The 43,147-nt window shown below is 73.8% G+C and carries 41 protein-coding genes and 1 pseudogene; 16 read left to right on the forward strand and 26 right to left on the reverse strand.

What is annotated here, in order from left to right; translation table 11 throughout:
- From uraD to OO57_RS25505, 6 genes are all read left to right on the forward strand, one after another.
- On the forward strand, positions 1-517 hold a 517-nt coding region (gene uraD / locus OO57_RS25480), incomplete at its 5' end, for a 2-oxo-4-hydroxy-4-carboxy-5-ureidoimidazoline decarboxylase (protein WP_324606800.1).
- 45 nt (positions 518-562) lie between these two features.
- Complete coding sequence (gene uraH, locus OO57_RS25485) at positions 563-895, forward strand: hydroxyisourate hydrolase (protein WP_033254993.1); 333 nt, start codon at positions 563-565, stop codon at positions 893-895.
- 31 nt (positions 896-926) lie between these two features.
- On the forward strand, positions 927-1,847 hold the full coding sequence (pucL, locus tag OO57_RS25490) for a factor-independent urate hydroxylase (protein ID WP_033254994.1): 921 nt from the start codon (positions 927-929) through the stop codon (positions 1,845-1,847).
- A 211-nt stretch (positions 1,848-2,058) separates the two neighbouring features.
- Entirely contained in the window at positions 2,059-3,480 is a 1,422-nt protein-coding gene (locus OO57_RS25495) for a nucleobase:cation symporter-2 family protein (protein WP_033254995.1), read from the forward strand.
- Positions 3,441-4,823 (forward strand): 8-oxoguanine deaminase, encoded by a 1,383-nt coding sequence (locus OO57_RS25500; RefSeq protein WP_033254996.1) that lies wholly within the window; start codon positions 3,441-3,443, stop codon positions 4,821-4,823. The genes OO57_RS25495 and OO57_RS25500 overlap by 40 nt, the downstream gene beginning before the upstream one ends.
- Positions 4,824-4,980: 157 nt before the next feature.
- Entirely contained in the window at positions 4,981-5,406 is a 426-nt protein-coding gene (locus OO57_RS25505) for a hypothetical protein (RefSeq protein ID WP_033254997.1), read from the forward strand.
- A 98-nt stretch (positions 5,407-5,504) separates the two neighbouring features.
- Here the strand turns inward: OO57_RS25505 and OO57_RS25510 are convergent, their stop codons facing one another.
- Positions 5,505-6,800, reverse strand: a complete 1,296-nt coding sequence (locus tag OO57_RS25510; RefSeq protein WP_081973959.1) for an RNA-guided endonuclease InsQ/TnpB family protein — start codon at positions 6,798-6,800, stop codon at positions 5,505-5,507.
- 163 nt (positions 6,801-6,963) lie between these two features.
- Here OO57_RS25510 and OO57_RS25515 point away from each other — a divergent pair, with 163 nt between their 5' ends.
- Positions 6,964-7,344: a hypothetical protein gene (locus OO57_RS25515; protein ID WP_051778238.1), complete on the forward strand. Its 381-nt coding sequence runs from the start codon at positions 6,964-6,966 to the stop codon at positions 7,342-7,344.
- A gap of 23 nt (positions 7,345-7,367) precedes the next feature.
- Here the strand turns inward: OO57_RS25515 and OO57_RS25520 are convergent, their stop codons facing one another.
- Both OO57_RS25520 and aceB read right to left on the reverse strand, forming a co-directional pair.
- Positions 7,368-7,754: a gamma-glutamylcyclotransferase gene (locus OO57_RS25520; RefSeq protein WP_033254998.1), complete on the reverse strand. Its 387-nt coding sequence runs from the start codon at positions 7,752-7,754 to the stop codon at positions 7,368-7,370.
- Positions 7,755-7,836: 82 nt separating this feature from the next.
- On the reverse strand, positions 7,837-9,483 hold the full coding sequence (gene aceB / locus OO57_RS25525) for a malate synthase A (protein ID WP_033254999.1): 1,647 nt from the start codon (positions 9,481-9,483) through the stop codon (positions 7,837-7,839).
- Between the two features lie 126 nt (positions 9,484-9,609).
- On the opposite strand from aceB, the gene OO57_RS25530 reads away from it, so the two are divergent.
- Positions 9,610-10,380, forward strand: coding sequence for an IclR family transcriptional regulator (locus OO57_RS25530; RefSeq protein WP_081973953.1), 771 nt, complete (start codon positions 9,610-9,612; stop codon positions 10,378-10,380).
- Positions 10,381-10,426: 46 nt separating this feature from the next.
- On the opposite strand, the gene OO57_RS46935 is transcribed toward OO57_RS25530, so the two are convergent.
- Positions 10,427-10,558: a hypothetical protein gene (locus tag OO57_RS46935; RefSeq protein ID WP_267884985.1), complete on the reverse strand. Its 132-nt coding sequence runs from the start codon at positions 10,556-10,558 to the stop codon at positions 10,427-10,429.
- Positions 10,559-10,640: 82 nt separating this feature from the next.
- Here OO57_RS46935 and OO57_RS25535 point away from each other — a divergent pair, with 82 nt between their 5' ends.
- On the forward strand, positions 10,641-11,099 hold the full coding sequence (locus OO57_RS25535) for a hypothetical protein (protein ID WP_033255001.1): 459 nt from the start codon (positions 10,641-10,643) through the stop codon (positions 11,097-11,099).
- A 39-nt stretch (positions 11,100-11,138) separates the two neighbouring features.
- Here OO57_RS25535 and OO57_RS41485 read toward each other — a convergent pair whose 3' ends face one another.
- Positions 11,139-12,317: a glycoside hydrolase family 16 protein gene (locus tag OO57_RS41485; protein WP_081973954.1), complete on the reverse strand. Its 1,179-nt coding sequence runs from the start codon at positions 12,315-12,317 to the stop codon at positions 11,139-11,141.
- A 484-nt stretch (positions 12,318-12,801) separates the two neighbouring features.
- On the opposite strand from OO57_RS41485, the gene OO57_RS25545 reads away from it, so the two are divergent.
- A complete protein-coding gene (locus OO57_RS25545) occupies positions 12,802-13,197 on the forward strand; it encodes a ribonuclease domain-containing protein (RefSeq protein WP_033255002.1) in 396 nt (131 codons plus the stop codon).
- Positions 13,198-13,311: 114 nt separating this feature from the next.
- On the forward strand, positions 13,312-13,641 hold the full coding sequence (locus tag OO57_RS25550; RefSeq protein ID WP_033255003.1) for a MoaF-related domain-containing protein: 330 nt from the start codon (positions 13,312-13,314) through the stop codon (positions 13,639-13,641).
- A gap of 45 nt (positions 13,642-13,686) precedes the next feature.
- Here OO57_RS25550 and OO57_RS25555 read toward each other — a convergent pair whose 3' ends face one another.
- The 8 genes from OO57_RS25555 to OO57_RS25590 form a co-directional block, all read right to left on the reverse strand.
- Positions 13,687-14,262, reverse strand: a complete 576-nt coding sequence (locus OO57_RS25555; protein ID WP_033255004.1) for an AMIN-like domain-containing (lipo)protein — start codon at positions 14,260-14,262, stop codon at positions 13,687-13,689.
- Between the two features lie 147 nt (positions 14,263-14,409).
- The gene (locus OO57_RS25560) at positions 14,410-15,582 is read right to left on the reverse strand and encodes an alpha/beta hydrolase (protein ID WP_033255005.1); all 1,173 of its coding nucleotides are present in this window, start codon (positions 15,580-15,582) and stop codon (positions 14,410-14,412) included.
- A 231-nt stretch (positions 15,583-15,813) separates the two neighbouring features.
- A complete protein-coding gene (locus tag OO57_RS25565; RefSeq protein ID WP_033255006.1) occupies positions 15,814-16,677 on the reverse strand; it encodes a universal stress protein in 864 nt (287 codons plus the stop codon).
- 131 nt (positions 16,678-16,808) lie between these two features.
- Entirely contained in the window at positions 16,809-18,461 is a 1,653-nt protein-coding gene (locus OO57_RS25570; protein ID WP_033255007.1) for a bifunctional aspartate transaminase/aspartate 4-decarboxylase, read from the reverse strand.
- A gap of 31 nt (positions 18,462-18,492) precedes the next feature.
- Positions 18,493-20,190, reverse strand: coding sequence for an aspartate-alanine antiporter (gene aspT / locus OO57_RS25575; protein WP_033255008.1), 1,698 nt, complete (start codon positions 20,188-20,190; stop codon positions 18,493-18,495).
- A 6-nt stretch (positions 20,191-20,196) separates the two neighbouring features.
- Positions 20,197-21,879 carry an aspartate-alanine antiporter gene (gene aspT, locus OO57_RS25580; protein WP_033255009.1) on the reverse strand — a complete coding sequence of 561 codons (1,683 nt, stop codon included), beginning with the start codon at positions 21,877-21,879 and terminating at the stop codon, positions 20,197-20,199.
- 67 nt (positions 21,880-21,946) lie between these two features.
- The gene (locus OO57_RS25585) at positions 21,947-22,306 is read right to left on the reverse strand and encodes a DUF488 domain-containing protein (protein WP_033255010.1); all 360 of its coding nucleotides are present in this window, start codon (positions 22,304-22,306) and stop codon (positions 21,947-21,949) included.
- A 54-nt stretch (positions 22,307-22,360) separates the two neighbouring features.
- On the reverse strand, positions 22,361-24,598 hold the full coding sequence (locus OO57_RS25590) for an MMPL family transporter (RefSeq protein WP_033255011.1): 2,238 nt from the start codon (positions 24,596-24,598) through the stop codon (positions 22,361-22,363).
- Positions 24,599-24,809: 211 nt separating this feature from the next.
- On the opposite strand from OO57_RS25590, the gene OO57_RS25595 reads away from it, so the two are divergent.
- Positions 24,810-25,172, forward strand: coding sequence for a hypothetical protein (locus OO57_RS25595; RefSeq protein WP_051778239.1), 363 nt, complete (start codon positions 24,810-24,812; stop codon positions 25,170-25,172).
- A 7-nt stretch (positions 25,173-25,179) separates the two neighbouring features.
- Here OO57_RS25595 and OO57_RS25600 read toward each other — a convergent pair whose 3' ends face one another.
- Positions 25,180-29,034 (reverse strand): BTAD domain-containing putative transcriptional regulator, encoded by a 3,855-nt coding sequence (locus tag OO57_RS25600; protein WP_051778240.1) that lies wholly within the window; start codon positions 29,032-29,034, stop codon positions 25,180-25,182.
- 212 nt (positions 29,035-29,246) lie between these two features.
- Here OO57_RS25600 and OO57_RS25605 point away from each other — a divergent pair, with 212 nt between their 5' ends.
- Both OO57_RS25605 and OO57_RS25610 read left to right on the forward strand, forming a co-directional pair.
- The gene (locus OO57_RS25605; protein WP_234337501.1) at positions 29,247-30,641 is read left to right on the forward strand and encodes a thymidylate synthase; all 1,395 of its coding nucleotides are present in this window, start codon (positions 29,247-29,249) and stop codon (positions 30,639-30,641) included.
- On the forward strand, positions 30,626-30,997 hold the full coding sequence (locus OO57_RS25610; protein ID WP_033255012.1) for a hypothetical protein: 372 nt from the start codon (positions 30,626-30,628) through the stop codon (positions 30,995-30,997). The genes OO57_RS25605 and OO57_RS25610 overlap by 16 nt, the downstream gene beginning before the upstream one ends.
- A 59-nt stretch (positions 30,998-31,056) precedes the next feature.
- Here OO57_RS25610 and OO57_RS25615 read toward each other — a convergent pair whose 3' ends face one another.
- Positions 31,057-31,506, reverse strand: a complete 450-nt coding sequence (locus OO57_RS25615) for a group III truncated hemoglobin (RefSeq protein WP_234337502.1) — start codon at positions 31,504-31,506, stop codon at positions 31,057-31,059.
- A 141-nt stretch (positions 31,507-31,647) separates the two neighbouring features.
- Between OO57_RS25615 and OO57_RS25620 the strand changes: the two genes are divergently transcribed.
- Complete coding sequence (locus OO57_RS25620) at positions 31,648-32,637, forward strand: aldo/keto reductase (RefSeq protein ID WP_033255014.1); 990 nt, start codon at positions 31,648-31,650, stop codon at positions 32,635-32,637.
- A 59-nt stretch (positions 32,638-32,696) separates the two neighbouring features.
- Here OO57_RS25620 and OO57_RS25625 read toward each other — a convergent pair whose 3' ends face one another.
- From OO57_RS25625 to OO57_RS25650, 6 genes are read right to left on the reverse strand one after another with little or no spacing between them, the layout of a single operon-like run.
- Positions 32,697-33,767: an LLM class flavin-dependent oxidoreductase gene (locus OO57_RS25625; protein ID WP_033255015.1), complete on the reverse strand. Its 1,071-nt coding sequence runs from the start codon at positions 33,765-33,767 to the stop codon at positions 32,697-32,699.
- A gap of 5 nt (positions 33,768-33,772) precedes the next feature.
- Positions 33,773-34,681, reverse strand: a complete 909-nt coding sequence (locus tag OO57_RS25630) for an ABC transporter substrate-binding protein (protein ID WP_033255016.1) — start codon at positions 34,679-34,681, stop codon at positions 33,773-33,775.
- Between the two features lie 26 nt (positions 34,682-34,707).
- A complete protein-coding gene (locus tag OO57_RS25635; RefSeq protein ID WP_033255017.1) occupies positions 34,708-35,439 on the reverse strand; it encodes an ABC transporter ATP-binding protein in 732 nt (243 codons plus the stop codon).
- Positions 35,436-36,284: an ABC transporter permease gene (locus OO57_RS25640; protein WP_033255018.1), complete on the reverse strand. Its 849-nt coding sequence runs from the start codon at positions 36,282-36,284 to the stop codon at positions 35,436-35,438. The genes OO57_RS25635 and OO57_RS25640 overlap by 4 nt, the downstream gene beginning before the upstream one ends.
- Positions 36,281-37,312, reverse strand: a complete 1,032-nt coding sequence (locus OO57_RS25645) for an NrtA/SsuA/CpmA family ABC transporter substrate-binding protein (protein ID WP_033255019.1) — start codon at positions 37,310-37,312, stop codon at positions 36,281-36,283. Before OO57_RS25645 ends, OO57_RS25640 begins: the two co-directional genes overlap by 4 nt.
- A gap of 55 nt (positions 37,313-37,367) precedes the next feature.
- A complete protein-coding gene (locus OO57_RS25650; protein ID WP_033255020.1) occupies positions 37,368-38,378 on the reverse strand; it encodes an ABC transporter substrate-binding protein in 1,011 nt (336 codons plus the stop codon).
- A 378-nt stretch (positions 38,379-38,756) separates the two neighbouring features.
- Between OO57_RS25650 and OO57_RS25655 the strand changes: the two genes are divergently transcribed.
- Entirely contained in the window at positions 38,757-39,527 is a 771-nt protein-coding gene (locus OO57_RS25655; RefSeq protein WP_033255021.1) for an IclR family transcriptional regulator, read from the forward strand.
- Positions 39,528-39,738: 211 nt separating this feature from the next.
- Here the strand turns inward: OO57_RS25655 and OO57_RS41490 are convergent, their stop codons facing one another.
- The 5 genes and pseudogenes from OO57_RS41490 to OO57_RS25680 all read right to left on the reverse strand — a co-directional run.
- Positions 39,739-40,386 (reverse strand): winged helix-turn-helix domain-containing protein, encoded by a 648-nt coding sequence (locus OO57_RS41490; protein WP_081973957.1) that lies wholly within the window; start codon positions 40,384-40,386, stop codon positions 39,739-39,741.
- 598 nt (positions 40,387-40,984) lie between these two features.
- Positions 40,985-41,593, reverse strand: coding sequence for a GTP-binding protein (locus tag OO57_RS25665; RefSeq protein WP_033255022.1), 609 nt, complete (start codon positions 41,591-41,593; stop codon positions 40,985-40,987).
- Positions 41,574-42,086 carry a DUF742 domain-containing protein gene (locus OO57_RS25670; protein ID WP_081973958.1) on the reverse strand — a complete coding sequence of 171 codons (513 nt, stop codon included), beginning with the start codon at positions 42,084-42,086 and terminating at the stop codon, positions 41,574-41,576. Before OO57_RS25670 ends, OO57_RS25665 begins: the two co-directional genes overlap by 20 nt.
- Positions 42,087-42,094: 8 nt before the next feature.
- Positions 42,095-42,514 carry a roadblock/LC7 domain-containing protein gene (locus tag OO57_RS25675; protein WP_033212275.1) on the reverse strand — a complete coding sequence of 140 codons (420 nt, stop codon included), beginning with the start codon at positions 42,512-42,514 and terminating at the stop codon, positions 42,095-42,097.
- Positions 42,511-43,147 (reverse strand): annotated as a pseudogene (locus OO57_RS25680) (hypothetical protein); the annotation flags it as partial. The pseudogene OO57_RS25680 and the gene OO57_RS25675, both read right to left, overlap by 4 nt.

A 43,147-nucleotide genomic window follows, 5' to 3' on the forward strand; every position in this document is an offset into this window, starting at 1 on the left:
CTCCCCCTCCGCCCGCCCCTCCCCCTCCGCCCTGGCCGCCCTGTCCGCCACCGGCGCGGCCGAACTGGGGGAGATCCTGCTGGAGGTCTGCTCCAGCCCCGCCTGGGCCGCCGCCGTCGCGGCGTCCCGCCCCTGGCGGGACCGCGAGGAGCTGCTCACCGCCAACGCGAAGGCGATGGCGGAGCTCTCCGCGGACGACCTGCGCGACGCGATGGCCGGCCACGCCCGGATCGGCACCCCGAAGCCGGGTGACGCCGTCTCCGAGCGCGAGCAGGCCGGCGTCCGGGGCGTCGACCCGTCCGTGCTGGACGAGTTGCGCACCGCCAACGCCGCCTACGAGGCCAAGTTCGGCCACGTCTTCCTGATCTGCGCGACCGGCCGCACCGCGGACGGCATGCTCGCCGCGCTGCGCGAGCGGTACCCGAACGACGCCGCCACCGAGGCGGAGACCGTCCGGGGCGAGCTGCGGAGGATCAACGAGATTCGCATCAATCAACTGCTTGACGTACCGCAGTGAATTGACGGACAGTCACTTCCTGCCACTCAGTGAGGGGTTCCCCCCATGACCGGCATCTCCACGCATGTGCTCGACACCAGCCTCGGCCGTCCGGCCGAGGGCGTTCCGGTCGAGCTGGCACTGCACACCGAGGGTGGCTGGCAGGTGCTCGGCACCTCCGCCACGGACTCCGACGGCCGGGTCGAGGACCTGCCGGCCGTGGAGGCGGGCTCGGTCGTCCGGCTGCTGTTCGACACCGCGGAGTACCACGCGGGGTCGGCCGGGCAGCCGTTCTTCCCCGAGGTCTCGATCGTCTTCACGGTCGCGCCCGCGCAGCACCACTACCACGTGCCGTTGCTGCTCAACCCGTTCGGCTACTCGGTCTACCGCGGAAGCTAGGTAGGCCGCACGGAACCCTAGGAGCCACCCCATGGCCCACGTGCTCGGTCAGAACCAGTACGGCAAGGCGGAGAACCGCATCGTCCGGGTCTACCGCGATTCCACCCGCCACGAGATCAAGGACCTGAACGTCTCGGTCTCGCTGCGGGGCGAGTTCGAGGACGTGCACCTCACCGGCTCGAACGCCAACTGCCTGCCCACCGACACCACCAAGAACACCGTGTACGCCTACGCCAAGGAGCACGGCATCGAGTCCGCCGAGGGCTTCGGCGTCCGGCTGGCCCGGCACTTCGTCGAGGACACCGAGCGCGGCGTCGTGCACGGCGCCCGGATCCGGATCGAGGAGTACGGCTGGGAGCGGATCAGGACCCCCGAATCGTCCTCCCGGTTCATCGGCTCCGAGGAGGTCGGCCACTCCTTCGTCCGCAAGGGCCAGGAGGTGCGCACCACCGAGGTGGTGTACGACGGCGACCGGTTCCGGGTCGTCTCCGGGCTCAAGGACCTGGTGGTGATGAACACCACCAACTCCGAGTTCTGGGGCTACATCAAGGACAGGTACACCACCCTGCAGGAGGCGTACGACCGCATCCTGGCCACCCAGGTGACGGCCCGCTGGGCGTTCGGCTTCCACGGCCGCGACGGCGAGCCGGAGCCGAACTGGAACCGCTCGTACCAGCAGGTGCGCCGCCACCTGCTGGAGGCGTTCGCCGAGACCTACTCCTACTCGCTGCAGCAGACCCTGCACGCGATGGGCACCCGGGTGCTGAACAACCGCGCCGAGGTGGACGAGGTCCGCCTGGAGCTGCCGAACAAGCACCACTTCCTGGTCGACCTGGAGCCGTTCGGGCTGAAGAACGACAACGAGGTCTACTACGCCGCCGACCGGATGTACGGCCTGATCGAGGGCACCGTGCACCGCGAGGGCGTCACCCCGGTCATCCCGGTCTCCTGACGCCCCGTCAACTCCCGCCAGCAGTAACGCGCTCGACTCTCCCTCCCCCACACCGTCCGGAGACCGTGCCCGCCCTCACGGCGGCAGTCCCGGGGGCCGGAGAGCAGGCCGAGGGACCCTGCACCGTCGTCCCGCCCTCCGGCCCGGATCCACCACCCTCTCCAGCGCCCGGGTTGCGCCGAGAGCCTGGGGCAGCAAAGGGGCTACTTCCATGGCACTCCGCACCACCCCCACCACTGACGACGGTTCCACCCCCACCCACCCGGTCGACGAGGTGCTCTCCCCGCCGAAGCTGTTCGGCACCGGGCTGCAGCACGTCGCCGCGATGTACGCCGGCGTGGTCGCTCCACCCCTGATCGTGGGCGCGGGCGTCGGGCTGAGCCCCGGCGAACTCGCCCTGCTGATATCGGCCAGCCTGTTCACCGCGGGCCTGGCCACCCTGCTGCAGACCCTCGGCGTCTGGCGGATCGGGGCCCGGCTCCCGTTCGTCAACGGCGTCTCGTTCGCCGGTGTCGCGCCGATGCTGGCGGTGGCGAAGGGCTCGATCGAAAGCAAGGGGGGCCCGAAGGACGCCCTCCCGGTGGTCTTCGGGGCGGTGATCGTCGCGGGGGTCCTGTGCTTCCTCGCGGCGCCCTACTTCTGCCGGCTGGTCAGGTTCTTCCCGCCGGTCGTGCAGGGCACCGTGATCACCCTCATCGGGGTGTCCCTGCTGCCGGTCGCGGTCAACTGGGCGCGCGGCGGTTCGCCGGGCGCGCCCGGCTACGGCTCCGCGAAGGCGGTCTGCCTGGCCGCGTTCACGCTGGCCGCGGTGGTGCTGGGCAACCGGCTGCTGCGGGGCTTCTGGCAGCAGATGTCGCTGCTGATCGGCCTGGCCGTCGGCACCGCCGCGGCCTTCCCGCTCGGCCTGGCCGACTTCTCGGCGGTCGGCGACGCGCAGGTGTTCGCGCTGCCCTCGCCGTTCCACTTCGGCGGGCCGCAGTTCGACGCCGCGGCGATCGCGTCGATGTGCATCGTCATGGTGGTCTCGATGACCGAGTCCACCGCCGACATGCTGGCCCTGGGACGGATCGTCGACCGCGAGGCGGACGAGCCGACCCTGGCGGCGGGCCTGCGCGCCGACGGCCTGGCCACCGCGGTCAGCCCGGTGTTCAACGGCTTCGCGTGCAGCGCGTTCGCCCAGAACATCGGACTGGTGGCGCTCACCGGGGTGCGCAGCCGGTTCGTGGTCGCGGCGGGCGGCGGCATCCTGGTGCTGCTGGGCCTGTTCCCGGTGCTCGGCTCGCTGGTGTCGCTGGTGCCGCAGCCGGTGCTGGGCGGCGCGGGGATCGTGCTGTTCGGCACGGTCGCGGCGTCCGGGATCCGCACCCTCGCGGAGGCCGGGATGGAGTCGACCTCGCACACCGTCCTGGTGTCGGTGTCGCTCGGGGTGGGGATCGTCCCGATCGCCGTACCGTCCTTCTACGACGGGTTCCCGGAGGCCGTCCGCACCCTGATGCACTCCGGCATCTCGGCCGGCTGCCTGGCCGCGGTGCTGCTCAACCTGCTGTTCCACCACGTCGGCTCCGCCGGCCGTTCCCTCCAAGGAGTTCCCCCATGGCAGTCCAGCCCCCCGCCGCCGACCGGCGGATCGTGATCGAGAACGTCGCGATCGCCACCGTCGACGCCCACGACACCGAGTACGCACGCGGCCACGTGGTGCTGCTCGGCAACACCGTCGAGTCGGTCGGCGACGGGCCCGCGCCCGCCTGGCTGGAGAACGTGGCGCGGCGGATCAACGGCGAGGGGCACCTGCTCACCCCCGGGCTGGTCAACACCCACCACCACTTCTACCAGTGGATCACCCGCGGACTGGCCCAGGACAGCATCCTGTTCGACTGGCTGGTGGCGCTCTACCCGACCTGGGCCCGCATCGACGAGGAACTGGTGCACGCCGCCACCCAGGGCTCCGCCGCGGCACTGCTCAAGTCGGGCTGCACCACCGCCTCCGACCACCACTACGTCTTCCCGCGCGGCGGCGGCGACGTGCTCGGCGCCTCGGTGGCGGGCGTGCAGGAGCTGGGCCTGCGGTTCACCGCGCTGCGCGGCTCGATGGACCGCAGCAAGAAGGACGGCGGCCTGCCGCCGGACCACGCGGTCGAGGACACCGACGAGATCCTCGCCGCGTCCGAGAGCGCCGTCGACAAGTGGCACGACGCCTCGTTCGACTCGATGCTGCGGGTCGCGATCGCGCCCTGCTCGCCGTTCTCGGTCTCCACCGAACTGATGCGCCAGTCAGCCGAGTTGGCCCGCCGCAAGGGCGTGCGGCTGCACACCCACGGCTCGGAGACCGCCGAGGAGGAGGAGTTCTGCAAGCAGCTGTTCGGGATGGGCCCCACCGACTACTTCGAGTCGACGGGCTGGCTCGGCGAGGACGTCTGGATGGCGCACTGCGTCCACATGAACGACTCCGACATCGCGAAGTTCGCCGAGACCGGCACCGGCGTCGCGCACTGCCCGTCCTCCAACGCCCGTCTGGCGGCCGGGATCGCCCGCGTCCCCGACATGCTGCGGGCGGGCGTGCCGGTCGGCCTCGGCGTGGACGGCACCGCCTCCAACGAGTCCGGCGAGCTGGGCACCGAACTGCGCAACGCCCTGCTGATCAACCGCCTGCACGGCCGCCCCGACGCCCTGACGGTGCGCCAGGCCCTGCGGCTGGGCACCATGGGCGGCGCCCGCGTCCTGGGCCGCCAGGACGAGATCGGCTCGATCGAGCCCGGCAAGCTCGCCGACCTCGCCCTGTGGAAGGTCGACGGCGTCCTGCACTCCTCGATCGCCGACCCGGTCGCCGCCCTCGTCCTCGGCGCCCTCCCGCCGCTGGCCGCCCTGTTCGTGAACGGCAACGCCGTCGTCGAGAACGGCCGCCTCACCACCGTCGACGAGGATTGCATCGCCCTCGCCGCCGCCCGCGCCGCCCGCGACCTCGCCTCCCGCACCTGACCCCCTCCCCCACCGAACCCCGGGAGCCCACCGCCAGGGACGACGGCGGACCCCCGGCCCACGGCCCCGGACCCCCGGCGAAGGGTCCGGGGCCGACCCCTTGCTGTCGGCGCCCCGCGGTAGCCTCCGGCCGTTCACCCGGGACGAGGAGGCACCCATGGGCGCGAGCGCCTGGCACTACGTCACCCCCTGGCTGGGCTCGCCCCAGCGCAGTCTGGACGCGCTGCACCGCGAGGTGTTCACCGCCGAGGGGTGGGACGAGGAGTACGACAGCCTCGAAGAGCTGTGGGCCGACGAGGAGTTCATGGGCGAGCAGGGCACCCACTCGGTGCTCGACGTCCCGTACGCCGTCGAGGACGGCACCGAGCCCGCCGACCTCGGGACGCTCCGCCCGCTCCCGCCGCCGGACCTCGCCGAGTACTTCGGCACCGAGCGCCCCACCGTCGAGCAGTACACCCGAGTGCTCGCCGGGAACCCGCGCCTGCGGACGGAGGTCGACGACCGCTGGACCGGCATCCACGTCCTGCTCCACACCGACGGCGAACCCACCCACATGGGCTTCTTCGGCGTCTCCGGCGACTGACCCGAGATCGCCCCCGCCGCTGCCGACGGGGCATCCGGTGGCGGGCCGCACCCTGCTCGGCTTCCAGAGCAGCGGGACGCGGCGGAGCTCGGCGCCGGTCAGGCCGTCGGAGGTGTGGCAGGTGCGATAGCCGGCCAGGTTCCAGGTTTGACGTCCTCTCCGGTCTGTCGACCGGAGGTTCCCGCCTGCTCCCACCGGACGGATGAGCGCTTCGGGTGGGTTCCTGCTTCGCCGCGCTGTGCGGGCACGGGTGCCCGTCTGACCTGCGCTCCACAGGCTGACACCGCCAGTCCGGCGGCCTTGGCGACGTTGACCGCCGCATTGACGTCCCGGTCGAGGACGTTCCCGCACGCCCTGCACGTCCATTCACGGACCTGGAGGAGTTTGGGTCCGTCCTTGACGCCGCAGTGCGAGCACACCTGGCTGGTGGGCTCGAAGCGGCCGATCCGGATGAACTGCCGCCCGTAACGCGCGGCCTTGTACTCCAGCATGTCCACGAACGCCGACCAGCCGGCGTCGTGGACGGACTTGGCCAAGCGCGTGCGGGCGAGTCCCTTCACCGCCAGGTCCTCCACGGCGACCGCTTGGTTCTCACGGATCAACTCGGTGGAGAGCCGGTGGTGGAAATCGCGCCGCACGTCGGCGACCCGCACGTAGGCGCGGGCAACCTTCAGCCGGGCCTTGCCCCGATTGCGGGAGCCCTTCTCCTTGCGGGACAGGGCACGCTGTGCCTTCTTCAGTTTCTTCTCGGCCCGGCGCAGGAAACGTGGGTTGTCGATCTTCCGGCCGTCGGAGAGGACCGCGAAGTGCCCGAGCCCGAGATCGATCCCGACCACGGCATCCGTCTTCGGCAGTACTTCCTGCGGGCCGGTCTCGACGACGAAACTCGCGAAGTACCGGCCCGCACTGTCCTTGACCACCGTCACCGTCGACGGCGTCGACGGCAATGTGCGGGACCACTTCACCTTGACGTCCCCGATCTTCGGCAGGCGCAACTTCCCACCAGCCGTGATCGACCAGCAGGCGTTCGCGGTGAACCGGACGGCTTGCCGGGTTCCTTTGCGGGATTTGCACCGGGGCGCCCCCGTGCGAGGGCGCTTGCCCCTCAAGCCCTCGAAGAAATTCCGGTAGGCGGTGTCCAGGTCGCGAAGTGACTGCTGGAGGACCACCGCGGAGACCTCGCCGAGCCAGGCCCGCTCCGGGGTTTTCTTCGCTTCGGTGATCAGCCGCTTCGACAGGTCACTGATCCTCGGAAACGGCATGCTCTCGTTGCGAGCGGTCTCCCGCGCCCGGAGGGCGTCGTTGTAGACCACCCGCGCACATCCGAACGCCCTTGCCAGCGATGCACGCTGACCGGCGCTCGGATACAGACGAAAGCCGTACCGTAACTGCACGCGGGCCACGATACGGAGCCAGCCCGTGGAAATCGACGGGAACATGTGTGCAGGTCACTGCCCACGCCTTCCGGAGGCGAGGCCGCCCGGCTCTCACCGCGAAGTACCAGCCGACGCGTACCATGTCCGACACCACTTCTTTCTCCCGCCCCGGAGACGTTGCGTGCCCGAGCCCCTTCCACCGACCGCCGTCCCGGCCACGCCCGGGCCGGTGCGCTGGTCGGTGGCCTGCGTGGCCGGTCTGGTCTACGGGTGTCTGCTGGTCGTCCCGCTCGTGCTGGTGACGTTCTTCATGAGGAACTACCCGCTGCACGCGCTGGGGTGGACCGGCCAGGACCCGAACGAGGACGACGGCATGCTGCCGTGGTTCATGGTGCTGGTGCCGCTGTTGCTGCTGGCCGTGCTCGGCTGGGTGCTGGTGGGCCTGTTGGGCCGCCGGGCGCTGGGTCTGCCCCGGCGGCAGTGGCACCGGGTGCGCGCGGGCCTGGCGGTGCTGCCGTTCGGCACGCTGCTCCTGGTGGGCCTCCTGCAGTCGGCCTTCTGAACTCGCTTGTTGTGCAAGCGGGTTCAGGCTTCGCGGCCGAGGGTGGCCAAGTAGGCGCGCCAGCCGCCGTGTTCGGTGATCTCGCGGTGCACGCCGCGTTCGAGCTGGCCGCGGGCCAGCACCATCGACAGCGCGGGGGTGCCGTCGGCCAACTCGATGACGCCGAGCTCCAGTTCGAGCGGTTCGCCGGGCAGGACGGCGTCCCGGAGGTGTTCCAGCGGGAGGTCGTAGAGTTCGCCCTCGACGGCGGTGTCGACGCCCGGGTCGGCGAGCAGGGCGGGGCACTCGTCGCGGATCGAGAAGAAGCGGTAGCCGGGGGCGGTGCGGGCCGGACCGATCAGGTGGCCGTGGACCTTGGCGTGGAACGGGCCGCCGGTCATCGCCTGGCCGTTGAAGAAGATGCGTGCCATGGTGCTCCTTTCGTCGGGCCGCCCCGCACCGCGGCCGATGTGAGGGTGCCTGCGGTGCGGGGCGGAGCGCACGGGCGTCCGCTCAGTCGATGAGGGCGAGCGCCGGGAGGGTGAGGAAGTCGGGGAAGTCCTCGGCGAGGGCGACCTGCTCGAACAGTGCGGCGGCCTCCGTCCAGCGCCCGGCGGCGTACGCCTGCTCGCCCAACTCGGCTTCCAGTTGCGCGAGTTCCTCGGCGACCAGGCGTCGGACGAGTGCGGCGGTGGTCTTCTCGCCGGTGTCGGCGAGGACCACGCCGTTGTGGATCCACTGCCAGATCTGCGAGCGGGAGATCTCGGCGGTGGCGGCGTCCTCCATCATGTGGAAGATGCCGACGGCGCCGAGCCCGCGCAGCCAGGCCTCGATGTAGCGGACGCCGACCTGGACGGCGTTGTGCAGGCCGGTGCGGGTGCAGCTGCCGCCGGCCCCGGCGACGTCGAGCAGTTGGGCGGGGGTGACCTGCTCGGGCGAGCCGGGGTCGTCCTTCTGGTGCGGGCGTTCGCCGAGCACCGCGTCGAAGCAGGCGCGGGCGACCGGCACCAGGTCGGGGTGGGCGACCCAGGAGCCGTCGAAGCCGCCGGACGCCTCGCGCTCCTTGTCGGCCCGGACCTTGACCAGGGCGGCGGCGTTGACCTCGGGGTCCTTGCGGGAGGGGATGAACGCGGCCATCCCGCCGATGGCGTGGGCGCCGCGCCGGTGGCAGGTCTGCACGAGCAGGCGGGTGTAGGCGGCCATGAACGGGGACGCCATGGTGACGGTGTTGCGGTCGGGCAGGACGTAGCGCTCACCGCCGTCCCGGAAGTTCTTCACGATCGAGAACAGGTAGTCCCACCGGCCGGCGTTCAACCCGGCGGCGTGGTCGCGCAGTTCGTAGAGGATCTCGTCCATCTCGAAGGCGGCGGTGACGGTCTCGATCAGCACGGTGGCGCGGATGGTGCCGTGCGGGATGGCGAGGGCGGCCTGGGCGCGGGTGAAGACCTCGTTCCAGAGCCGGGCCTCCAGGTGGCTCTCGGTCTTGGGGAGGTAGAAGTAGGGGCCGGAGTTCGGGTCCTGCTCGCCCTTGGCGATCAAGCGGGCGGCGTTGTGGAAGAAGTACAGGCCGAAGTCGACGAAGGCGCCGGCCACCGGGGCGCCGTCGACGGTGAGGTGCCGCTCGTCCAGGTGCCAGCCGCGGGGGCGGACCACGACGGTGGCGAGTTCGGCGGCGGGCCTGAGCGCGTACGCCTTGCCCTGCTCGCTGGTGAAGTCGATCCGGCCCTCGAAGGCGTCGGTCAGGTTGACCTGCCCGGAGACGACGTTCTCCCAGGTCGGGGCGGTGGCGTCCTCGAAGTCGGCGAGCCAGACCTTCGCGCCGGAGTTGAGCGCGTTGACGACCATCTTGCGGTCGGTGGGGCCGGTGATCTCCACCCGGCGGTCGGTCAGGGCGCGCGGCGCGGGGGCGACCTGCCAGTCGCCGGAGCGGATGTCGGCGGTGTGCGGCAGGAAGTCCAGCGTCCCGGTGCGGGCGATCTCGGCGCGGCGCTCGCGGCGGGCGGCCAGCAGCTCCTGCCGGCGGCCCTCGAACGTGCGGTGCAGGTCCGCGACGAACTCCAGCGCCCCGGCGGTCAGCACCTCCTCGGCGCGCGGCACCGGCGGACCGGCGACCGTGACACCGGGGACGGCGGGGGACGGACCCTGATCTGCGGCGGCCATGGCAGGACTCTCCTCGGGCTGTTCCGTTCTGTACAGTGGAGACTAGTTTCCGCGATACAGAATTTCAACGGTTTGTTGATGATCGCGTGGGACTCTACTCCCCACCCGACCTCGAAGGGAACGCCGATGGCCGGCACCCCCACCGAACGCGCCACCGGATCGGTGCAGTCCGTCGAACGCGCCTTCCAGCTCCTCGAAGCGCTCGCCGACTCCGGCGGCATCGCCACCCTCAGCGAGCTCTCCGCCGCCTCCGGCCTGCCGATGCCGACCATCCACCGCCTGGTCCGCACCCTGGTCGCCCAGGGCTACGTCCGGCAGGACACCGCCCGCCGCTACACCCTCGGCCCGCGCCTGATCCGCCTCGGCGAGACCGCCGGCCGCCTCCTCGGCTCCTGGGCCCGCCCCTACCTGGCCGAACTCATGGAGGCCACCGGCGAGACCGCCAACCTGGCCGTCCTGGAGGGCGGCGAGGTGGTCTACGTCGGCCAGGTGCAGTCCCGCCGCTCCATGCGCATGTTCACCGAGGTCGGCCGCCGCGTCCAGCCCCACTGCACCGGCGTCGGCAAGGCCCTGCTCGCCCAGCTCCCCGAGGACGAGGCCCGCGCCCTGCTCGGCCCCGGCCCGCTCCAGGCCCACACCCCGCACACCGTCACCGACCCCGGCACCCTGCTCGCCCACCTCGCCACCGCCCGCGACCTCGGCTACGTCGTCGACGACCAGGAGCAGGAGATCGGCGTCCGCTGCATCGCCGTCGCCGTCCCCGGCGCCCCCACCCCCACCGCCCTCTCCGTCTCCGGCCCCGAAGCCCGCATCCAGGCCCTCGAAGCCCAGTCCGGCGCCGCCGGCCTCGTCCCGCTCATGCAGGCCATCGCCGCCCGCCTCGGCGAGGTCCTCTGACCCCGGGGCGGGTACAACCGCCCCGTCGCGGGCTCCCCTCCGGCGGTCAGCAGCAGTTCAGCGCCTGCTGCACGTGACCCAGGATGCGCCCCCGGTACGAACCGGGGCCCGTCGGTGCGTCCTCGTCCCCCTGGATCGCGTCGACCGGCGAGGACGAGGAGGAGGTCGTGCGGCGCACGGCAGCGGCGTGGTCCGACAGCGCCGCTCCGGGCCGCCACTACGCTGGGCGCACATCCGCTCACGCTCCGCAGGAGGGCCCCGTGCACCGTCTCCTCTCCCGGCTCGCCGCCCCCGCGCTCGCGCTGGGCGCGCTGGGCACCCTGGGCGCGACCGCCGCGCCGTCGGACTCGGACCTGCGGGTGGTGCGGCTGGACCCGGACCCGGTGGCGCCGGGCGGGACGACCACGGTGCACGCGTTCGTGGCCAACGGCGGCCCGGAGACCGCGGGTTCGCCGTTCACCGTGGTGGTCGACCTCCCCCCGGGGTTCAGCCCGGCCGGGCCGTACTTCCCGTCCTCCTGCACGGCGACCGGCCGCACCGTCAGCTGCACGTTCCCGGCCGGCCTGCCGCCGCTGCGCTCGGCGACGGCCCTCGTTCCGGTGCGGGCGGACGCGGGGCTGCCCCACGGCCTGCGGACCGCGGGGCGGGTGCGGGTGGTGAGCGCGGACGACCACGACCCGGCGAACAACCGGACGCCGTTCACGCTCACCGTCTCCTGAGCCGCTGACGGCCGCCCCCGAGCCGCCGTCAGCCGCGCGTCAGCGGTAGACCCGCAGGTAGTCGGCGCTGAACGCGACGGGCGCGCTGCCGCTCGCCGCCGGGTGGTACTGCCCGGCGCTGAGCGACAGGTTGAGGATCGGGTAGGCCGACCAGTTCGCGCCGACGCCCGTCCCGTCGGAGAACACCTTCGCGCCGTTGACGTACCAGTCGACCGAGTCGGCGCCGTAGTACGTGCCGACGGTGACCCAGCGGTCGGGGGCGATCGCGTTCGCGTCGGTGTGGTACTTCAGGCCGGAGCGGATCCGGTTGGAGAGCTCCAGCAGGTTCGGGTTGTCGGGGTGGTACTCGAAGCTGTCGATCTCGTTGTTGCCGTCCTTCCAGGTCCACAGCGCGGGCCAGGCCCCGGTGCCGGAGGGCAGTTTCACCCGGGCCTCGACGTAGTCGCCGGTGCGGACCTGGAAGCCGTCGCCGCTGTACTCGGTGGTGAGCAGCCCGGTGTCCCAGGCCTGTCGGCCGTTCTCCAGGGTGTGCGCGGACGGGGTGGCGGTGAAGGTGGCGGTGCCGCCGGAGACGGTGACGGCGGACGGGGCCAGCCAGTCCAGCTTGTTGTCGTCGGGGTTGTGGTTGCCGTAGCGGTACGCGCTGCTGCGGTCGCCGGTCCACTTGCTGCCCCAGGCGATCGGCCCGGAGAACTCCTCCGCCCAGGTCAGCGCCTTGCCCTGGGCGGGGGCGGGCAGCGCGGGGACGACGGGGGCGACCGGCGCGGCGTCGGCCACGGTGAGCGTCCGCGAGGGCAGGTTGTGCCAGCCGCCCGCGGTGTCCTGCCAGAAGCCGAACTGGGTGTAGCTCCCGGCGGGCAGGGTGCGGGCGCCGGTGGTGACGGTGGTGCCGCCGGGGCAGATCCGGACGTTGCTCGCGTTGCCGGGGAAGTCCAGGTTGGTCCCGGCCGCGTCGCGGACGCCGACGCCGACGGTCTTCGCGGTGAAGCAGCGGCTCGCGTGCAGGGTGAGCGAGGCGGTGCTCGCGCTGCCGGCGGTCATCGCGGTCGGGGCGAGCCGGTCCTGGACGACGCCGACGGCGCCGGTGGTGGTGAGGGCCGCGTCGGCGGGTCCGGCGGCGAGCGGTACGCCGATCAGGGCGGCGGCGCCGGCCAGGACGCCGAGCCGGGCGGGGGCGGTGCGGGCGGGGGCGGTGCGGGCGAGGGGCGTGGGTCGCATGGGGTGTGGTCCTCCGCGACGCCTGCGAGGTGAGCTGTCGGGTTCGGTCCGCCGCGGAGGTCTCCGCACACGCCCGGCCGCACGCGCACGCGCGGCTTCACCCCGAGCCGCGCCCGGTGCCCACCGCCGGGCAGGGGCGGTGGCCTGGCACGGCGTACTGCCGTGGGTCCCCCGCTCCCGCCCGTGGTGTGCTGTGGGAACGCCGTCGACCGGGCAGGATTCGGCGTCCCGACGGCGGTTGCACCCCGTCCGGGGCGCCCTCGCAGGCTAGGCAGATTGTCGCTTTGTCTCCAAGGCCCCCGCCCCCGCTGAGAGCACTCTCACACCACGCTCCGTGACCACCGCCCCGGGCCGCACGCCCGGCCCCGCCCGGGTGGCCCGGCCGTTTCCCCGGCGAGGCGGCGGGGTGGTACGGCGGTGGCGCCCGGGTGAAGTGTTCGCGCCAAGGGTTCCGCCGGGGCGGACCGGGCGTCAGACTGCTGGCATGCGAATGACTCTACGCGCGTTGAAGATCCGTGCCGTTTCGGTCGCCGCCCTCGGCCTGCTGTCCCTCCTCCCGACCGTCACGGCCGCCGGCGAGGCGCGGGCGGCGGTCAGCGGGAACGTCTGCTACTCGGCGCTGCCCAGCCAGGGCCGCGACACCATCCGGCTGATCGACGCGGGCGGGCCGTTCCCGTACTCGCAGGACGGCGTGGTGTTCCAGAACCGGGAGGGCGTCCTGCCCGCGCAGACGTCCGGCTACTACCACGAGTACACGGTGATCACCCCGGGCAGCTCGACCCGCGGCGCCCGACGGATCGTCACCGGCAGGGTCTACCACGAGGACTACTACACCGCCGACCACTACGCGACGTTCTACCGCGTGAACTTCGGCTGCTGACCCGACCCGGCTCCGGGCCCCCGCGGGGCCCCGGTCCGATAGGTTGGGCGGGTGCGGCCGACCCGGCCGCACCCGCCCCGCCGATCCGATCCGCCCGAAGGACCGAGGACCCCCATGAACGCCCCCCTGCCGGGCTTCGCCGGCCGCACCTACCTCTTCGAGGTCGACAACGGCGCTTCCTTCCGCAACTCCTACTCCGCGGACGGCACCCGGCTGCGCTGGGAGGGCCTGGGCGAGTCGGCCGGACAGTACGAGGACGTCCCACTGCACGTGGCGGAGGTCGGCCCGAACGTCTGGTTCGTCTCCTGGACGGAGCGCAGCGGCATCACCGTCAGCCACGTCATGGACCTCAACGCCCTGACGGTCAAGGTGTTCTGGACGTGGGAGGGCGAGACCGGCCGGGTCGGCGAACTGCACACCGGCACCCTCACCCCCGCCCCGTAGCCGGACCGGACCTCCGCGACCGCCTCCGCGCCGCTGCGCCGCGGGTCAGCCGGTGGTGCCCCAGCTGTGGGCGACGTCGATGACGAGCCGGCCGTCGAGCTGGAAGACCTGGAACGGCAGGCGGGCCCGGACGCCGAGGCCGAACTGGCTCTCGCCCTCGAAGCTGCCGGCGAACCGGGTGTCCACGAAGGTGCGGTAGCCGGTGAGGTCGACGCCCGGGAGCGGGTCGCCCGACCTGGCCGGGTAGACCCGCTCCCAGGTGGTGGGGTCGTACGAGGTCGCGCCGACGGTGACCTCCAGGACGGCGCCGCCGCTCACCGGGATCGGCGTGCCGGAACCGGCCTGGTAGATGTTGTTGCCGGTCGTGTAGTGCACCCGGTAGGAGAGCGGGTTCTCCGGCGAGGTGCCCGGGACGTCGACCACCAGGCGGTCGAAGCACTCGTGGGCGCCGGTGCGGATGTTCGTCAGCGGCTGCATCTGGTACGGGACGGTCTGGTCCTGCCGGGCGAGGCTGCCCCAGACGACCGAGCAGTCGGTGGCGGCCGAGGCCGTCGGCGCCGCGGTCGCCGCCACCCCCGCGGCGAGCATCACGGCAGCCAGCGCGGTGGTCAACCGTCGCATGTCGTTCCCCCTTCTCGTGCCGGCCCGGGCGGCCGGCCCGTAGGTATCCACGCGCCGGCGCGCGGAAAGGTTTCGGGCCTGCGGGAACTTCCGGCGCCACCGGGCCACCGGGCTGTCAGGCCGCCGGGTTGTCAGGCCGCCGGGCCGTCAGGCCGCCAGGCGCTGCGACAGGAACTGGAACCCGGCCGGGAGCAGCTTGATCCAGGTCGTGTAGTTGTGGCCGCCCTCCGGGACGGTGGCCACGGCGACGGCCAGCGGCGGTTTCGCGGCGGCGGCGAACGCGGCGGCCTCGGTGCGGAAGTCGCCGTCGCCCTTCTCGGCGCCGCTGAGCATGATGCCGGTGGCGGGCGGGGGCAGGTTGCGCAGGCGCCACAGCAGGTCGGCCTCGTCGCGGCGCTGTCCGCTGCCCTTGAACAGGTCGCCGGTGGTGACGTCCTCGGCGGCCCTGAGGTAGCCGGAGATGGAGACGCCGCCCGCGAACACCTCGGGGTGCCGCATGGCGAGCTTCGCGGCGCAGTAGCCGCCGGTGGAGTTGCCCATGATCCCCCAGCTGCCGGGGCCGGTGGCGACCCGGTAGGCGGCGGCGATCGCGCGCGGGACGTCCTTGGTGAAGTAGGTGCCGGCCTGCGTCCCTCCGGGGACGTCCTCGCACTCGGAGTCGGCGGGCATCGCGGGCGAGGGCCGCATCAGCACGATGACGGTGGGCCGCATCCGTCCGGCCCGGATCTCGTCGAGCGCGACGCCGGGGTAGTTGAAGCGGGTGATCAGGGCCTTGGCGTCGCCGGGGAAGCCGGTCATGGCGATGATCGCGGGGAACTTCCGCTGCTCGTTGCCGGGTTGGAAGTACTGCGGCGGCAGGTAGACGTAGCCGTCGGTGCTCAGTCCGGTGCGGGCGCCGGGGATCCTGACGGCGCGGATCTCGCCGACCCGCTGCGGGTCGCGCGGCCCGGCGGTGTTGACGGGTTCGCGGCCGGTCTCCCGGGCGGGCAGGACGGGGAGGTCCGGCGGGTCGGGCTCGGTGCTGGGGGTGGCGGGGGCGGACGGGCCGCCGGGGGCGGCGGCGGCCCGGACGGCGACCGGGGCGTCCGGGCCGGTGCCCAGCAGGTCGTTCCAACTGCTGTAGAACGAGAAGTAGTTGTTCGCGAGCAGGCCGATCACGGCGAGCAGTGCGAGCTGGCTGCCGAGCAGCATGCCGATCCGTCCCAGCACGGCCCGCCAGTGCTGCCGGGCGAGGGCGGGCCACCACCAGACGGTGGCTCCCAGCGCCGCCGCCGCGATCTCGACCGTGAACAGCAGCAGTGTCGTGCTGGTCAGCCCCATGCCCCGTGGTCCCCCGTGCCTTCCGTTGCCGGTCCCCGTCCGCGGCGCGCGTCCGCGGGCCGGAGGGAGGAGGACGGGCCCGGCGCGGCCGTGACGGTGCGTGCGACGTGCCTCGCGCACGTGCGCCAAGCAGTATGCCCGCTGCCGGGGCGGCGCCCGGACGCAGCCCCGGGGTCCGGCGCGGGACGGCCTCCCGGGACGGCTTCCGCTTCCTGGGCCGGGCCGGCCGGCTCAGACCGGGACGACCGTCACCGGGCAGTGCGCGTGGTGCAGGACGGCGTGCACGGGCGTCGCCAGCCGCAGGCCGAAGCGGGGTGCGGGGTCGTGCCGGGAGAGCACCACCAGGGCGGCGGTGCGGGAGGCCTCGACCACGGTGGCGGCGGTGCCGCCGGTCAGCTGGTGGCTCTCCACCTCGACGGCCGGGTACTCCTCGCGCACCGGGTCGCAGGTGCGGCGCAGCAGCTGCTCGTGCAGTTGGGCCTCCTCGCCGAGTTCGTCGACCATCGGCGCCATCCGTCCCACGTCGGCCACCACCGGTGACCAGGTGTGCACGGCCCGCACCGCCAGGCCCCGGCGGGCGGCGGTCTCGCAGCCGAAGCGCAGGGCGGCGGCGTCGCGTTCGTCGTGGACGGCGACCAGCACCGGCCCGTCGGGGTGCTCGGCGCCGCGGACGACGGTGACGGGGCAGGCGGCGTGCGCGGCGACCCGCAGGCTGACCGAGCCGAGCAGCAGGGAGGCGAAGCCGCCGTGGCCGCGCGTCCCGAGGACGGCGAGCGAGGCGTGCTCGGCGGCGGTGAGCACGGCTTCCGCGGCGTCTCGCGGCACCACGTCCCCGGTGATCCGCAGTCCGGGGTGGGCGGCTTCCAGGGTGGCCTGCACGGCGTCCAGGAGTTCCGCGGCCTCCCGCAGGATCAGGTCGGTGACGGTGGCGCCGGCGCGCGGGGAGAGCGTCACCGTGCCGGTGTTGACGGCGTGCACGAGGTGCAGGCCCGTCCCCCGCCACTCGGCCTCCCTGGCGGCCCACTCCGCGGCCTCGGCCGCGGGCGGCGAGCCGTCGATCCCTGCCACCACTCCGTTCGCTGCCCTGATCTCCATGGCGCACTCCTCGGCCCCGTGGTCGCCCCGGCCGTCCCCTTCCAGCATGCGCCGCCCGCCCCCGCCCCGACAAACAGGGACGGTCCGGGCCGCGCCCGCTGGGGGCGGCCCGGACCGGTGCGGCGGGGGTGTCACTCGCCCCCGGCGGCCTGCCACTCGGCGCGGTAGTCGTCGAAGATGGTCTTCAGGTGGTGGCCGATCTTGAGGTAGTCGAGGTCGTCGAGGTTGGCGAGGGAGACCCGGACCGACCACTCGGGGCCGTCGAAGCCGCCGCCGTTGAGCAGGACGACGCCGGTCTGCTCGGCGAGGCGGAAGAGCGGCTCGGTGGGTTCGTAGTTCCTCTTCAGGAAGTCGGCGAAGTCGGGCCCGGAGGTGCGTTCGGCCTCGGCGAGCAGGTCGAGCTCGACGTAGTAGCCGGCCCGCTGCGGGTCCTCGGAGATCTTCATGCCGGAGCCTTCGAGCAGCAGGTCGAGGCGCTGCTTGACGACGGCCTGCACCTTGGCCTTGTAGGCCTTGCCCTCGGGGAGCATCGCGAAGAGCGAGAACAGGGTGAGCTGGGCCTGCTGCGGGAGGGAGAGCCCGGCGGTGTGGTTGAGGGCGACCTGCCGGGAGTCGGCGACCAGGCGGTCGATGAAGCGGATGCTGCCGGGGTCGAGGCTGAGGCTGCCGTAGCGCTTGGCGAGGCGGTCCTTGTCGGCCTGCGGGAGGGCGGCGAGGGCGTCGTCGATGACGTTGTCGCGGTGGAGGCCGATGACGCCGAGGCGGTGGCCGGTGGCGCCGTAGTGCTTGGAGTAGGAGTAGACGAGCAGGGTGTTGCGGGGCAGGTCGGCGGCGATGCTGCGGAAGTGGTCGACGAAGGTGCCGTAGACGTCGTCGGTGACGATGATCAGGCCGGGGTTGTCGGTGGCGACGATGGACTTGATCTGGTCGGTGACCCGCTGGGAGAGGGCGAGGGAGGGCGGGTTGCTGGGGTTGACCAGGCAGACGAGCTTGACGGCGGGGTCGGCGAGCTTGGCGACCTCCTCGGTGGGGTAGCGCCATTCGCGCACGCCGGCCTCGGCGAAGGAGGACGCCTGGACCTGGACGACGTCGAACTCGTAGGTGTCGAGTTCGGGGATCTCGATGTAGGGGGTGAAGACCGGCACCATCAGGGCGATCCTGTCGCCCTTGTGCAGGATGCCGTTCTTCATCAGGGAGTCGAAGACGTAGCACATGGCGGCGGTGCCGCCCTCGGTGGCGAACAGGTCGAACGGGCCCTCGGGGGGCCTGCGGTCCATCAGTTCGTCCTGGAGGTAGCCGGTGACGATCTGTTCGGCGCAGGTCAGCATCCGGTCGGGGACGGGGTAGTTGTCGCCGATGGCGGCGTCGACGAGTTCGTGCAGGAAGGCGTCGCGGTCGAGGTCGAAGCGGTCGACGGCGAGGCCGGTGCAGGCGGTGAGCAGGTCGATGCCGGGCAGTTCGGGGTGGGAGCGGGCGAAGTGGTCGTAGCGGGCGGCGATGCCGTCCTGTTCGGGCATGCCGCCGAGGTTGTCGGCGGTCCAGACCCGGCGGGACTCGGCGAGCGCGAAGTGGCCGAGGGCGAGCATGGCTTCGCGGGGGCCGGTGCAGACCCAGTTGGGGTTGCCGCGCCCGGCGTTGAGCATGTGGACGGTGGTCTTGTCCTTCTGGCCGGGCTCGTCGGCCTGGTAGCGCTGGGCGAGTTCGATGAACTCGCCCTTGAGCTCGAAGGGGCTGAGCCGGGAGAGGCGCTGGATCTCCTCGCGGCTGATCGACGGCTTGCTCATGGTGCGGGTCCTTCCGGGGGACGACTGGGTCCTAGCCGAGCAGGGCGACGATGACGGCGCCCCAGATGGTCAGCAGGACGTTTCCTGCCGCGTACGGGATGGTGTAGCCGAGGGTGGGGATCTGGCTGCGGGAGGCTTCGTTGATCGCGCCGATCGCGGCGGTGGTGGTCTGGGCCCCGGCGACCACGCCCATCAGGATCGGCGGGCGCATCCGGAACACGAAGTGGCCGATCAGCAGGCCGACGACCAGCGGGGCGACGGTGGCGACGGCGCCCCACAGCAGCAGGCCCCAACCGGCTTGGGAGAGGCCGCTGGTGAAGCTCGGTCCGGCGTTGATGCCGACGATGGCGACGAAGGCGCACAGGCCGAGGGTGTCCATGAACCACTGGGCGCCGGGCGGCACGTTGCCGTAGGTGGGGTACTTGCCGCGGATCCAGCCGAAGACCAGGCCCATGATCAGCGCGCCGCCGGAGGTGGAGAGGCTGATCGGGACGCCGCCGAGGGTGAGGGCGGGGATGCCGATGCAGCCGCCGAGGAAGATGCCGAGGCCCACCCAGGTCATGTCGGTGGCGAAGCTGGTCGGCACGGGTTTGCCGATCGCCCGGGCGGCCGGTCCGACCAGCCGCTGCGGGCCGGAGAGCAGCAGGGTGTCGCCGCGTTCGACCTCGGTGGTGAGCCGGTAGGGGAACTCGGCGCCGGAGCGGTAGACCTTGTCGACGAACACGCCGACCATGAACGGCTCGCGCCGCAACTCGGCGATGGTCTTGCCGAGTTGGTCCTTCTCCGAGGCGACGACGTGCAGGTGCTCGGTCCGGTAGCCGAGCAGTTCGACGTCGTCGGTCTCCGGCCCGATGGCGGTGGTCGGGTCGAGTTCGACCAGGTCGTGGCGGAGCGCGCTGACGGCGAGCACGTCGCCGCGTTCGACGACGGTCTGCTGGTCGTGGTCGAGGATCTTCCCGTCGCGGCGGACGCGGGTGAGGTAGACCCGGCGTCCGGCGGCCTGCTCGCGCTGTTCGAACTGCTCGATGGTGGAGCCGATCGGGCCGTTGACGGCGGTGTAGGCGCGCAGCACGACCTCGTAGTAGCCCTCGGCGAGGTCGGGGTCGTCGGCGGGGGCGTCGAGTTCGGCGGCGAGTTCGCGGGAGTCGGCGGCGAGGTCGCTGTGCAGGAAGCGGGGGGCGATGTTGGCCAGCAGGATCGCGCACAGGATGGTGCCGAGCGGGTAGGTGACGGCGTACCCGATCGGGACGAGGTTCTGCTGGGCGGTGATCTGGTCCTGGCTGAGGCCGGGCAGGCCGCCGATGGCGTCCTGGGCGACGCCGATGACGGCGGACTGGGTGAGCGCGCCGCCGAGCAGTCCGGCGCCGAGCCCGGGGCCGTAGCCGAGCATCTCGGCGAAGCCCCAGCAGATCGCCAGGCCGCTGAGGCAGACCGCGGCGGTGACGGCGACCTGCGGCAGGCCGTCCTTCTTGAGGCCGCGGAAGAACTGCGGGCCGACCTTGTAGCCGAGGGCGAACAGGAACATGATGAAGAACACCGACTTGACGGTGCCGTTGACCTCGACCTCGGTCACCCAGCCGGTGAACAGCCCGGCGATCAGGCAGCCGGTGACGGCACCGAGGCCGATGGCCTTCCAGTGCAGCCGGCCGACCAGGAAGCCGATCGCGACGGTCAGGAAGATCAGCAGTTCGGGGTAGGGCTTGAAGACGTGGTCGGTGATCCAGTCCACGGGTCCTCACCCCCCGCCCAGGCCGACCAGACCGACCAGTAGCGGTCCGGTCAGCGGCAGCAGGAAGTTGGAGATGGTGTAGGTGATGGTGTAGCCGAGCATCGGGACGCTGCTCTGGGCGACGTTGCCGACGGCGGTGATCGCGGGGGTGGAGCACTGCTGTCCGGCGATCGCGCCGACCAGGATCGGTGGTTCGATCTTGAGGAAGCGGCGTCCGATGAACAGGCCGAGGAAGGCGGGGACGACGACCATCAGGATGCCGGAGACCGGCAGCAGGACGGGGTACTGCTTGAGCAGCGGCCCGGCGTCGGGGCCCGCGGCCATGCCGGTGACGGCGATGAACATGGCCAGGCCGAGGTCCTTCATGGTCTGCGCGGCGGCGGGCGGGTAGGCGCCGAAGGTGGGGCGCAGCGAGCGGAACCAGCCGAAGACCAGGCCGGAGATCAGGCAGCCGCCGCCGGTGCCGAGGGTCAGGTTGACCTCGCCGAAGTGGACGTTGACCTTGCCGAGCAGGACGCCGAGGCAGATGCCGAGCGAGATGTAGATGTAGTCGGCGGTGTCGGAGCGGACGGTGGCGCCGACCTTGTTCGCGAACTTCTCGACCCGGGAGCGGGCGCCGATCACGGTGAGGGTGTCGCCGCGGTGCACCTCGGTCTCGCCGACGGCGGGCAGGTGGTGGTCGACGCGCTGGATGTCGGTGAGGAAGACGCCGCCGGTGACGTCGCGGTCCTGGTCGCGGACGGAGTTGAGGGTGCGTCCGGCGACCTCCTTGCTGGTGACCACGACCTGGCGGACGGCCATCGGGCTGTCCAGTCCGGGGACGCCGCTGGTCTCGGGGCCGAGTTCGTGCCCGGCGTCCAGTACGGCGGCGCGGCGGCCGACCACCAGCACCTGGTCGCCGCGGCGCAGCACCGGGTCGTCGTCGACGCCGAGCTTCTTGCCGCCGCGCTGGACGGCCTCGACGGTGACGAGCTGGCCGGAGCGTTCCTGGACCTGGCTGATCCGGGTGCCCTCGCCCTGCGAGACCAGGTAGGTGCGGCCGACCAGGGCGGGCAGCGAGGGGGCTTCGCCGGGCTCCAGTTCGCCGCCCTCGCCGCGCATCTTCTCCCAGACCTCGCGGGAGGCCTCGGGGAGCTTGATCCGCATCAGCATCGGGAACAGCTGGCTGGTCAGCAGGACGATGCTGATCAGGCCGAACAGGTAGCAGACCGAGTAGGCGGTGGCGACGTGCGCCTGCAGCTGGGTGGTCTGGTCGGCGGTGATGCCGGGGAGCTTGGCGATCGCGTCCTGCGCGGTGCCGACGGCGGCGGACTCGGTGGCCGCGCCGGCCAGGATGCCCGCGGCGGTGCCGACGTCCAGGTCGAAGGCCTCGGCGATGCCGAGCGCCATCAGGACGACGACGACCGCCTCCATGACGGACAGCACGCCGAAGCGCAGGCCCTTGGCGTTCATGTTGGCGAAGAACTGCGGGCCGGCGATGTAGCCGAGGGAGAAGATGAACAGGGCGAAGGCGACGTTCTTGACGTCGGCGTTCACCGAGACGTCCTGGGCGCCGACCAGCATCGAGACGATCAGGACGCCGCAGATGCCGCCCAGTTGGATCGGTCCGACGCGGAGTTTTCCGACCAGGTAGCCCAGTCCCAGGCAGAAGAAGAGGGCGAGAACGGCGTTCTCACGCAGGAGGCTCATGAGCGTATTAGAGCCGAATTGCGGCGCTATGTCCGTTTGAACACGCCTGAACGCGGCGCCATGATCATCATCCCTGCTGGAGCCGCTCCCGCACCGCCTCCAGCAGCACCTGCGCGTGGCTGCGCCCCGGCTCCTTCACCGCCGTCAGCAGCACCAGCTCCCCGCTCCCGGCCGACGCGCACAGCCCGTCCAACTCCCGCTGCGCGCCCGGCGCTTCCAGCTCCGCCCGGTAGCGCCGGGCGAACTCCGCGTACTCGCCCTCCGGCCCGTGGAACCAGCGGCGCAGCTCCGCGGAGGGCGCCACCTCCTTGGCCCAGCGGTCCAGTTGCGCGTCCTCCTTGCGCAGCCCGCGCGGCCACAGCCGGTCCACCAGCACCCGCACGCCGCCGTCCGGCGCCCCGTACACCCGCTCCACCCGTACGCCCACGGGCCCCACCGTAAGCACGGCGGGGCCCGGGGAGCGGGAGCGGCGCGGGCGGGGTCAGACCTCGACCGGCTGCCCGGCGGGGGCGGGGGCCGGGACGGGGGCGGGGACGGGGGCGGGGGCGTCGCCGTGCTCGATCCGCAGCTGCGGGAGGAGGCGGTCCAGCCAGCGGGGCAGCCACCAGTTGTGGCGGCCGAGCAGGGTCATGGTGGCGGGCACCAGGACCATCCGGACCACGGTGGCGTCGACCAGGACGGCCACCGCCATGCCGACGCCGATCATCTTGACCGTGATGTCGGGGTCGATCGCGAAGCCGGTGAACACCGCCACCATGATCGCCGCCGCGCTGCTGATCACCCGCCCGGTGGAGGACAGCCCGCGCACCACGCTGCCGCGCGCGTCGCCGGTGGCCAGCCAGTCCTCGCGGACCCGGGAGAGCAGGAACACCTCGTAGTCCATCGACAGGCCGAACAGGATGGTGAACATCAGGATCGGCACCCAGCTGGAGACCGGCACCGCGTGCGGCAGCCCGAGCAGCTTCGCGCCCGCGTCGTGCTGGAAGACCGCCGTCATCACCCCGTACGCGGCCGCCACCGACAGCAGGTTCATCGCCGCGGCCTTCACCGCGACCACCGGCGCCCGGAACAGCACCGTCAGCAGGACCAGCGAGAGCACCACCACGAACGGGACGACCACCCACAGCCGCTGCGCGAGCCGGTCGGAGATGTCGGAGAAGGCCGCGACCTGACCGGTGACCTGCACCCCGGCCGGGAGCCCGTCCGCGCGCAGCCGCTTCAGCAGCTTCGCGGTGGCCTCGTCCTGCGGGCCGGTGCGGGGCTGGACGCTGACCACGGCGGCGTCGCCCGCCGCGTTGACCAGGGCCGGCTGCACCGCGGCCACCCCCGGGTCGGCCGTCAGCTCCTGCTCCAGCGCCGGGAGTTCGGACCGCGGCAGCCGGTCCAGGTCGACCGCCAGCAGCAGCGGCCCGTTCGCGCCCGGGCCGTACGCCTCGGCGACCAGGTCGTACGCCTTGCGGGTGGTGTTGCCGGACGCCTGGCTGCCCGCGTCCTGCGGCCAGGTCCGCATGCCCAGCACCGGGGCGGCCAGGCCCAGCAGCACCACCAGCGAGAGCACCGTGGCGACGACCGGGCGGCGGCCGACCAGCCGGGCCCAGCGCTCGGTGCGGGTCGCCGCGGGGGCGGCCTGCGCGGGAGCGGCCTGCACGGAGGCGGTCGCCGCGGCGGGCGGCGCCGCGGCGGGCGGCGCCCCGACGGTCGCGGCGGGGGCGGCGCTGTGGGCGCGGCGCTCGGCGCGGCGCAGCAGGCGCGGGCCGGAGAGCCCGGCCAGTGCGGGCACCAGCGTCAGGGCGGCCAGCATCACGGCGCCGACCGTCGCGAAGGTCGCGTAGCCGAACGAGGCGTAGGTGGACAGGCCCGCCAGCTTCAGGCCGAACAGCGACACCAGCACCGTCGCCCCGGCCACCACCACCGAGGAGCCCGCGGTGGCGTTCGCCTCGGCCGCGGCCGCCCGGACGTCCAGGCCCCGGCGCAGCCCCTCCACGTGCCGGGCGACCAGCAGCAGCGCGTAGTCGATGCCGACGCCCAGGCCGACCATCGACGCCACGGTCGGGGCGATCCCGCTGATGTCGGTGACGGCCGACAGCAGCGTGATCAGCCCCGTCCCGACGCCGATCCCGGCCAGCGCGACCAGCAGCGGCAGACCGGCGGCGACGACCGAGCCGAGCGCGACCACCAGGATCACCAGCGCGGCGCCCATGCCGATCGCCTCGGCCATCCCGTTCGGGGCGCCGAAGTTCTCCGGCAGCTCGCCGCCGAACTCGACCTGGTACCCGGCGTCGGTGGTGGCCCGGGCGGCGGCGCGCAGCGCGTCCAGCCCCTCGGCGTCCTTGAACGCGGTCACCTTCACGTCGTAACCGACCGTCAGCAGCGCCGTGTCCCCGGCCCGGGACGGTATCGGCTCGCTCACCGACAGCGCGTGCGGCACCTCCGCCAGCTTCCCGCGGAGCGCGGCCAGCGCCTCCGCGGGCAGCGCCCGGCCCCCGCGGTCGTGGACGACCACCCGGGCGCTGGTGCCGGAGGTCTCGGGGAAGCGCTCGTTCAGCAGGTCCATGCCCGCGGTGGACGGGGTGCCGGGGATCCGGTAGTTGTCGCGCGGCTCGCCGCCGAACGCCTGCGCCAGGCCGAGGACCGCGACGATCAGCAGCGCCCAGGCCGCGATGGTGCGCCAGGGCCGGGCCGCCGCGGCCCCGCCGAGGCGGCCGAGGAGTGTGGACATTGCAGAAGCCTCCGTGGAGTGGTCGATGCGGTGTCGAACCCCAGTGTGGGAGGCGGCTCTTGGAGCCCGCTTGGCGGCCGTTCCAAGTCCGGGCCGGGCCGGGCCGACCGGGCTGGTCAGAACGGCGGGGTGTCCGCCCCCTCGCGGAACTCCGCCCACCAGGTGGCCGGTTCGGCGGCGGGCTCCGGCGCGGGCGGCGGCGCTGCGCGCGATGCTGCGCGCGTCGACCCCCGCCGTGGACAGCGCCTCCGGCCTGTCCCAGGCCCTGCGCGGGCTGCTGCGCGCCCAGGTGCTGGCCCCCGGGCAGCGGGCCGCCGTGCTGCGGCTGGTCGCCGCGCTGCCGGGCCTGTCCTACGACGGCTCGGTCACCGACCGGGCGGGGCGGCCCGGCGGGGCGTTCTCCGCCGAGTCGAACGGCAGCGGGCTGCCCGCCCGGTGCACCTTCGTGATGGACCGGGACAGCGGGCGGATCCTCGGCGACGAGGAGATGCTCACCACCAGGGCGGGGGCGCTCAACGTGCCGGTGCCGTCGGTGATCTCCTACGCCGCCTACCTGTCCGCGCGGCGGCAGTAGGGCCGGTTCACCCGCCGGAGCCGGGGCCGGGATCGGGGCCGGGGTCGAGGGCGGCCAGTGCGGTGCGGGCCTCGGCCTCCCAGCCGGGGGCCTCCCAGCGGCGGGCGACCTCGGCGGCCCGCCGGAAGTGTCCGGCGGCCTCGGCGGTGCGGCCGAGGTACCGGGCGAGTTCGCCGAGGGTGAGGGCGACCGGGCGGATCGCGACCGAGGTGGACGCCGCACCGGCCACCAGGTGGGCCAACGGACGCATCTCGTCCAGGAGTCGGGCCGCCTCCTCGGTCTCGTCCAGGGCGATGACCAGGTCGGCGCGCAGTTGCAGGAACAGCGAGCGGAAGTAGTCGGCCTGGATCCCCTGGTACTCGCCCCGGGCCCGCCGGACCTCCGCCGGGTCGTGCCCGGCGGCGTGCAGGGCGAGCGCGGTGACGTCGGCGATCAGCGGGCCGTACTGGGCGTGGTGCTGCTGGATCAGCGGCAGCATCTCGGCGAGGCGGCCCTGCCGGTGGGCGATCACGATCCGGATCAGCGCGCCCAGGCCGTCCGCGTGCAGCGAGCCGCGTTCGTGCAGGCCGGTCAGGGCCTGCTCGTAGAGGGCGACGGCCTCCTCGACGCGGTCGGCGGCGAGTTCCAGCATGCCGCGCTGGAACAGCACCACGTCGACGAACTCGGCCAGCCCGTAGCGGCGGGCGATCTCCTCCCCGGCCGCCATGTGGCGGCGCAGCGCGGGCAGGTCGGCGCGCACGGCGGCGGCGGTGGCGGCCAGGTGCTCGGCGTGCCAGCGGTAGGCGGGCAGGTCGTGCTCGGTGGCGAGGGCGGCGAGTTCGACGGCCAGCGCGGCCCGGTCGACGGGCGCCAACTCGTGGTCGCAGGCCCGGGCCTGGGCGGCGAGGGCCAGGCACAGCAGCCGCGGGTCGCCCTCGGCGCGGGCGATCGCGACGGCCTCCCGCCCGACGTCGATCGCCTCGGGCGAGCCCGCGCAGTCGAGTTCCTGGGTGAGCGCGTCGAGCAGTCGGCAGCGGGTGGCGGGCGGCAGGTCGGTGCGGCGCAGCAGCCGGGTGAGCTGGTCGACGGCCTCCTGGTCGAGGGCGCCGTACGGGTGGGTGACCCACGGGGTGGGTTCGGTCCAGGCCGTCCAGGCGGCGACCAGGAGTTCCTCCCGGCCGCTCTCCCGGGCGAGTTGGAGCGCACGGGCCTTGGTGCGGGTGGCGGCGGCGACCTGCCCGGCACGGACTTGGGCGCGCAGCAGCGCGCCGAGCAGGTCGATCCGGCGGGCGGCCCGGTCCTCGCCGGGCCGTTCGGCGGCGCGCTCCAGGTTGTCGACGGCCTGCCGGAGCAGGTTGACGGCGCTGGCGTGGGCGTAGCGCCGTTCGGCGGCCTCGGCGGCGCGGACGCAGTGGTCGACCGCTAGGGCGGCCGTGGCGGCGGTCGCGGCCTGGGTGAAGTGGTGGGCCAGCGCGGTGAGTTCACCGGGGCGCAGGTCGTGCAGCGCGTGCCCGATCCGGCCGTGCAGCCGGGCCCGGCGCAGGCCGCCGAGGTCCGCGTACAGGGTGTCGCGGACCAGCACGTGGGCGAACCGGACGGTGCCGGGCCGGGGTTCGAGCAGCAGACCGCCCGTGACGGCCGCCTCGACCGCCTCGGTGGCGGTGTCCTCGTCCTGCTCCCCGGCCCGCAGCAGCAGGTCGACGTCGCTCTCCCGGCCCACGACGGCGGCCAGCCGCAGCAGGTCGACGGCGGGCGCGGGCAGCCGCTCGAAGCGGCGGCGCAGCACGTCCCTGACCCCCTGCGGGACCTGCCGCAGCGCGGTCGACTCGTCCTCCAGCGCCAGGAGTTGGGCGCTCTCGGCGAGGTAGAACGGGTTGCCGCCGGTGCGTTCGGCCAGCGCCCGGACGGTCTCCGGCCGGACGGGCCCGGCACACACCGCCTCGATCAGCCGCCCGGCGTCGGGCTCGGCGAGCCCGCCGAGCGACACCCGGACCGGTGACCTACGGGCCAACTTGGCCAGTACGTCCGCGAGTTCGCCCTCGCCCGGGCGCAGCGCCGCCACCACCAGCAGCCCGCCCGGCGCCCCGGGGGCGGCCTGGTCGGCGGCCAACTCGCCCAGCAGTTCCCGGGTTTCCGGATCGGCCGCATGCAGGTCGTCCAGCAGGACGGCGAGCGGCTCCGTCCGGGCGGCGGCGTGCAGCCGGGCGACGACCGCGCGGTGCAGCCGGAACCGGCCCGACCGCGCGTCCTGACGGTCCGTCAGTTCCGGGTCGGCGAGCAGCGGGGCCAGCAGCGGGTCGGCCGCGACCGCGGGCTCGTGCCGGGCGAGCTCGCGCAGCACCTCCGTCCACGCCCAGGCCGCCGGGGCGCCCGCGCTCTCCGGGCACCGCCCGGTCACCACCCGCCAGCCCACGGCGCCCAGTTGCTCCCGCAACCGCCCCAGCAGCGTCGACTTCCCGGCCCCCGCCTCCCCGCTCACCAGCGCGAACCCGACCCCGCCCCGCGCCTGCCCGGCCGCCCCCGCCAGCGCCGCCAACTCCCCCTGCCGCCCCACGAACACCTGCGCCCGCCCGGCACCGGACCCGACGGCAGCGGCCACCGGGAGCAGGGGCGGGGACGCGGAGCCGGCGGCCCGGCCGAGCGCACGGGCCCCGGGGACGACGGCGCCGCCCCGGGCAGCCGCGCCACCGCTCCGGGCGGCGGCCCCTCCGGACGACGGAACGTCCCCGGCCTCCCCGGCAGCCCCGACGGCAGGCCCCACCACTCCCCCACCGGGCGCCCCGGGCAGCGCAGCACCGCCCCCGGCAACCGCGGCCGCGCCGGGCAGCGGAGCACCCCCGGCAGCAGGCCCCACCACTCCCCCCGCGCCCCCATCAGGCGTACCGACCCCAGCAACCGCAGCACCGCCGGATAGTGAAGCACCCCCGACAGCTCCGGTAGCAGGCCCCACGGCCCGGCCTGCGGCCCCACCCAGCGCACCAGCCCCGGGCAGCGCAGCACCAGCCTCGGCAACCGCGCCCCCGCCAGGCAGCGAAACACCCCCAGCAGCCCCGGCAGCAGGCCCCACGGCCCCGACCGCGTCTCCTCGCGCGGGGGCGGGGGCGGGTTCCGCCGCTCCCCCGCCGGTTGCGGGCGTCCGGTGGGGCGGGGTGCGGCGGGGGGCCAGTTCCTCGGTGCGCTGGTGCAGGATCGCGGATTCGACGGCGGTGAGCAGCGGGCCGGGGTCGAGGCCGAGTTCGGCGGCGAAGTAGCTGCGGGCCCGGCGGACGGCGGCGAGGGCTTCGGCCTGGCGGCCGCCGTGCCAGAGGGCGAGGGCGAGCAGGCGCCAGGCCTCCTCGCGCAGGGGGTGGTCCTCGACGAGGGCGGCGGCGTCCTGCGCGGCGGTGCGGGCGTGTCCGGCGGCGAGGTCGGCTTCGACGGCGGACTCCCGTGCGGCGGTGCGGAGTTCCTCCAGGCGGGCGGCCTCGGGGGCGGCCCAGGGCCGGTCGGCGAACTCGCCGTACGCCGGGCCCTGCCAGAGCCCGAGCGCCTGCCGCAGCCGCTCCGCCCCCTCCCCCTCGCCCTCCCCCTCCGGGCGCGGGTGCGGGTCGGCGAGGAGTTCCTCGAACTCCTGCGCGTCGGTGCGCACGCCGCGCAGCGCGTAGCCGCCCGCCTCGCTGACCAGCAGGCGGGCCTCCTGCCGGGGGCCGCGTTCGGGCTCCAGCAGGCGGCGCAGGTTGGAGACGTACGCCTGGAGGGAGGCCGCGGCCTTGGCGGGCGGGCGGCCGTCCCAGAGGTCGTCGACCAGCCGGTCGGCGGGGACGACCGCCCCGCGGGCGACCAGGAGTTGGGCGAGCACGCCGCGCTGGCGCGGGCCCCCCAACCGGGTGGCGGCCCCCGCCACTTGCGCCGTCAGTGTCCCAAGCACAGTGATCCGCACCATCGTGGGGTCGAGCCTATGCGATGGCGCCGCGCCACCGCCGCCGACCTGCGTTCCAAGTGGACTCCAAGCGGGCTCCGGGCGGGGAGGCGGCCGGGGCGGCCGGGGCGGCCGTCCGTGGTACCCCAGCGACCCGGCCGCGCCGGTGCTCCGCCTGGGGCTCGTAGCCTGGGCCCATGGCGGAAGCCCCATCCGACAGCAGCCCGGACGACGGCCACCCCGGGGGTGGCGCCTCCGGGCGCACCCCTGCCGACGGCCCGCCGGAGAACGCTCCCGCGACCCCCGCGACCCCCGTGCCCTCCGCGGCCCCCGCGACCCCCGTACCCTCCGCGGCCCCCGCGCTCGACCCCGGCGACCCGGTGGTCCCGCTCCCGGCCTGGGGCAAGGCCCTCGGCTGGTGCGGCGTCGCCGGGCTGATCTACCTGCTGGTCTGCGCCGTGAGCATCATCAGCAGCGGCTTCGCGGGCCTGGGCGGCGACGCGGCGCACACCATGTTCGCGTTCGCCGCGAACCCGTGGGTGGGGCTGAGCGTCGGCGTCCTGGGCACCGTGCTGATCCAGTCGTCGACCACGACGACGGCGATCGCCGTCACCGCCGTGGGGTCGGGCGCGCTGCCCATCCAGGGGGCGGTCCCGGTCATCCTGGGCGCGAACGTCGGCACCACCGTGACGACGAGCCTGGTCGCACTGACCTTCATCGGGAACCGCACCGAGTTCCGCCGGGCGCTGGGCGCCTCGACCGTCCACGACTTCTACAACTGGCTCGCGCTGCTGGTCTTCTTCCCGGTCGAGCTGCTCTGGCACCCGCTGGAGCGGATCAGCGGCCGGCTGACCGACGCGCTGTACGGCACGGACTGGCTGCCGAACCCGGCGCACTTCAACTTCGTCCGGGCGCTGACCAGGCCGGTGGAGCAGGCGGTGGTCCGGGCGACCGCGCACATCGACAGCACGCTCGGCCCGCTGGCCGTCATCGTGATCGGCGCCGTGCTGATCCTGGTCGCCGTCCGCTACCTGGGCAGGCTGCTGAAGCTGCTGATGGTCGGCCGGGCCCGCGAGGTGCTGGTCCGGGCCGTCGGCGGCAACGCCTACCTGGCGATGGCGACGGGCATGGGCGTCACCGTCGTCACCCAGTCCTCGACCATCACCACCTCCGTCCTGGTGCCGTTCGCCGGGGCGGGCGTCCTGACGCCCGCGCAGGTGTACCCGGTCGTGGTCGGCTCCAACCTGGGCACCACCTTCACGGTGGTCTTCGCGGCGTTCGCGGGCGTCGGGCCGGACGCCCGGATCGGCCTGCAGGCGGCCTTCGTGCACCTGGTCTACAACCTCTTCGCGATCCTGCTGATCTACGTGCTCCCGCTGCTGCGCCCCGTCCCGCTGTTCTGCGCCGAGAACCTCGCCCGCGTCGCCGCCGAGCGCCGCTGGGTGCTCGCCCTCTACCTGGGCACCGTCTTCGTCGCGCTGCCCGCCCTGGTGATCGTGCTGGTGGGCGTGGTCCGACCCGGCCGGCGGCGGAAAACCGCGTGCCCGGGGGGACGGGCCGCGGGGAGACTGCCCGCATGGGAACGTACGTGACGATCCGCGGCTGGGTGGAGTGCGACGAGCGGCAGTTGCCGCTGGTGCAGGGGATCGCCGAGGCCGAAGGGGCCCGGGAGGGCCGCTACCGGGGCGGGTGGAGCTTCCCGCCCGGGCAGACGATGTGGACCATGACGGCGTTCTTCGCCGCCTGCGGACGCGCCGGGTACGAGGACGCGGTCCGGGAGGTGCTGCGGCAGGTCGCGGCCCTCCCGGCGTCCGACGAGGACGACGACCGGGTGGTCGGCCTGTTCCGGGTGCACCACGAGGTGGACGGCGCGACGGAGTGGCAGCTGCGCGACGGCACACTGCTGTGCGTACCGGCCCCGCCGCAGCACGACTACCTGGACGCGTAGCCCGGCGCCGTCGGCTCGCCCCCCTGACCGGCGCGCCCGGCCGGGCGGTCCCGGCGCGGTCAGACGGCGGCGCTGCCGGAGGCCAGGCGGACGGCGCTGAGCGGGACGAAGCCGCCGGGGCCGCCGTCGGTGGTGTCCTCGCCGAGGCGGCGCAGCATGGCGACGGCGATGCGCTGGGCCTGGGCCTTGGCGCGTTCGGTGACGGGGCCGGCGTGGCGGCCGTCGAGGGTGGCGCGCCAGAGCTGGACCCAGCGGCCGAAGTGGGCGGCGGTGAGCGGGGCGACGGCGTGCAGGGCGGCGTGCGGGGCGAGCGCGTTGCCGCGGTAGGAGGCGGTGCGCAGCAGGGCGCTCTCCCAGAAGTCGGTGATCCGGGGGAGGTGGGCCTCCAGGTCGAGGCGGGCGATCTCGGTGAAGTGCGGGCCGATCAGCGGGTCGGCGAAGGCGGCGCGGTAGAAGAGCCGGAGGGCCTGTTCCAGGTCGGCCCGGCTGGTGATGTCCGGCAGTGCCACGGCGGTGTCCTCTCGTGCTGTCACGCGCTGTCACGGGTGGTGGCGTGCTGCTGCGCCCGTCCGGCCAGGCTACGCCGGGCCGGGCGTCCACGGGCAGGGCCGTTGGTCCCGTCGGGGTCCCCACCTGGCAGGATGCTGGTCATGAGCTTCCTCCCCGCAGAAGACCGCTACGCCTCGATGTCCTTCCGCCGCGCCGGGCGCAGCGGCGTGCAGCTGCCCGCCGTCTCGCTCGGCCTGTGGCACAACTTCGGTGACTCCCAGCCGCTGGAGGTGCAGCGCGCGGTGCTGCGCCGGGCCTTCGACCGGGGGGTGACGCACTTCGACCTGGCGAACAACTACGGCCCGCCGTACGGCAGTGCGGAGCGCAACTTCGGCTACCTGTTCGCGCAGGACTTCCGTCCGTTCCGGGACGAGCTGTTCATCGCCTCGAAGGCGGGCTGGGACATGTGGCCGGGCCCGTACGGGGACGGCGGCAGCCGCAAGTACCTGCTGGCGAGCCTGGACCAGTCGCTGGAGCGGATGGGCCTGGACTACGTCGACGTCTTCTACTCGCACCGGTGGGACCCGACCACCCCGCTGGAGGAGACGATGGGGGCGCTGGACACGGCGGTGCGCTCGGGCCGGGCGCTGTACGCGGCGATCTCCAACTACCCGGCGGAGCAGCACCGGGAGGCGGTGGCGATCCTGCGCGAGCTGGGCACGCCGTGCCTGCTGAACCAGGCGAGCTACTCGATCCTGAACCGGGAGCCGGAGCAGGGGCTGCTGGACGCGGTGGGCGAGACGCAGACCGCGCTGATCGCCTACTCGCCGCTGGCGCAGGGCCTGTTGACCGACCGCTACCTGTCGGGTGACGTCCCGGCGGGCTCGCGGATGTCGGTGGGCCACTTCCTGAAGGAGGAGGCGCTGACGGAGGCGAAGCTGGACCAGCTGCGGGCGCTGGCGAAGGTCGCGGAGGGCCGCGGGCAGAGCCTGGCGCAGCTGGCGCTGTCCTGGGTGCTGCGGGACGAGCGGGTGGTGTCGGTGATCATCGGCGCGTCGAGCGTGAAGCAGCTGGACCAGAACCTGGACGCGCTGGCGGCCGGTCCGCTGACCGCGGAGGAGCTGGCGGAGATCGACCGGCTCAGCAAGTAGGGCGGTGAACGGGCGGGCGGCCGGGGAGAGTTCGGCCGCCCGCCCGGGCCCGGGTGCGGTCAGGGGTGCAGCTTCGGCAGGACGGTCTCGGCGACCCGGTAGGCCTCCTCCAGCAGCGGGTTGCCGGAGAGGATGAAGGTGTCCACGCCCAACTCCTGGTACTCGCGGAGCCGTTCGACGACCTGGTCGGTGGAGCCGACCACGGCGGTGCCCGGTCCGGGGCGGAACAGGCTCATGCCGGGCCACAGGTTGGGGTGGGCCTCCAGCTCCCGGGCGCGGGCCGGGACGCGGCCGCCGTGCTGGCGGAACTGGCGCTGCCAGCCGACGCCGTCCTCGCCGGCCCGGCCGCCGAGCTGGCGGGCGTAGGTGGCTTCGCTGGTGACGTCGAGGAGGCGGTCGGCGGCGGCCCAGGCCTGTTCCTCGGTGTCGCGGACGATCAGGTGCAGGCGCAGGCCGAGCCGCAGGGTGCGGCCGTGGGCGGCGGCGCGTTCGCGGACGCGTTCCAGCTTCTCCTTGAGCAGGTGCGGGGGTTCGCCCCAGGTGAGGTAGACGTCGACGTGTTCGGCGGCGACCTCGATGCCCGCCGGGGAGGAGCCGCCGAACCAGAGCGGGATGTGTCCTTCGCGCAGCGGCGGCAGGTCGCGCAGCGAGGCCCCGGCGTTCTTCAGCTGGTAGAACTCGCCTTCGTGGTCGAAGACTTCGCCGCTGGTGAGGCGCTTGACCAGCTGCCAGTACTCGGCGGAGAGCCGGTAGCGGTCGTCGTGCCCGACGTGCAGGCCGTACTCGCGCAGCTGGTCGGTGGAGCCGTTGACCACGTTGAAGCGGAGCCGGCCGGGGCCGTGCAGGTGCTCGAAGGAGAGCGCCATCTTGGCCAGCAGGGTGGGCGAGACCAGGCCGGGGTGGACGGCGAGGAGGGGCTGGAAGCCGGGGCCGGTGGCGGCGGCCAGGGCGGAGCCGAGCGTCCACACGTCGTACTGGTCGGTGGCGAGCAGCGCGCCGGTGTAGCCGAGCCGTTCGACGGTGGCGGCGAGGTGCTGGAGGTAGCCGAGGTCGACGGGGCGGCGGCCTTCGGGCTCCCAGGGGTAGTGGCCCTCGCGGGGGATCAGGTACCAGAGGACTTCGGTGGGCACGGTGCTCAGGCTTCCTTCGTGGCACGGGAGACGGCGTCGGCGACGGGCTGCTCCAGCTCGGGCAGGTGGATGTCGGCGACGGTGACGGCGCGGTCGATGAAGCCGACCCGGTGGAGGATGTCGGCGGCTTCCTGCTGCTCGGCGACGAACTCGGCGGTGGCGGGCTCCAGTTGCCAGGGCAGGGCGGCGAGGGCGGTGTGCCAGTCGGCGGCCTCGCCGCCCTGGTCCCCGGCGGCGATCGCGGCGGCCTCGGCGGGGTGGGCGGCGGCCCAGTGGTCGGCGCGCTGCAGGGCGGTGACGATGGCGGCGACGATCTCGGGCCGCTGGACGGCGAGTTCGCGGCGGGCGAAGAACACCGAGCGGTCGGTGATGACGTCGCCGGTGCGGATCAGTTCGCGGAAGTTCCCGGTGCGGCGGGCGGCGGCGAGTTCGGCGCCCTGGGCGATCCAGCCGGCGATCCGGCCGTCGGCCAGCCGCTCGGCCTCGTCCCCGGCGGGGCGTTCGGCGGTGATGTCGTCGCGGTACGAGAGCCCGTGCTGGTGCAGGGCCTTGGCGAGCAGGTGGGTCTGCCAGGAGCCGATGCCCAGCACCACGGTGCCGCCCTTGAGGTCGGCGACCGAGTGCACCGGGCCGTCGGCGGCGACCAGCAGCGCGCCGTGGTCGGGGCGGGGGGCGGAGACGGCGGTGTAGACGATGTCGTGGCCCGCGGCCTGCGCGGTGATCGGCGGGGTGGAGCCGGTGCCGCCGAAGTCGATGGTGCCGTCGGCCAGGTAGGGGCCGGTCTTGGTGCCGTCGGCGTAGTGGTGGAACTCGGCGCTCTCGCCGAGCGGGGCCAACTCCTGCTGCAGGTAGTCGAGTCGGGCCAGGTGGTAGAGGGATGGGTTGGAGCGGTGCACACCGACGGTGACGGTCATGGCGGTCTCTTTCCTTGCTGAGGTGGTTAGTTGACGTGCTGTGGTGCGGTGTCCTGGTGTACGCCGAGGTCGGCGAGCAGGCGGCGGCGCAGGGCCGCGAATTCGGGGTCGGCGGCGTCCCGGGGGCGTTCGACGGTGACGGTCTCGTCGCGGACGAGGGCGCCGTCGCGGAGCACGGCGACCCGGTCGGCGAGCCGGATCGCCTCGTCCACGTCGTGGGTGACCAGCAGGACGGCGGGCCGGTGCTTGCGGCACAGTTCGCCGACCAGGTCCTGCATGCGCAGCCGGGTGAGGGCGTCCAGGGCGGCGAACGGCTCGTCCAGCAGCAGGAGTTCGGGTTCCCGGACGAGGGCGCGGGCGAGCGCGGCGCGCTGGGCCTCGCCGCCGGAGAGGGTGCCGGGCCAGGCGTCGGCGTGGTCGGCGAGGCCGACCTCGGCGAGGGCCCGACGGCCGGTGTCGCGGGTGGCGGCGCCGCGCGGCAGGCCGACGGTGACGTTGCCGAGGACGCGCTTGGACGGGATCAGCCGGGGTTCCTGGAAGACCACGGTCCGCGAGGGCGGGACGAGGACGGTGCCCTGGTCGGCACGGTCGAGGGCGCCGAGGATCCGCAGCAGGGTGGTCTTGCCGGTGCCGGAGGCGCCGAGCAGGGCGAGGAACTCGCCGCGGGCGATGTCCAGGTCGATGCCGTCCAGGACGGCGCGGGTGCCGAACACCCGGCGCAGGCCCCGGAGGTGGACGGCGGGAGTGGTCGCGCTCATCGTCCGGCCCCCTGTCGTGCGCCGGTGGGCCGCCAGGGCATCAGGACGCGTTCCAGGACGCGGACCGCGCCGTCGGCGGCGAGGCCGAGCAGGCCGTAGATCAGGATGCAGACGGCGAGCACGTCGGTGCGGGAGAAGTTCTGCGCCTGGGCCATCAGGTAGCCGATCCCCTCGGTGGAGTTGATCTCCTCGGCGGCGATCAGTGCGATCACGCTGAGCGTCATCGACAGCCGCAGCCCGGAGAGCAGGGCGGGCAGTGCGCCGGGCAGCACGACCTCGCGGACGACCGCCCAGCGGGAGAGGCCGAAGCTGCGCATCGCCTCGACGAGCTTGCGGTCGGTGTTGCGGACGCCGCCGGACGCGGAGACGTACATCGGGAAGGAGGTGGCCACGCCGATCAGTGCGATCTTCGCGGTCTCGGTGATGCCGAACCAGACCATGAACAGCGGCACCAGCGCCAGGAAGGGGACGGTGCGCAGGACTTGGACCGCGGAGTCGAGCAGTTCCTCGCCGAGCCGGAAGAAGCCGGTGACCACGCCGAGCACCAGGCCGGCGCCGGCGCCGAACAGCAGGCCGAGGGCGGCCCGGGTCAGCGAGGTGGACAGCGCGTCGGCGAGCTGTCCGTTGCCCCACAACTCCTGGACGGCTTGCAGGACTTGGCCGGGCGAGGCGAGCACGTCGGGGGTGAGTGCGCCGGTCGCGGAGGAGATCTGCCAGGCGGCGAGCAGGGCGACCGGGCCCAGGGTGCGCAGGGCGAGCGAGAGGCCGCGCGGCCGGGCGGCGGTGGCGCGGGCCCGGGGGGCGACCAGTCCGGCGGCCCGGGCGGCTTCGGTGGCAGTGGTCACTGTCCGCTCCCGGCGAGGGAGTTGACGTCGATCAGGTGCGGCTTGACGTCGACCAGGGTCTTGGTGACGCCCTGGTCGGCGTAGAACTCGGCGACCACGGCGAACCGGGCGGCCTCGGCGTCGGTGATCGGCGAGTCGACGGCGCGCTGCTTGCCGAAGTCGACGGCGATCTCCCGTTCGGCGGGGGTGACGGCGGTCGGTCCGGCGTCGGTGAACACGTTGAGGTAGGCGGCCGGGTCGGCCTTCTCCTTGGCGCCGTTCTCGTGCAGGTAGCCGTAGAACGCCTTCACCACCTCGGGGTGCTTCTCGGCGAAGGCCGAACGCACTGCCCACACCGCGTAGTTGTCGCTGCCGACGGCCTTGCCGTCGGCGAGGAAGTGCGCGTTCGCGTTGGCGATGGCGGGGATCGAGAAGGTGCCCCAGGTCGCCCAGGCGTCGACCTGGCCGGAGTTGAAGACGCCGGAGGTCTGGTCGGCCCGCAGGTAGACCCGTTCGACCTTGTCGACCGGGATGCCGCTCTTCTCCAGCGCCTTGAGCAGCAGGTACTCGGAGGTGCCGCCCTGCGAGACGGCGACCTTCCGGCCGACCAGGTCCTTGATCTCCTTGATCGGCGAGCCGTTCTTCACCAGGATGCCCTCACCGGCCCCGTCCGGTTCGGTCTGCGCGAACAGCTTGAAGCCGGGCTTCTGGGCGAGTGCGGCGACGGCCGAGGTGATCGAGCCCTGGGCGACGTCCAGTTGGTCGGCGTTGAGGGCCTGCGCGGCGGGGGCGAACGGGCCGGCGCTGCCCGTCCACACCACCTTGGCGTGCACGGCGGCCAGTGCCGCGTCCAGCGAGCCGTCCTTCTTGCCCTTGGCGAGGAAGCCGGAGTTCCCGGGGTCGGGCACCCGCAGCACCACCTCGGCGCCGCCCTTGCCGTCGGCGGAGGCCGCGGTGTCCTTCGCGGAGGAGCAGGCGGTCAGGGCGAGCGCGGCGACGGCGGTCAGCGCGGTGGCGGCGAGCAGGGGGCGGCGGACGGTGGTGCGCATGGGGTTCTCCAACAGTGGGGGGTCGTCGACAGCGGGGTCGTCGACAGCGGGGTCGTCAGGGGCGGGCGGCGAGCAGGGCGCGGGCCGCGGCCAGCGGGGCCGGGTCGGCCCAGGCGTGGACGTCGACCCGGTCGGCGAGGAAGCCGTGGGCGTGCAGGAACTGCTCCTGCTTCGCGAGGAGTTCGAGGCGGTCGGCCGACAGGTCCGGGTGCAGGGTGCGGTGGCTGCCCGCCGCGTACGCACCGGCGACGCCCTCCGGGCCGGCTCCGGTCTCGGCGCCGAGGATCCGGGCCACGTCCTTCGGCCGGTCGGCCGCCCAGTCGGCGGCCCGCAGCAGCACCGCCAGGAAGCGTGCCACCAACTCGGGCTGCTCGTCCAGGAGTTGCTGGTGCACGGTGATCGGGCGGGGCGTGCCGTTGTTGACCCGGTGGCGGCGGTCCGCCAGTGCGTCCAACTCCACGGCGGGTACCGCCCCGTGGCGGCGCGCGGCCTCCACGGCGAGCGCCCCCTTCACGTACACGGCGTCCACCCGGCCGTCCGCCAGCGCCGCCAGCTCGGCCTCCCACTGGCCGCCGCCGGGAGCGGCCTCGACGTCCACCCACGCGGCGTCGTCCGGGGCGAGGCCGGCGGAGGCCAGCGCGCCGTGGTGCCCGGCCAGCGCCATCGCCCGCCAGAAGTCGATCGCGATCGGGTGCCGGGGCACCGCGAGCCGCCGCCCGCGCAGCTGCGCCGCGGAGGCGATGCCGCTGCCCTCCCGGACGAGGACCGTCTGGCGCTCCTCGATCCAGGTCAGGCCGATCAGCCTGGTCCGCTCGCCGCGCGAACGCGCCCACAGCGCCGGGACGTTGCCGCCCTCCCGGAACAGGCCGGTCAGTGCGTGCGTGTAGTGGTGGTCGGCGGCGACCTCCGGCGGGACGTCCTGCAGCGAGCGCACCGCGATGCCCTCGGCCGCGAACTCCTCGGCCAGCCAGCCGCGGTCGGCGGCGATGCCGGTCGCGGTCGGCACGGGGCAGCGGGTGAACCACAGGGTGTCGGGGTACGGGGGCGCGACGGGGGACGTGCTCATGGCGGGGCTCCGGGAATCGGCAGGAGGCGCGCGGGCGGTGTGCCACATGGTGGGAACGGCCGTGCGGGAGAAGGGGGTTCGCGAAGGGGTCAGCGACAACAGGAGGAGTGGCACCGGTGCGTCTTCACGGTGGACCCCCTCCTGCTCGAACCGGCTGACGGACTGAGCGTTCCACCTGACCGGGGGCCGAATCAAGCCTTGCCAGATGATGGGACCACCTGTTCACGGAAGGCCGGACAGCCGCAACACTGCCGACACACTGCCGCAGCGGCCACTCCCATATCCTGGGAACAGCACGGAAGTTGACCGTACAGACGTGACCGTACGGACGTGACCGTACGGAAGTTGACCACCGACGAGCCGAACCGGAGAAGCGCGATGCACGCCCCCGGAACCCTCCCCGCCCCACCCGGCGGTGCCCAGGCGGTCCACCGGGCGCTCGGCCTGCTGCACTGCTTCCACGACAACGGGCCCGACCTCAGCGCCTCCGAACTCGCCCGCCGGACGGGCCTGTCCGTCTCCACCGCGCACCGCCTCGCCCGCACCCTGGTCGCCACCGGCTTCCTCGACCAGGACGAGCGCACCGCCCGCTACCGGCTCGGCCCCGCCGTCGCCGAGCTCGGCCAACTCACCTTCCACCAGCGCGGACTGCACCTCGCCGCCCCCGAACTCGCCCGGCTCGCCGAGCGCACCGGCGCCACCGCCGACCTCGCCATCCGCTCCGGCCCGCACGCCGTCATCCTGGTCGGCGGCTCCGTCCTCCCCTCCACCGGCCTCGGCCTGCGCCGCCCGCTGCACTCCACGGCCCTCGGCAAGGTGCTGCTGGCCTGGCCCTCCCCCACCGAGACGCCGCTGCGCGGGCCGCTGCCCGCCTACACCCCGCGGACCCTCACCGACCCGGCCGCCCTCGACGCCGAACTCGCCCTCACCCGCGAACGCGGCTACGCCCTCAACGACGGCGAGTCCACCCCCGGCGTCCGCACCCTGGCCGTCCCCGTCCTCGACCGCACCCCCACCGCCCGCTTCGCCCTCGCCGTCCGCTCCACCCCCGCCCACCTCACCGACGGGGCCCTGCCGCGCGCCCTCGCCCACGCCAGGGCCTGCGCCCGGGACCTGGCGGTCCTCCTGCTGCCCCCGGACCAGCGCTAGCAGACCGCGGAGCGCACCGACGGAAGCGCACCGACGGAAGCGCACCGACGGGGGTGCGGGGAACTGCGCGCAGCGGAGGACGAAAGCCAGCAAGGCCGCGACGAAGGCAGTGAGTTGATGCCCTGTCGCGACCTTGCCGTGCGTCGTGGCCGCTCGCGCAGCTCCCCGCGCCCCTGCCGGTGCGCTGCCGGTCGGTGCGCTACCCGTCCGCCTACGCGGCGGGCGCGTACTTGTAGCCGACGCGGCGGACGGTGACGATCGTGTCGCGGTGGGCCGCACCGAGCTTGCGGCGCAGGCGGGCGACGTGGACGTCGACGGTGCGGCCGTCGCCGACGTGGCCGTAGCCCCAGACGGTGTGGACGAGCTGGTCGCGGGTGTGGACGCGGTGCGGGTGCCCGGTGAGGTGGGCGAGGAGCTCGAACTCGAGGTAGGTGAGGTCGAGCAGCGAGCCGTCGACGTACGCGTTGCGGCGGTCCAGGTCGACGGAGATGCCGTTGTCCGCGGGCCGGGTGAACGGCCGGGCGGCCGGGGCCTCGGCGACGGGCGCGGCCGGCGCGGCCGGGGTCTCGGCGGGCACCAGCACCAGGTAGCCCACCAGCGGGGAGTTGGCCGCCCCGAGCTGGGCGAGCAGCCCCTGCGGGAGGACGGACTGCGGGAGGGCGGCGACCACGGCGGCGCCGTCCTGGAGCCCGGCGAGCAGGCTCTCGGGGGCGGGCGCGGTGGGAACGGTGACCGGCCGGGCCGGGGCGGCGCCGCGCCGGTGCTCGGCGCCGGTGGCGGCGGTCGCGGGGGCGAGGTTGGGGAGGGAGCGGACCGCGCGCAGGTGCGGGGTCGCGGTGGCGGTGGCGGCGTACGACATGTGAGGGCTCTTTCGCGCGTGACGGTCGGTGGGTGGTCGTCGTCTGCGCTTCCGGCGCACGGGAGTTGACGGTTGGTCAGGTCCGGGGCCGGGAGGCGCGGGGCGCGCGTCGACAGGTCTGGTCGAAGTGGTGGTTCCGGCGCGAGGGCCAGAAGGGTTCGAGGAGGGTGCGGGTCTGCACGGTTGCTCTCCGGAGCGCGGCGCGGGTCGACGGGGACGCACGGAACCGCCGCCCTCCCGGCGGGTGCGGGGAGGGGTGGCGGTGCGTCAGCGACAGCAGGTGCTGTAGATCCGGCCGTGGTCGATGTACCGGCGGACGGTGAGCACGGGGAGGGCGGCGATGCGGACCGTGGCGGTCATGGTGCGGCTCCTCCCCCGAGTTGTGTCGGTCCCGCGGCGGAACGGCGGCGGGCACGGGTACGAGACTTCCACGCCCGGCGCCCGGAAGGCAACCCACCGGAGGGGCACATCCGCAGGCCGAGACAGAAAACGTCCAGGATCCGGACGCCACCGCCCCGACCTGCGGAAACGGAAAAAATATCGGAGGCAGAGCTACCGGCGGAACCGCCCCGGAGCCACCCGTGGAACTACCGCGGCGTCAGAGCCGCACGCCCGCCCGGACGGCCGCGTGCTCGACCAGCCGGATCAGCAGTTCCTTGCCGTCCTCGCGCCGCCGGGCGTCGCACAGCAGCACGGGCACCGCGGCCGGCAGGTCGAGCGCGGCGCGGACGTCGTCGGGGGCGTACACCTCGGTGCCCTCGAAGCAGTTGACGGCGACGATGAACGGGATGCCGCGCTGCTCGAAGTAGTCGACCGAGGGGAAGGAGTCGGCGAGGCGCCGGGTGTCGGCGAGGACGACGGCGCCGAGGGTGCCGCGGGCGAGCTCGTCCCAGACGAACCAGAACCGGTCCTGGCCGGGGGTGCCGAACAGGTAGAGCGCGAGGCCGGGCTTGAGGTCGATCCGGCCGAAGTCCATGGCGACGGTGGTGGTGCGCTTGGCCTCGACCCCGGCGGTGTCGTCGACCGGTCGGCCGATCTCGCTGAGGGACTCCTCGGTGCGCAGCGGGCGGATCTCGCTGACTGCGCCGACCAGGGTGGTCTTGCCCGCGCCGAACCCTCCGGCGATCAGGATCTTGACCGCATTGGCGCCCCAGGGGGCCTTGCGGGCGGCGGAAGTTGACGGTGCGTCAGAGTGCACGGAGGCCATTGATCACGTCTCGCAGCAGGCGCTCGTCCGGTTGGTGGGCGAGCTGGAAGGGTCGGGTGACGCTGATCAGCTCGGCGTCGTGGAGGTCGCCGAGCAGGACCCGGACCACGCTCACCGGCAGGTCGGTGTAGGACCCCAACTCGGCGACGCTCAGCGGCTCTTCGCGGCAGAGTTCGAGGATCGAGTGGTGCTCCGGGTCGAGCGCGAGGTCGGGTCGGACGCCGCCGGGGCCGGTGGGGTCCGGCCCGGCGGCGGTGACGAGGGAGATGAGGTCGAACAGGCCGTCGTCGACCGGGCGGGCGCGTCCTCTGGTCATCGAGAACAGCCGGACCACCGGTCCGGCGTCGTCGTCGAACCAGCGGTCGTCCACCGGGGTGCGGGGGGCGAACAGGTCGACCGGCGTCCGGTCGGTCGGCTCGTCGTCCGCGGTCGCACCACTGAGGTCGGCCGGGGCGGGGGCCTCGGTCGGCTCGGTCGGATCGGGCTCGCTCATCGGATGGGTCATCTCCCGGGCAGGGTGGTATCGGTCCTCGGTTCGGCGGCCAGGTGCTCGCCGACGCGCTTGACCAACAGTGCCATCTCGTAGGCTATTTGGCCCACATCGGACTCGGCGTCGCTGAGCACGGCCAGGCAGCTGCCGTCACCGGCAGCGGTGATGAACAGGAAGGCCTCGTCCAGTTCGACCATGGTCTGCCGGACGCCGCCGACCTGGAAGTGCCGTCCGGCGCCCTTGGCGAGGCTGTGGAAGCCCGCGGCGACCGCGGCGAGGTGCTCGGCGTCCTCGCGGCCGAGGCCGCTGGAGACGCCGGTGGCCAGGCCGTCGCTGGACAGGATCACCGCATGCCGAAGGGTCGCCACCCGGCCGACCAGGTCGTTGAGGAGCCAGTCGAGGTCCCCGGACGGCGGTGTTGTTGCGGTCATGATTCGGTTCCTTCTGCTGGTGCGGGCGGTGCGGTCGGCGGCTGGTGCGCCGGCGGGACGGAGCGGGCGGGGGGCAGTGCGTGCGGCACCGGGGCGGAGGGCAGCGCGACCCGCAGTCTGGGCTGCTGCCCGGGCAGCAGCGGCCGTACGGGCGTGGGCCGTTCGGGGGCCCCGTCGGCGCCGGACGCTTCGGGCTCGGAGCGCACCACGGTGAGCGAGGCGGGCTGCAGCCGGTCGCCGCGGCCGCGGGCGAAGCCGCGCTGGAAGGAGGAGAACGCGGAGCGGGCCTCCTCGGGGTTGCGCTCGCGGGCCGGTTCGGCGGGCTCCGGCTCGGCTCCGGGCCGCAGTTGGGGTGCCAGGTTGGCCTGCCGGACGCGCCTGGGCAGCAGTCCGCCGGGCACCGGGGCGAGCACGGGCCCCCCGACGGGCTCCCCGACGGGCTCCGCGGCAGACGTCCCGGCAGCGGGCGTCGCCGCGCCCTCCTCGGGGCGGCGGTGGCGCCCGGTGCCCCCGGCGCCGGCCTCCGCTGCGGCGGCCTGCCCCGCGGCCGCCTCGGGCTGCTGGGCGGTGCCGGGCCGGCGGCGGGGCAGGCCGCCGGGCAGGGCGGCGGGTTCGGCCGCGGCGGGGCGGGGC

The organism is Kitasatospora phosalacinea, from assembly GCF_000717185.1.
Lineage (GTDB): Bacteria > Actinomycetota > Actinomycetes > Streptomycetales > Streptomycetaceae > Kitasatospora > Kitasatospora phosalacinea_A.

Bases quoted from the DNA above. Each gene is read 5' to 3' on its own strand.
- uraH (WP_033254993.1), top strand. From the start codon at position 563: ATGACCGGCATCTCCACGCATGTGCTCGACACCAGCCTCGGCCGTCCG.
- pucL (WP_033254994.1), top strand. From the start codon at position 927: ATGGCCCACGTGCTCGGTCAGAACCAGTACGGCAAGGCGGAGAACCGC.
- OO57_RS25495 (WP_033254995.1), top strand. From the start codon at position 2,059: ATGGCACTCCGCACCACCCCCACCACTGACGACGGTTCCACCCCCACC.
- OO57_RS25500 (WP_033254996.1), top strand. From the start codon at position 3,441: ATGGCAGTCCAGCCCCCCGCCGCCGACCGGCGGATCGTGATCGAGAAC.
- OO57_RS25505 (WP_033254997.1), top strand. From the start codon at position 4,981: ATGGGCGCGAGCGCCTGGCACTACGTCACCCCCTGGCTGGGCTCGCCC.
- OO57_RS25520 (WP_033254998.1), bottom strand. From the start codon at position 7,754: ATGGCACGCATCTTCTTCAACGGCCAGGCGATGACCGGCGGCCCGTTC.
- aceB (WP_033254999.1), bottom strand. From the start codon at position 9,483: ATGGCCGCCGCAGATCAGGGTCCGTCCCCCGCCGTCCCCGGTGTCACG.
- OO57_RS25530 (WP_081973953.1), top strand. From the start codon at position 9,610: ATGGCCGGCACCCCCACCGAACGCGCCACCGGATCGGTGCAGTCCGTC.
- OO57_RS41485 (WP_081973954.1), bottom strand. From the start codon at position 12,317: ATGCGACCCACGCCCCTCGCCCGCACCGCCCCCGCCCGCACCGCCCCC.
- OO57_RS25545 (WP_033255002.1), top strand. From the start codon at position 12,802: ATGCGAATGACTCTACGCGCGTTGAAGATCCGTGCCGTTTCGGTCGCC.
- OO57_RS25550 (WP_033255003.1), top strand. From the start codon at position 13,312: ATGAACGCCCCCCTGCCGGGCTTCGCCGGCCGCACCTACCTCTTCGAG.
- OO57_RS25555 (WP_033255004.1), bottom strand. From the start codon at position 14,262: ATGCGACGGTTGACCACCGCGCTGGCTGCCGTGATGCTCGCCGCGGGG.
- OO57_RS25560 (WP_033255005.1), bottom strand. From the start codon at position 15,582: ATGGGGCTGACCAGCACGACACTGCTGCTGTTCACGGTCGAGATCGCG.
- OO57_RS25565 (WP_033255006.1), bottom strand. From the start codon at position 16,677: ATGGAGATCAGGGCAGCGAACGGAGTGGTGGCAGGGATCGACGGCTCG.
- OO57_RS25570 (WP_033255007.1), bottom strand. From the start codon at position 18,461: ATGAGCAAGCCGTCGATCAGCCGCGAGGAGATCCAGCGCCTCTCCCGG.
- aspT (WP_033255009.1), bottom strand. From the start codon at position 21,879: ATGAGCCTCCTGCGTGAGAACGCCGTTCTCGCCCTCTTCTTCTGCCTG.
- OO57_RS25590 (WP_033255011.1), bottom strand. From the start codon at position 24,598: ATGTCCACACTCCTCGGCCGCCTCGGCGGGGCCGCGGCGGCCCGGCCC.
- OO57_RS25595 (WP_051778239.1), top strand. From the start codon at position 24,810: ATGCTGCGCGCGTCGACCCCCGCCGTGGACAGCGCCTCCGGCCTGTCC.
- OO57_RS25605 (WP_234337501.1), top strand. From the start codon at position 29,247: ATGGCGGAAGCCCCATCCGACAGCAGCCCGGACGACGGCCACCCCGGG.
- OO57_RS25610 (WP_033255012.1), top strand. From the start codon at position 30,626: ATGGGAACGTACGTGACGATCCGCGGCTGGGTGGAGTGCGACGAGCGG.
- OO57_RS25620 (WP_033255014.1), top strand. From the start codon at position 31,648: ATGAGCTTCCTCCCCGCAGAAGACCGCTACGCCTCGATGTCCTTCCGC.
- OO57_RS25630 (WP_033255016.1), bottom strand. From the start codon at position 34,681: ATGACCGTCACCGTCGGTGTGCACCGCTCCAACCCATCCCTCTACCAC.
- OO57_RS25635 (WP_033255017.1), bottom strand. From the start codon at position 35,439: ATGAGCGCGACCACTCCCGCCGTCCACCTCCGGGGCCTGCGCCGGGTG.
- OO57_RS25645 (WP_033255019.1), bottom strand. From the start codon at position 37,312: ATGCGCACCACCGTCCGCCGCCCCCTGCTCGCCGCCACCGCGCTGACC.
- OO57_RS25650 (WP_033255020.1), bottom strand. From the start codon at position 38,378: ATGAGCACGTCCCCCGTCGCGCCCCCGTACCCCGACACCCTGTGGTTC.
- OO57_RS25655 (WP_033255021.1), top strand. From the start codon at position 38,757: ATGCACGCCCCCGGAACCCTCCCCGCCCCACCCGGCGGTGCCCAGGCG.
- OO57_RS41490 (WP_081973957.1), bottom strand. From the start codon at position 40,386: ATGTCGTACGCCGCCACCGCCACCGCGACCCCGCACCTGCGCGCGGTC.
- OO57_RS25665 (WP_033255022.1), bottom strand. From the start codon at position 41,593: ATGGCCTCCGTGCACTCTGACGCACCGTCAACTTCCGCCGCCCGCAAG.
- OO57_RS25670 (WP_081973958.1), bottom strand. From the start codon at position 42,086: ATGAGCGAGCCCGATCCGACCGAGCCGACCGAGGCCCCCGCCCCGGCC.
- OO57_RS25675 (WP_033212275.1), bottom strand. From the start codon at position 42,514: ATGACCGCAACAACACCGCCGTCCGGGGACCTCGACTGGCTCCTCAAC.